A 55,633-nucleotide genomic window follows, 5' to 3' on the forward strand; every position below is an offset into this window, starting at 1 on the left:
GTCCCGTCCTGACGGGACCGGTCGCACGCCGCACGAGGCCCGCACCCCGCCCGGGGTGCGGGCCTCGTCGTTTCCCGGGGGCGGCGCCGGGCGGCCAGGAGGGCCCGGAGGGCGAGCCCGCGGCGTCGCGCGGCGTCGCGCGGCGTCCTGGGGCGACCGGGATCCGACGGCGTCGGCGCACCGGCTTCACGGAACGGCCACGAGTGTGCCACCATGTGCGGGTCGACGACGCAGGACAGCGAGGTCGACAGCAGCAGGTTCAGGCCCGCACGGCGGGCCGGAGGACGGGCGACGAGGCCCGTGCGAGTACCGGCGAGGCGCGCAGCGCCCGGGTCCGGGCGGGGGAGTGCGCCCCGAGGTTGTGTGGCGACGCCTTCTTGGGGTATGCTCACGCTTTGCGCTGTCCTGTGCCCCCGATCTCATATACCCCCGACCCCCTCGACGACGTACGTGCGCGTCCGCGAGGTGTCGTGGCGGCGGTGATCGTGTCCAGCCCGGCCGGTGCAGCGTTCTTTCGATCTGCAGGGAAGGACCCCTCTTGGCTGCCTCGCGCACCCCTTCTGCTCCGTCCGCCGACGCCATCGCGAACCGCACCGCATCGCGTCGCCTCTCCTTCGCCAAGATCTTCGAGCCGCTCGAGGTCCCCGACCTGCTGGGCCTCCAGACCGAGAGCTTCGACTGGCTGCTCGGCAACGAGGCGTGGCAGGCGCGCGTCGCCGCCGCGGCCGAGGCCGGGCGCCAGGACGTGCCCTCGACGTCGGGTCTCGAGGAGATCTTCGAGGAGATCTCCCCGATCGAGGACTTCGGGTCCTCGATGTCGCTGTCGTTCTCCAACCACCGCTTCGAGCCGCCGAAGTACACGGCCGACGAGTGCAAGGAGAAGGACTTCACGTACGCCGCGCCGCTGTTCGTCACCGCGGAGTTCGTCAACTACAACACCGGTGAGATCAAGAGCCAGACGGTCTTCATGGGCGACTTCCCGCTCATGACCGAGCGCGGCACGTTCATCATCAACGGCACCGAGCGCGTCGTCGTCTCGCAGCTCGTCCGCTCGCCCGGCGTCTACTTCGAGCGCGCCGCCGACAAGACGAGCGACAAGGACATCTTCTCCGCGAAGATCATCCCGTCGCGCGGTGCCTGGCTCGAGTTCGAGATCGACAAGCGCGACGCCGTCGGCGTGCGCGTCGACCGCAAGCGCAAGCAGTCCGTGACCGTGCTGCTCAAGGCGCTCGGCCTCACGGAGTCCGAGATCCGCGAGCAGTTCGCGGACTTCCCGTCCGTGCTCGACACGCTCGAGAAGGACCACGTCCACACGCAGGACGAGGCGCTCGTCGACCTCTACCGCAAGATCCGCCCGGGCGAGCCGCCGACGGTCGAGGCCGGCCGCGCGCTCCTCGAGAACTTCTACTTCAACCCGAAGCGCTACGACCTCGCGAAGGTCGGTCGCTACAAGGCGAACAAGAAGCTCGGCATCGACGCGCCGCTCAGCGACTCCACGCTGTCGGTCTCGGACGTCGTCGCGACGATCAAGTACCTCGCGGCGCTGCACGCGGACCACGCGAGCATCCCGGGCACGCGCAACGGCGAGGCCGTTGAGGTGCGCGTCGAGACGGACGACATCGACCACTTCGGCAACCGCCGCATCCGCGCCGTCGGCGAGCTCATCCAGAACCAGGTCCGCACGGGCCTGTCGCGGATGGAGCGCGTCGTGCGCGAGCGCATGACGACGCAGGACGTCGAGGCGATCACGCCGCAGACGCTCATCAACATCCGCCCGGTCGTGGCGTCCATCCGCGAGTTCTTCGGCACGTCGCAGCTCTCGCAGTTCATGGACCAGAACAACCCGCTCGCGGGCCTGACGCACAAGCGTCGTCTCTCGGCCCTCGGCCCGGGTGGTCTGTCGCGCGACCGCGCCGGCATGGAGGTCCGTGACGTCCACCCGTCGCACTACGGCCGCATGTGCCCGATCGAGACCCCTGAGGGTCCGAACATCGGTCTGATCGGCTCGCTCGCGTCGTACGGGCGCATCAACCCGTTCGGCTTCATCGAGACGCCGTACCGCAAGGTGACGGCGGGCAAGGTGACCGACGAGGTCGTCTACCTCACGGCCGACGACGAGGACCGCCACGTCATCGCGCAGGCGAACCAGACGCTCAACGCCGACGGTTCCTTCGCGGACGAGCGCGTGCTCGTGCGCACCAAGGGCGGCGAGGTCGAGATCGTCCCCGGCGCGCAGGTCGACTACATGGACGTCTCGCCGCGCCAGATGGTCTCGGTCGCGACGGCGCTCATCCCGTTCCTCGAGCACGACGACGCGAACCGCGCCCTCATGGGTGCGAACATGCAGCGCCAGGCCGTGCCGCTGGTCCGCTCCGAGGCCCCGCTCGTCGGGACCGGCATGGAGTGGCGCGCGGCCGTCGACGCGGGCGACGTCGTCGTCGCGACGAAGCCCGGTGTCGTCACCGAGGTCTCGGCCGACCTCGTGCTCGTCGCGAACGACGACGGCACGACCGGCAGCTACCGGATCGCGAAGTTCCGCCGCTCGAACCAGGGCACGAGCTACAACCAGCGCGTGCTCGTCGACGAGGGCCAGCGCGTCGAGCCCGGCTCCGTCCTCGCGGACGGCCCGGCGACCGACGAGGGCGAGCTCGCGCTCGGCCGCAACCTCCTCGTGGCGTTCATGTCGTGGGAGGGCCACAACTACGAGGACGCGATCATCCTCAGCCAGCGTCTCGTGCAGGACGACGTGCTCTCCTCGATCCACATCGAGGAGCACGAGGTCGACGCGCGCGACACCAAGCTCGGCCCCGAGGAGATCACGCGGGACATCCCGAACGTCTCCGAGGACGTCCTGGCGGACCTCGACGAGCGCGGCATCATCCGCATCGGTGCCGAGGTCGGCGCGGGCGACGTCCTGGTCGGCAAGGTCACGCCGAAGGGCGAGACCGAGCTGACCCCGGAGGAGCGCCTCCTGCGCGCGATCTTCGGCGAGAAGGCGCGCGAGGTGCGCGACACGTCGCTCAAGGTGCCTCACGGCGAGTCCGGCACGGTCATCGGCGTGCGCGAGTTCAACCGCGAGGACGGCGACGAGCTGCCCGCGGGCGTGAACCAGCTCGTGCGCGTCTACATCGCGCAGCGCCGCAAGATCACGGACGGCGACAAGCTCGCCGGCCGTCACGGCAACAAGGGCGTCATCTCCAAGATCCTGCCCGTCGAGGACATGCCGTTCCTCGAGGACGGGACGCCGGTCGACGTCGTCCTCAACCCGCTGGGCGTCCCCGGTCGTATGAACGTGGGCCAGGTCCTCGAGACGCACCTCGGGTGGGTCGCGAAGCAGGGCTGGGACATCTCGCTCGCCGACGGCAAGGACCTCTCCTGGCGGGAGAACGTCCCGGAGATCGCCGCGACGTCCGAGCCGGGCCGTCCCGTCGCCACCCCGGTGTTCGACGGCGTCCACGAGGACGCGCTCACGGGCCTGCTCTCGACGACCATCCCGAACCGCGACGGCGACCGCATGGTCGGCGCCGACGGCAAGGCGCGCCTCTTCGACGGCCGCTCCGGCGAGCCGTTCCCCGAGGCCGTGTCGGTGGGCTACATGTACATCCTCAAGCTCCACCACCTGGTCGACGACAAGATCCACGCGCGCTCGACCGGCCCGTACTCGATGATCACCCAGCAGCCGCTCGGTGGTAAGGCGCAGTTCGGCGGTCAGCGCTTCGGCGAGATGGAGGTGTGGGCCCTCGAGGCGTACGGCGCGGCCTACACGCTCCAGGAGCTCCTCACGATCAAGTCGGACGACGTGCCCGGTCGCGTCAAGGTCTACGAGGCGATCGTCAAGGGCGAGAACATCCCCGACTCGGGCATCCCGGAGTCCTTCAAGGTCCTCCTCAAGGAGATGCAGTCGCTGTGCCTGAACGTCGAGGTGCTCTCGAGCGACGGCGTGTCCATCGAGATGCGGGAGTCGGACGACGACGTGTACCGCGCAGCCGAAGAGCTCGGCATCGACCTGTCGCGCCGCCCCAACGCGGCGTCCAGCGTCGACGAGATCTGATCTCGGGCAGGTGGGAGCGGGTCACCCCGCTCCCACCGACGACCCCCACACCAACCGTCTTTTTGGCGTCGGGGCCGGCCACGGCCGGTCCCGGCAGGCGAAGGAAGTAGGACAACTTGCTCGACGTCAACGTCTTCGACGAGCTGCGTATCGGCCTGGCCACGGCCGACGACATCCGTGCGTGGTCGCACGGTGAGGTGAAGAAGCCCGAGACCATCAACTACCGCACCCTCAAGCCCGAGAAGGACGGACTCTTCTGCGAGAAGATCTTCGGCCCCACCCGGGACTGGGAGTGCTACTGCGGCAAGTACAAGCGCGTGCGCTTCAAGGGCATCATCTGCGAGCGCTGCGGCGTCGAGGTGACGCGCTCGAAGGTGCGTCGTGAGCGCATGGGCCACATCGAGCTCGCCGCGCCGGTCACGCACATCTGGTTCTTCAAGGGCGTGCCCTCTCGCCTCGGCTACCTGCTGGACCTCGCCCCGAAGGACCTCGAGAAGGTCATCTACTTCGCGGCGTACATGATCACCTCGGTCGACGAGGAGGGTCGCCAGGAGGACCTCCCGAACCTCCAGAACGAGATCGACCTGGAGAAGAAGGAGATCGCGGACGCCCGCGACAACGACATCAACTCCCGCGCCCAGAAGCTCGAGGCCGACCTGGCCGAGCTCGAGGCCGAGGGTGCCAAGGCCGACGCGCGCCGCAAGGTCCGCGACTCGGCCGAGCGCGAGATGGCGCAGATCCGCAAGCGCGCCGACGCCCAGCTCGACCGGCTCGAGCAGGTGTGGGACCGCTTCAAGAACCTCAAGGTCGCCGACCTCGAGGGCGACGAGATGCTGTACCGCGCCCTCCAGGACCGCTACGGCACCTACTTCGAGGGCTCGATGGGCGCCGCGGCGATCCAGAAGCGTCTCCAGGACTTCGACCTGGAGGCGGAGGCCGAGTCCCTGCGCGAGACCATCCGCTCGGGCAAGGGCCAGCGCAAGACGCGTGCCCTCAAGCGCCTCAAGGTCGTCAACGCGTTCCTCACCACGACGAACTCGCCCACGGGCATGGTGCTCGACGCCGTCCCGGTCATCCCGCCGGACCTGCGCCCGATGGTGCAGCTCGACGGTGGCCGCTTCGCGACGAGCGACCTCAACGACCTGTACCGCCGCGTGATCAACCGGAACAACCGCCTCAAGCGTCTCCTCGACCTGGGTGCGCCGGAGATCATCGTCAACAACGAGAAGCGGATGCTCCAGGAGGCCGTGGACTCGCTGTTCGACAACGGCCGCCGTGGTCGTCCGGTCACCGGCCCGGGCAACCGCCCGCTCAAGTCCATCTCGGACATGCTCAAGGGCAAGCAGGGTCGTTTCCGTCAGAACCTGCTCGGCAAGCGCGTCGACTACTCGGGCCGTTCGGTCATCGTCGTCGGCCCGCAGCTCAAGCTGCACCAGTGCGGCCTGCCGAAGCAGATGGCGCTCGAGCTGTTCAAGCCGTTCGTCATGAAGCGCCTCGTGGACCTCAACCACGCGCAGAACATCAAGAGCGCGAAGCGCATGGTCGAGCGTGCCCGCCCGGTCGTGTGGGACGTGCTCGAAGAGGTCATCACCGAGCACCCCGTGCTGCTCAACCGTGCACCGACGCTGCACCGCCTGGGCATCCAGGCGTTCGAGCCGCAGCTCGTCGAGGGCAAGGCGATCCACCTGCACCCGCTCGTCTGCGCCGCGTTCAACGCGGACTTCGACGGTGACCAGATGGCCGTCCACCTGCCCCTGAGCGCCGAGGCGCAGGCCGAGGCCCGCATCCTCATGCTCTCGAGCAACAACATCCTCAAGCCGTCGGACGGCCGTCCGGTGACCATGCCCTCGCAGGACATGATCATCGGTCTGTACCACCTGACGAGCGACCGCGAGGGTGCCGAGGGCGAGGGTCGTGCGTTCGGCTCCGTGGCCGAGGCGATCATGGCGTTCGACCAGGGCACCCTGGACCTCAACGCCCGGGTGAAGATCCGCACGACGGACCTCGTCCCGCCGGTCTCCGGCTTCGAGGCTCCCGAGGGCTGGGAGGAGGGTCAGCCGATCCTCTTCGACACCACGCTCGGTCGCGCGCTGTTCAACGAGACGCTCCCCGTCGACTACCCGTACGTGAACTCGGTCGTCGACAAGAAGCGCCTCTCGGCGATCGTCAACGAGCTCGCGGAGCGCTACCCGAAGGTCGAGGTCGCGGCGTCGCTCGACGCGCTGAAGGCCGCCGGCTTCCGCTGGGCGACCCGCTCGGGCGTCACGATCGCGATCTCCGACGTGGCGACGCCCAAGGAGAAGGCCGTCATCCTCGAGCAGCACGAGGAGCGCGCGCTCAAGGTCCAGCAGCAGTACGACCGTGGTCTCATCACGGACGACGAGCGCCGTCAGGAGCTCATCGAGATCTGGACCCAGGCGACGGACAAGGTCGCGTCGGTCATGCGCGAGAACCTCGAGGCGAACGACCGCAACACCGTGTACCGCATGGTCGGTTCGGGTGCGCGCGGTAACTGGATGCAGGTCCGTCAGATCGCCGGTATGCGCGGTCTCGTGGCGAACCCGAAGGGCGAGATCATCCCGCGCCCGATCAAGTCCAACTACCGCGAGGGCCTGTCCGTCCTCGAGTACTTCATCGCGACGCACGGTGCCCGCAAGGGTCTGGCGGACACCGCGCTGCGGACCGCCGACTCGGGCTACCTCACGCGTCGTCTCGTGGACGTGTCGCAGGACGTCATCGTCCGCGAGGAGGACTGCGGCACCGAGCGTGGCCTGACCCTGCCGATCGCCGAGGAGCTCGCGGGCAAGCTCGTGCGCCACCCGAAGGTGGAGACGAGCGTCTACTCGCGCACCCTCGCGGCCGACCTGGTCGACCCCGACGGGAACGTCGTCGGCAAGGCCGGCGACGACGCGGGCGACGTCCTCATCGACGCCGCGGTCACCGCGGGCGTCCGCGAGGCCAAGGTCCGCTCGGTCCTCACGTGCGAGTCGCGCGTCGGCACGTGCGCCAAGTGCTACGGGCGCTCGCTCGCCACGGGCAAGCTCGTCGACATCGGCGAGGCGGTCGGCATCATCGCCGCCCAGTCGATCGGTGAGCCCGGCACGCAGCTGACGATGCGTACCTTCCACACCGGTGGTGTCGCCTCCGCGGACGACATCACGCAGGGTCTGCCGCGTGTCACGGAGCTCTTCGAGGCCCGCACCCCCAAGGGTGAGGCGCCCATCGCGGAGTTCTCGGGCCGCATCGCGATCGACGACTCGGAGCGCTCGCGCCGTCTGGTGCTCACGCCGGACGACGGCTCGGAGGAGATCGCCTACCCGGTGACGAAGCGTGCCCGCCTGCTCGTGCAGGACGGCGACCACGTGAACGTCGGCACGCAGCTCGTCCAGGGTGCGGTGGACCCGAAGAAGGTCCTGCGCATCCTCGGCCCGCGCGCCACGCAGAAGCACCTGGTGGACGAGGTCCAGGAGGTCTACCGCTCGCAGGGCGTGGACATCCACGACAAGCACATCGAGGTCATCGTGCGGCAGATGCTGCGTCGCGTGACCGTGCTCGACTCGGGCGACTCGCACCTCCTGCCGGGCGAGCTCGCCGAGCGCGGCCGCTTCGAGGACGCGAACCGTCGCGCGGTGGCGGAGGGTGGCCAGCCGGCCTCCGGCCGTCCCGAGCTGATGGGCATCACGAAGGCGTCGCTCGCGACGGACTCGTGGCTCTCGGCCGCGTCGTTCCAGGAGACGACGCGCGTGCTCACCGAGGCGTCGATGAGCGGTCGTCGTGACCCGCTCCTCGGCCTCAAGGAGAACGTCATCATCGGTAAGCTCATCCCGGCCGGTACCGGCCTTCCCCGGTACACCAAGGTCCAGGTCGAGCCGACCGAGCAGGCCAAGACGGAGCTCTACCCGAGCTTCGGCTACGACGAGATCGACTTCCCGGCGCTCGGCATGGGCTCCGGCGAGGCGATCCCGCTCGAGGACCTGGACTTCGGCGACTACCGCTGACGTCCCACGACGGGTGCCCGTCGGCTGCCGCGCCTCGTGCGCGGTGTCCGGCGGGCACCCGTCGTCGTCCCTCCTGCGGGACGACGACGAGCCCGGGGGAGCGGCCGTGCTCGCGACCTGCTCCTTTGACTCCTTGCCGGGTGGCAGGTAACCTGGTAAACCGTGCCCGCGCCGTCGGGCCCTCCGTGATGTCCCTGGCGGGACGGTGCGGGCGAGCGATCGTCGCACACCGCCGCGTGGCGGTCTCCGGACGGGCCGATGTGAGTGCCCGGGCACTCCGGATCCCGGTCCTGGTGGCGCGCTCGCGCCCACGGCCCGGAGCCGGACCATCGAGCCGGTGGTAGGTGGCTGCTGCAGCGTCTCTCGCGCTGCGGGTGCCTCGTGCGATCGGCTCCAGCAGCCAGCACGACCACCATCGGGGATAGCCCCGGTAGCTCGAGAAGACACGGAGACGTAGTGCCTACGATCCAGCAGCTCGTCCGCAAGGGGCGGACCTCGAAGGTGGGGAAGTCCAAGACTCCCGCCCTCAAGGGCTCCCCGCAGCGGCGCGGTGTGTGCACGCGCGTGTACACCACCACCCCGAAGAAGCCGAACTCCGCGCTGCGCAAGGTCGCTCGCGTGAAGCTCTCCTCCCAGGTCGAGGTCACGGCCTACATCCCCGGCGTCGGCCACAACCTCCAGGAGCACTCCATCGTGCTCGTGCGCGGCGGTCGTGTGAAGGACCTCCCGGGTGTGCGCTACAAGATCGTGCGCGGCGCGCTCGACACGCAGGGCGTGAAGAACCGCAAGCAGGCCCGCAGCCGCTACGGCGCCAAGAAGGAGAAGAGCTGATGCCTCGCAAGGGCCCGGCCCCGAAGCGGCCGCTCATCGTCGACCCGGTCTACGGGTCTCCCGTCGTCACGCAGCTCATCAACAAGGTGCTGCTCGACGGCAAGAAGTCCACCGCCGAGTCGATCGTCTACGGCGCCCTCGAGGGCGTCCGGGCGAAGACGGACGGCGACCCGGTCGTCGTGCTCAAGCGCGCGCTCGAGAACGTCCGCCCGGCGCTCGAGGTCCGCTCGCGCCGCGTCGGTGGTGCGACCTACCAGGTCCCGGTCGAGGTGCGCCCGGCGCGTGCGACGACCCTCGCGCTGCGCTGGCTCACGGACTACTCGCGCGCCCGCCGCGAGAAGACCATGACGGAGCGCCTCATGAACGAGATCCTCGACGCCAGCAACGGCCTCGGCGCCGCGGTCAAGCGCCGCGAGGACATGCACAAGATGGCGGAGTCCAACAAGGCCTTCGCCCACTACCGCTGGTAGTCCGCACGACGGGCCCCGGGGACCGGAGCGTCCCCGGGGCTGTCGGCGGGTCCGAGGCCGGTCATCCCGGTCCGAGCAGCGCCCCCGACTCAACCCATCTAACGAGGGAAGCAGACCGTGGCACTTGACGTGCTGACCGACCTGAGCAAGGTCCGCAACATCGGCATCATGGCCCACATCGATGCCGGGAAGACCACGACCACCGAGCGCATCCTGTTCTACACGGGTGTGAACTACAAGCTCGGCGAGACGCACGACGGCGCGTCCACGACCGACTGGATGGAGCAGGAGAAGGAGCGCGGCATCACCATCACGTCCGCCGCCGTCTCGTGCTACTGGAACAAGAACCAGATCAACATCATCGACACGCCCGGCCACGTCGACTTCACGGTCGAGGTCGAGCGCTCCCTGCGCGTGCTCGACGGCGCCGTCGCCGTCTTCGACGGCAAGGAGGGTGTCGAGCCGCAGTCGGAGACGGTGTGGCGCCAGGCGGACAAGTACAACGTCCCGCGCATCTGCTTCGTCAACAAGATGGACAAGCTCGGCGCGGACTTCTACTTCACCGTCGACACGATCATCAACCGCCTCAAGGCGAAGCCGCTGGTCATCCAGCTCCCGATCGGGGCCGAGAGCGACTTCACCGGTGTCGTGGACCTGCTCGAGATGAAGGCGCTCGTCTGGCACGGGGAGACCCAGCTCGGCGAGGCGTACGACACCGAGGAGATCCCCGCGGACCTGGTCGAGAAGGCCCAGCAGTACCGCAGCGAGCTCGTCGAGGCCGTCGCCGAGGCCGACGAGGAGCTGCTCGAGAAGTACCTCGGTGGCGAGGAGCTGACGATCGCCGAGCTCAAGGCCGGCATCCGCAAGCTCGTCATCGCGGGCGAGGCGTTCCCGGTCCTGTGCGGCTCCGCGTTCAAGAACAAGGGCGTCCAGCCCATGCTCGACGCGGTCATCGACTACCTGCCGTCGCCCCTCGACGTGCCGGCCATCGACGGTCACGACCCGAAGGACGAGGAGAAGGTCATCCAGCGTCACCCCGACGCCTCGGAGCCGTTCTCCGCGCTCGCCTTCAAGGTCGCGGCGCACCCGTTCTTCGGCAAGCTCACCTACGTGCGCGTGTACTCCGGTCGCGTCGAGCCCGGCCAGCAGGTCGCGAACTCGACCAAGGGCAAGAAGGAGCGCGTCGGCAAGATCTTCCAGATGCACTCCAACAAGGAGAACCCGGTCGACGAGGCGAGCGCCGGTCACATCTACGCGGTCATCGGCCTCAAGGACACCACGACCGGTGACACGCTGAGCGACATGGCGAACCCGGTCATCCTCGAGTCGATGAGCTTCCCCGAGCCCGTCATCGACGTGGCGATCGAGCCGAAGACGAAGGCCGACCAGGAGAAGCTCTCCACGGCGATCCAGAAGCTCGCCGAGGAGGACCCGACCTTCCGCGTCAAGCTGGACGACGAGACCGGCCAGACCGTCATCGGCGGCATGGGCGAGCTCCACCTCGACATCCTCGTCGACCGCATGCGTCGCGAGTTCAAGGTCGAGGCGAACGTCGGCAAGCCGCAGGTCGCGTACCGCGAGACGATCCGCCGCAAGGCCGAGAAGATCGAGTACACGCACAAGAAGCAGACCGGTGGGTCCGGGCAGTTCGCGAAGGTCCAGGTGACCTTCGAGCCGCTCGACACGTCCGAGGGCGAGCTCTACGAGTTCTCCAACGCGGTCACCGGTGGTCGCATCCCGCGCGAGTACATCCCCAGCGTCGACGCCGGCATCCAGTCCGCGATGGAGCTCGGCGTGCTCGCCGGCTTCCCGCTGGTCGGGGTGAAGGCGATCCTGCTCGACGGCGCCTACCACGAGGTCGACTCCTCGGAGATGGCGTTCAAGATCGCCGGCTCGATGGTCCTCAAGGAGGGCGTCAAGCGGGCGGACCCGGTTCTGCTGGAGCCGGTGATGGCGGTCGAGGTGCGTACGCCCGAGGAGTACATGGGCGACGTCATCGGCGACCTGAACTCACGTCGTGGAATGATCCAGTCCATGGAGGACGCGACGGGTGTGAAGGTCGTCCGGGCCCACGTACCGTTGTCAGAGATGTTCGGGTACATCGGTGACCTCCGGTCCAAGACCCAGGGTCGTGCGGTGTACTCGATGCAGTTCGACAACTACGCCGAGGTTCCTCGGAACGTTGCCGAAGAGATCATCAAGAAGACCCGGGGCGAGTGAGTCCCCACAGGTCGAAGACCCGCACAACCATCAACCTGTAGGAAACCGCAACGCCCCGCGGATGTAGGATCTCTCGGTCGACATTCGCAACGTTCGGCACATCTACCCAAGTCCCAGGAGGACCCCAGTGGCTAAGGCCAAGTTCGAGCGGACCAAGCCGCACGTCAACGTCGGCACCATCGGTCACGTCGACCACGGTAAGACGACGCTCACGGCGGCGATCTCGAAGACGCTCGCGGACACGTACCCGGACCTGCCGGCGAACACGCAGCGCAACTTCGACGAGATCGACGCGGCTCCCGAGGAGAAGCAGCGCGGTATCACGATCAACATCGCGCACATCGAGTACGAGACGCCGAAGCGCCACTACGCGCACGTCGACGCCCCGGGTCACGCCGACTACATCAAGAACATGATCACCGGTGCCGCCCAGATGGACGGCGCGATCCTGGTGGTCGCCGCGACCGACGGCCCGATGGCCCAGACGCGCGAGCACGTCCTGCTCGCCCGCCAGGTCGGCGTGCCGTACCTGCTCGTGGCGCTCAACAAGTCCGACATGGTCGACGACGAGGAGATCCTCGAGCTCGTCGAGATGGAGGTGCGCGAGCTCCTCTCCTCGCAGGAGTTCGACGGTGACAACGCGCCGGTCGTGCGCGTCTCCGGTCTCAAGGCGCTCGAGGGCGACCCCGAGTGGACCGCGAAGATCCTCGAGCTCATGGAGGCCGTGGACGAGAACGTGCCCGAGCCCGTCCGCGAGCTCGACAAGCCGTTCCTCATGCCCGTCGAGGACGTCTTCACGATCACCGGTCGCGGCACCGTCGTCACCGGCAAGGTGGAGCGTGGCACGCTCGACCTCAACTCGGACGTCGAGATCGTCGGCATCCGCTCGCCCCAGAAGACCACGGTCACGGGCATCGAGACGTTCCACAAGCAGATGGACCAGGCTCAGGCCGGCGACAACACCGGTCTGCTCCTGCGCGGCATCAAGCGCGAGGACGTCGAGCGCGGCCAGGTCGTCGTGAAGCCGGGTTCGATCACCCCGCACACGCAGTTCGAGGCGCAGGTCTACATCCTGGGCAAGGACGAGGGCGGCCGTCACAACCCGTTCTACTCGAACTACCGTCCGCAGTTCTACTTCCGCACGACGGACGTCACCGGCGTCATCACGCTGCCCGAGGGCACCGAGATGGTCATGCCCGGCGACAACACCGAGATGACGGTCGAGCTGATCCAGCCGATCGCCATGGAGGAGGGCCTCGGCTTCGCCATCCGTGAGGGTGGCCGCACCGTCGGCTCGGGCCGCGTCACCAAGATCCTCAAGTGATCTGACGCTGCCTCCGCAGCACCTCGTCGAAGGCCCGGTCCCGTCCGCGGGGCCGGGCCTTCGGCCTGCGGTCACCGTCACACCGGCGTCGCGTCGTCCCGACTTGGACGACGGCGGCTTCGTGTGGCAGACTGTTCAGGTTGCCTGTTACGGGTGCGCTCTTTCACGTGTCGAACAGTGTGTTGAACCGGTCCTCTCGCCGAGGGCCAGGACCCCGGGACTTCTCCCGGGTCTGCGGGTTGAGCTCTCTGTGTCGCCATGGATCGAGTACCCCGCGGAACACACGTTCCGACAGGCTCGCACAAACGTTGTGGTCCGGTTCGCGGAGCCGTGCGTCAGCACGGAGCCCGGCGGGAGTCCACATATCCAACGGCCCCGCGCCTCTCGGCGTGTGCGCCCAGGTGCGTCGCGACTACGCGACACGCCCGAGCGCGGGGGTCGGACAGCTAGCGGTTCGAGAGAGAGAGTCAGACGACGCCATGGCGGGACAGAAGATCCGCATCCGGCTCAAGTCCTACGACCACGAGGTCATCGACAGCTCGGCGCGCAAGATCGTCGACACGGTGACGCGCGCTGGTGCAACGGTCGTGGGTCCGGTGCCGCTGCCGACGGAGAAGAACGTCTTCTGCGTCATCCGGTCGCCTCACAAGTACAAGGACAGCCGCGAGCACTTCGAGATGCGCACGCACAAGCGGCTGATCGACATCATCGATCCCACGCCGAAGGCGGTCGACTCGCTCATGCGTCTCGACCTGCCGGCTGACGTGAACATCGAGATCAAGCTCTGAGGCTGGAGGACATCATGACTACCCCCCAGCAGAACGCGCGCCCGGTCACCGCGGTGCTCGGCACGAAGCTCGGGATGACGCAGCTCTGGGACGAGGCCGGGCGCCTCGTGCCCGTCACCGTCGTCGCGGTCGGCACGAACGTCGTGACGCAGGTGCGCACGTCGGACGCCGACGGCTACGCCGCCGTGCAGCTCGCCTACGGCCAGATCGACCCGCGCAAGGTCACGAAGCCGCTCAAGGGCCACTTCGAGAAGGCCGGCGTCACGCCGCGTCGTCACGTCGCCGAGGTCCGCACCACCGACGCCACCGAGTACTCGCTCGGCCAGGAGATCACCGCGGAGGCCTTCGAGGCCGGCGCCGTGGTCGACGTCGTGGGCACGACCAAGGGCAAGGGCACCGCCGGTGTCATGAAGCGTCACGGCTTCTCCGGCGTGGGTGCCTCCCACGGCTCGCACCGCAACCACCGCAAGCCCGGCTCGATCGGTGGGGCCTCGACCCCGTCGCGAGTCTTCAAGGGCCTGCGCATGGCCGGTCGGATGGGCAACGTCCGTCAGACCACCCAGAACCTGACCGTCCACGCGGTCGACGCCGAGAAGGGTCTGCTGCTCGTCAAGGGCGCGGTTCCCGGCCCCAAGGGCGGCGTCGTCCTCGTGCGCAGCGCCGCGAAGGGAGCGTGAACCCCATGTCCGCTCTGACCGTTGACGTGCTGGACCCCAAGGGCAAGAAGGCCGGCACCGCCGAGCTCCCCGCCGAGGTGTTCGACGTCGAGCTCAACGTCCCGCTGATCCACCAGGTCGTCGTCGCCCAGCGTGCTGCCGCACGCCAGGGCACCCACGACACCAAGTCCCGCGGCGAGGTCCGCGGTGGTGGTCGCAAGCCGTACAAGCAGAAGGGCACCGGCCGCGCCCGCCAGGGTTCGACCCGTGCGCCGCAGTTCGCCGGCGGTGGCGTCGTCCACGGCCCGACGCCGCGCTCGTACGACCAGCGGACGCCCAAGAAGATGAAGGCCGCCGCGCTCCGCGGTGCCCTCTCGGACCGCGCCCGCAACGGCCGCGTCCACGTGGTGACCGGCTTCGGCGTCGACGGCCTGCCGTCGACCAAGACCGCCGTCACGACGCTCGCCAAGCTCTCCGGGCGCAAGCACGTCCTCGTCGTCACCGAGCGTGGCGACGAGCTGACGATCAAGTCGCTGCGGAACGTCGAGCAGGTCCACCTCCTGGTGGCCGACCAGCTCAACACCTACGACGTGCTCGTCTCCGACGACGTCGTCTTCACGCAGGGCGCGCTCGACGCGTTCCTGACGGGCCCGGCCACGGGTCGCTCCGCGAAGGCCGTCGCCACCTCCACCGAGGCGGACGAGACTGCTGCCGAGGAGGCCGCGAAGTGACCACCGTGACCAAGGACCCCCGTGACGTGATCCTCGCGCCGGTCGTCTCCGAGAAGAGCTACGGCCTGCTCGACGAGGGCAAGTACACGTTCGTCGTCGACCCGCGGGCCAACAAGACCGAGATCAAGATCGCCGTCGAGCAGATCTTCTCGGTCAAGGTCGCCTCGGTGAACACGATCAACCGCAAGGGCAAGACGCGTCGCACGCGTTTCGGCCTGGGCAAGCGCAAGGACACCAAGCGTGCGATCGTCACCCTCCGCGAGGGCACGATCGACATCTTCGGCTGAGCCGACGAGAGCAGATTGAGGACAGATCCCCATGGGAATCCGTAAGTACAAGCCGACGACGCCCGGCCGCCGCGGCTCGAGCGTCGCCGACTTCGCCGAGATCACGCGCTCGCAGCCGGAGAAGTCTCTGGTCCGCCCGCTCTCCAAGAGCGGCGGCCGCAACAGCTCCGGTCGTATCACCACCCGTCACAAGGGTGGTGGCCACAAGCGTGCGTACCGCGTGATCGACTTCCGTCGTCACGACAAGGACGGCGTGCCGGCGAAGGTCGCGCACATCGAGTACGACCCCAACCGCACCGCGCGCATCGCGCTCCTGCACTACGCGGACGGCGAGAAGCGCTACATCGTCGCGCCGGCCAAGCTCAAGCAGGGCGACGTCGTCGAGGCGGGCCCGGGCGCGGACATCAAGCCCGGCAACAACCTGCCGCTGCGCAACATCCCGACCGGTACGGTCATCCACGCCATCGAGCTCAAGCCCGGTGGCGGCGCGAAGATCGCCCGCTCGGCCGGTGCGTCCGTGCAGCTCGTCGCCAAGGACGGGCCGTACGCGCAGCTGCGCATGCCCTCCGGCGAGATCCGCAACGTCGACCTGCGCTGCCGCGCGACGGTCGGCGAGGTCGGCAACGCCGAGCAGTCGAACATCAACTGGGGCAAGGCCGGCCGCATGCGCTGGAAGGGCAAGCGCCCGACCGTCCGCGGTGTCGCCATGAACCCGATCGACCACCCGCACGGTGGTGGTGAGGGCAAGACCTCCGGTGGTCGCCACCCGGTGAGCCCGTGGGGCCAGCCGGAGGGTCGTACCCGCCGTCCCAACAAGCCGAGCGACAAGCTGATCGTGCGTCGTCGCCGTACCGGCAAGAAGCGCTGATAGGAGCCTGGAGACATGCCTCGTAGCCTGAAGAAGGGCCCCTTCGTCGACGACCACCTGCAGAAGAAGGTGGACGCTCAGAACGAGAAGGGGACCAAGAACGTCATCAAGACCTGGTCCCGTCGGTCGGTCATCACGCCCGACTTCCTCGGTCACACGTTCGCCGTGCACGACGGTCGCAAGCACACGCCGGTGTTCGTCACCGAGTCGATGGTCGGCCACAAGCTCGGCGAGTTCGCTCCCACGCGGACCTTCCGCGGCCACGTGAAGGACGACAAGAAGGGTCGTCGCCGCTGACCCCCGGGTCAGTCTGGTGACGACCTGGACGGTCAAGAGACAAGAAGGCAGGACAGCAATGGAAGCCAAGGCGCAGGCGCGGTTCGTCCGTGTCACGCCCCAGAAGGCCCGGCGCGTCGTGGACCTCATCCGTGGCAAGCAGGCCTCCGAGGCCGTCGCGGTGCTGAAGTTCGCACCGCAGGCGGCGAGCGAGCCCGTCCGCAAGGTCGTGGAGAGCGCCATCGCCAACGCCCGGGTGAAGGCGGACCGCGCGAGCGAAGCGTTCGAGGAGCAGGAGCTCGTCGTGCGTGAGGCGTTCGTCGACGAGGGCCCGACCCTCAAGCGTTTCCGCCCCCGGGCCCAGGGCCGTGCGAACCGCATCCTCAAGCGCACCAGCCACATCACCGTGGTCGTCGCTCCGCGTGAGAACACGAAGGGAAGTGCCCGATAGTGGGACAGAAGGTTCACCCGCACGGGTACCGCCTCGGCATCACCACCGACCACCGGTCGCGCTGGTTCGCCGACAGCACCAAGCCCGGCCAGCGGTACCGCGACTACGTCCGCGAGGACGTCCAGATCCGCAAGCTCATGAGCACGGGTCTCGAGCGCGCCGGCATCTCCAAGGTCGAGATCGAGCGCACCCGTGACCGCGTCCGCGTGGACATCCACACGGCGCGCCCCGGCATCGTCATCGGCCGCCGCGGCGCCGAGGCCGACCGCATCCGCGGCGAGCTCGAGAAGCTCACCGGCAAGCAGGTGCAGCTCAACATCCTCGAGGTGAAGAACGCCGAGACGGACGCTCAGCTCGTCGCGCAGGGCATCGCCGAGCAGCTCGCGAGCCGCGTCTCGTTCCGTCGTGCCATGCGCAAGGGCATCCAGTCCGCGCAGCGCGCCGGCGCGAAGGGCATCCGCGTGCAGGTCTCCGGCCGCCTCGGTGGCGCGGAGATGAGCCGGTCGGAGTTCTACCGCGAGGGTCGTGTGCCGCTGCACACGCTGCGCGCGTACATCGACTACGGCTTCTTCGAGGCCCGCACCACGTTCGGCCGCATCGGCGTGAAGGTGTGGATCTACAAGGGCGACGTCACCGAGAAGGAGTTCGCCGCGCAGCAGGCCACGGCCGCTCCGCGCCAGGGCCGTGGCGGCCCGCGCGGTGAGCGCGGCGGCGACCGTCGTGGTGGCGGCCGTCGTCCCGAGCGTTCGGCCGAGCGGACCCCCGCGTCCGAGTCGCCGGCGGCGCCCGAGCAGGCTGCTCCCGCCGCAGAGGCGAAGGCCCCTGAGACCGGAACGGAGGCCTGAGTCATGCTGATCCCGCGCAGGCTCAAGCACCGCAAGCAGCACCACCCGTCGCGCTCCGGCGCGGCGAAGGGTGGCACCCAGATCTCGTTCGGCGAGTACGGCATCCAGGCTCTCGAGCCGGCGTACGTGACGAACCGCCAGATCGAGGCTGCTCGTATCGCGATGACCCGCCACATCAAGCGTGGCGGCAAGGTCTGGATCAACATCTACCCGGACCGTCCCCTGACCAAGAAGCCTGCCGAGACCCGCATGGGTTCCGGTAAGGGTTCGCCCGAGTGGTGGGTCGCCAATGTCAAGCCCGGCCGGATCGTCTTCGAGCTGGCGGGTGTCCCGGAGGACCTGGCTCGCGAGGCCATGCGCCGCGCGATCCACAAGCTCCCGATGAAGTGCCGTTTCGTGGTGCGCGAGGGTGGTGGCAACTGATGGCAATCGGAACGAAGGGGCTCGCCCCCGTCGACCTCGACGCCATGGACGACGAGACGCTCGTCGCCGAGCTCAAGAAGGTCAAGGAGGAGCTCTTCAACCTCCGCTTCCAGTCGGCCACCGGCCAGCTGGAGAGCCACGGGCGCCTCAAGGCCGTCCGCCGCGACATCGCGCGGATCTACACGATCCTGCGTGAGCGCGAGCTCGGCATCCGAACCGCGCCGAGCGCCGAGTGAGTGAGGCTGGAATGAGCGAGAACGCAACGAACGCGCCCGAGGCGGCCGAGGAGCGCGCGCACCGCAAGACGCGCCGCGGCTACGTCGTGAGCGACAAGATGGACAAGACCGTGGTGGTCGAGGTCGAGGACCGGGTCAAGCACCCGCTCTACGGCAAGGTCATCCGCCGCACGAGCAAGGTCAAGGCGCACGACGAGCAGAACTCTGCCGGCGTGGGCGACCTGGTGCTCATCATGGAGACCCGCCCGCTGTCCGCGACCAAGCGGTGGCGCCTCGCGGAGATCCTCGAGAAGGCCAAGTGATCCACCGGTCGTGACGGGCGGGCCCCGGCTCGCTCGTCACGACCGCTCTCGTGCCGCACCGCGGTGCGGCAACCAGTGAGGACAGGTCGGGCGGGTCCACCGCCCGGTCCTGGCCGGTTCACCCGCGAGGGACCCGGCACTGACAGCTATCCGTTCGGCAAGGCTCGCCCACGGCGAGAACCGGCTCGACGACAGGAGTTCATTACATGATCCAGCAGGAGTCGCGACTTCGTGTCGCCGACAACACGGGTGCCAAGGAGATTCTCTGCATCCGTGTTCTCGGTGGCTCGGGCCGTCGCTACGCCGGAATCGGCGACGTCATCGTCGCAACCGTCAAGGACGCGATCCCGGGCGGCAACGTGAAGAAGGGCGACGTGGTCAAGGCCGTCGTCGTCCGCACCGCCAAGGAGCGCCGTCGTCCGGACGGTTCCTACATCAAGTTCGACGAGAACGCCGCCGTGATCCTCAAGAACGACGGCGAGCCGCGCGGCACGCGCATCTTCGGCCCGGTCGGGCGCGAGCTGCGCGACAAGCGGTTCATGAAGATCATCTCGCTGGCTCCGGAGGTGCTCTGACCATGGCCAAGATCAAGAAGGGTGACCTCGTCGTCGTCATCGCGGGCAAGGACAAGGGCAAGCAGGGGCGCGTCCTCGAGGTGCTCACCGACCGTGACCGCGTCATCGTCGAGGGCGTCCAGCGCGTCACCAAGCACACCAAGGTCGGCCAGTCGCAGCGCGGCACGCGGACCGGTGGGATCGAGACCGTCGAGGCCCCGATCCACATCAGCAACGTGATGGTCGTCGACCCGGAGACCAAGAAGGGCACCCGCGTCGGGTACCGCACCGAAGAGGTCGAGCGTGACGGCCGCAAGCGCACCGTGCGCGTGCGTGTCGCCAAGCGCTCCGGGAAGGACATCTGATGAGCACCGAGATCGTCGCCCCCGAGGTGCCCCGCCTGAAGCAGCGCTACCGCGAGGAGATCGTCGCCGGTCTGCGCGAGGAGTTCGGGCACGAGAACGTCAACCAGGTCGCCCGCGTCACGAAGATCGTCGTGAACATGGGTGTCGGTGACGCCGCCAAGGACTCGAAGCTCATCGAGGGCGCCATCCGCGACCTGTCCGCGATCACCGGCCAGAAGCCGCAGGTGACCAAGGCCCGCAAGTCCATCGCGCAGTTCAAGCTGCGCGAGGGCATGCCGATCGGCGCGCACGTCACGCTGCGCGGCGACCGCATGTGGGAGTTCCTGGACCGCCTGCTGTCGATCGCCCTGCCGCGCATCCGCGACTTCCGCGGCCTGTCGCCCAAGCAGTTCGACGGGAACGGCAACTACACGTTCGGTCTCACGGAGCAGTCGATGTTCCACGAGATCGACCAGGACAAGATCGACCGTGTCCGCGGTATGGACATCACGATCGTGACCACGGCGACGACCGATGACGAGGGCCGCTCCCTGCTGCGCCGTCTCGGCTTCCCCTTCAAGGAGAACTGACATGGCGAAGAAGGCCCTGATCAACAAGGCGGCCGCCAAGCCGAAGTTCGCGGTCCGCGCCTACACCCGGTGCCAGAAGTGCGGTCGCCCGCACTCGGTGTACCGCAAGTTCGGCCTGTGCCGCATCTGCGTGCGCGAGATGGCCCACCGTGGTGAGCTTCCGGGCGTCACCAAGAGCAGCTGGTAACAACTACGTCGTAGGTCCTGGCGGAGCGCGTCGCTCGACGCGCCCCGCCCGGATACCACGTCGAGGAAGGGCTAGAGCCCGATGACGATGACCGACCCGATCGCAGACATGCTGACGCGTCTGCGGAACGCGAACTCGGCTTACCACGAGACGGTGACCATGCCGTACTCGAAGCTGAAGTCGCACATTGCCGAGATCCTCCAGGCCGAGGGCTACATCTCCGGCTGGAGCGTCGAGGACGCGACGGTGGGCAAGAACCTCACCATCCAGCTCAAGTTCGGCCCGAACCGTGAGCGCAGCCTCGCCGGCGTGCGCCGCGTGTCGAAGCCCGGCCTGCGCAAGTACGTCAAGTCCACCGAGCTGCCGAAGGTTCTCGGCGGCCTGGGCGTGGCGATCCTGTCCACGTCCTCCGGTCTGCTCACCGACAAGCAGGCCGCCACGAAGGGCGTGGGCGGCGAAGTCCTCGCCTACGTCTGGTAACCCGGAAAGGAGATACGCCATGTCTCGAATCGGCAAGATCCCCGTTCCGGTTCCCGCCGGAGTGGACGTCACCATCAGCGGCGCGCTCGTGACCGTGAAGGGCCCCAAGGGCTCGCTCGAGCACCACGTGCCCGCCCCCATCCAGGTCGCTCAGGAGGACGGCACCCTCGTGGTGTCGCGCCCGAACGACGAGCGCGAGTCCCGCGCGCTGCACGGCCTGACCCGCACCCTCCTGGCGAACCTCGTCCAGGGCGTGACGCAGGGCTACGAGAAGAAGCTCGAGATCGTCGGCACCGGTTACCGCGTGACGGCCAAGGGCTCGGACCTCGAGTTCGCCCTCGGCTTCAGCCACCCGGTCGTCGTGAGCCCGCCCGCGGGCATCACGTTCGCGGTCGAGAGCCCGACGAAGTTCTCGGTCTCCGGCATCGACAAGCAGCAGGTCGGCGAGATCGCAGCGAACATCCGCAAGATCCGCAAGCCCGAGCCGTACAAGGGCAAGGGTGTGCGTTACGCCGGCGAGGTCGTCCGCCGCAAGGCTGGAAAGGCTGGTAAGTAACGATGGCTCTGAAGGTTCTCGGCAAGGGCAAGGCCGTCGCGCGTCAGCGCCGGCACCTGCGCCTGCGCAAGAAGATCAAGGGGACCGCCGGTCGTCCGCGCCTCGTGGTGACGCGTTCCACGCGTCACATCACGGCTCAGGTCGTGGACGACACGATCGGTCAGACGCTCGCGTCGGCCTCGTCGCTCGAGGCGGACCTGCGTGCGCTCGACGGCGACAAGAGCGCCAAGGCCCGCAAGGTCGGCGAGCTCGTCGCCGAGCGTGCGAAGGCCAAGGGCGTCGACTCCGTCGTCTTCGACCGTGGTGGCAACAAGTACCACGGTCGGGTCGCTGCGGTCGCCGACGGCGCTCGCGAGGGCGGTCTGTCCCTGTGACGACGCCGACCATCCCCACACGGAAGCAAAGGATTCTCTGATGGCTGCAGGGCAGCGCAGCAACACCGGCGCCCCCACGGGTGCCGCCAACGAGTCGAGCGACCAGAACGCGCGCGGGGGGCGCCGCGACGACCGTCGCGGTGACCGTCGCGACGGTCGCCGTGGCGACGCAGCCGAGAAGAACGCCTTCGTCGAGCGCGTCGTCACCATCAACCGCGTCTCCAAGGTCGTCAAGGGCGGCCGCCGCTTCAGCTTCACCGCGCTCGTCGTGGTGGGCGACGGCGACGGCACCGTCGGCGTCGGCTACGGCAAGGCGAAGGAGGTGCCCGCGGCGATCGCCAAGGGTGTCGAGGAGGCCAAGAAGAACTTCTTCAAGGTCCCGCGCATCCAGGGCACCATCCCGCACCCCATCCAGGGTGAGGCCGCCGCCGGCGTCGTGTTCCTCCGTCCGGCCGCTCCGGGTACCGGTGTGATCGCCGGTGGTCCGGTGCGCGCCGTGCTGGAGTGCGCGGGCATCCACGACGTGCTGAGCAAGTCGCTCGGCTCGTCCAACGCGATCAACATCGTGCACGCGACCGTCGAGGCCCTGCGCAACCTGGAGCAGCCTGAGGCTGTCGCCGCGCGCCGTGGTCTCCCGCTCGAGGACGTGGCCCCGGCCGCGCTCCTGCGTGCCCGTGCTGCGGGGGTGAACGCCTGATGGCCAGGCTCAAGGTGACCCAGACGAAGTCCGCCATCGGCGGCAAGCAGAACCAGCGCGACACGCTGCGCACTCTGGGCCTCAAGCGGATCGGCGACACCGCCGTGAAGGAGGACCGCCCGGAGATCCGCGGCATGGTCGCGACGGTGGCGCACCTCGTCACCGTTGAGGAGGTCGAGTGACCATGGCTGAGAAGGCCACCAAGGAGACCGCCGAGGCTCCGAAGAAGAAGACCGCTGCGAAGGCGTCGGCTCCGGCGAAGGCCGAGCAGACCCCCGCGCAGACCGAGGGTGCCGGCGGCACGCTCAAGGTCCACCACCTGCGTCCGGCTCCCGGCGCCAAGAAGGCCAAGACCCGCGTGGGTCGTGGTGAGGCGTCGAAGGGTAAGACGGCGGGCCGCGGTACCAAGGGTACGAAGGCTCGTTACCAGGTTCCCGAGCGCTTCGAGGGTGGGCAGATGCCTCTGCACATGCGCCTCCCGAAGCTGCGCGGCTTCAAGAACCCGTTCCGCACCGAGTACCAGGTCGTGAACCTGGACAAGCTCGCGGCGCTGTACCCCGAGGGTGGCCAGGTCACCGTCGAGGACCTCGTCGCGAAGGGCGCGGTCCGCAAGGGCCAGCTCGTCAAGGTGCTCGGCACGGGTGAGATCACCGTCAAGCTCGAGGTCGCGGTCGACGCCCTCTCGGGCGCGGCTCGCGAGAAGATCCTCGCGGCCGGCGGTTCGGTCTCGGAGGACTGACACACCTGGACAGGGCCGGTGGCGCGTACGCGCCGTCGGCCCTGTCCGCGTCTGAGGGCGCCTCCCTGCACGACCCGTGGTCCGTCCGGCAGCGGACCACGGTCTAGACTCTCCGACGGCTGTCTCCCCGCACCCCGGGGTGACCGCCGTCACTCCCAGGTCCACGGCCGGCCCGTCCGGTGATCGGGACCGACTTGCCGTTCGACGCGGCGCTACGGCTAGGGTGCCTCTTGGCGCCCGTGCCGTGCGTCACACCTCGCCGGGCCTCCCGGCGACACGACATCCCGCCTCGGCGGGCCAGGAGGATAGGTGCTCAGCGCATTCGCCCGGGCTTTCCGGACGCCCGACCTGCGGCGCAAGCTGCTGTTCACGATCGCGATCATGGCGATCTTCCGGGTGGGGTCGTTCATCCCCACGCCCGGCGTGGACTACCCCAACGTGCAGCAGTGCATCGCGGAGACCGCCGACGGCAACGACCTGCTCAGCCTGGTCAACCTCTTCAGCGGCGGCGCGCTGCTCCAGCTGTCGATCTTCGCGCTCGGCATCATGCCGTACATCACCGCGAGCATCATCGTCCAGCTGCTGCGCGTCGTGATCCCTCGCTTCGAGGCGCTCCACAAGGAGGGCCAGTCGGGCCAGGCGAAGCTCACGCAGTACACGCGCTACCTGACGATCGCGCTCGCCATCCTCCAGTCGACGACCGTCATCACGACGGCGCGCAACGGCCTGCTCTTCCAGGGCTGCTCCGTCGACGTCATCCCGGACGCCAGCTTCGTCACGATGGCCCTCATGGTCATCACGATGACCGCGGGTACCGGCCTCATCATGTGGCTCGGCGAGCTCATCACGGAGCGCGGCGTCGGCAACGGCATGTCGCTGCTCATCTTCACGTCCATCGCCGCGAGCTTCCCGACCGCCCTGTGGTCGATCGCCGGCGGCGCGAACGGCGCGACGAACTTCATCATCATGATCGCGGTCATCGTGCTCGTCATCGGGCTGGTCGTGTTCGTCGAGCAGTCGCAGCGCCGCGTGCCGGTGCAGTACGCCAAGCGCATGGTCGGTCGCCGCATGTACGGCGGCTCGAGCACCTACATCCCGATCAAGATCAACATGGCGGGCGTCATCCCGGTGATCTTCGCGGCCTCGCTGCTCGCGGTCCCGGGCCTCATCGCGCAGTTCGGCGACCAGAGCGCCGACTGGGTGATCTGGATCAGCACGAACCTGGCCGACCCGTCCGCGCCGCTGCACATCCTGCTGTACGTGGTGATGATCCTGTTCTTCTGCTTCTTCTACACGTCGATCACGTTCAACCCGGACGAGGTCGCGGACAACATGAAGAAGTACGGCGGCTTCATCCCGGGCATCCGCGCCGGCCGGCCCACCGCCGAGTACCTCGACTACGTCATCACCCGCATCACCTCCGCGGGTGCCATCTACCTCGCGCTCGTCGCACTGCTGCCGACGCTGGTCCTCATCGGGCTCGGCGTGAGCACGAACATCCCGTTCGGTGGCTCCTCGATCATCATCGTCGTCGGCGTCGGCCTGGAGACGGTCAAGCAGATCAACTCCCAGCTGCAGCAGCGCCACTACGAAGGGTTCCTCCGTTGAGCAACGCCACCGACGGCCAGTCCGCCGCGCGCCCCGCGCGCCTCGTCATCATGGGCCCGCAGGGCGCGGGCAAGGGGACGCAGGCCGCCCGGCTCGCCGAGCAGCTGTCCATCCCGGCGATCTCGACCGGCGACATCTTCCGGGCGAACATCAAGGGCGGCACGGAGCTCGGCCGCCTCGCGCAGGAGTACACCGCGAAGGGCGACCTCGTCCCCGACTCGGTGACGAACGCGATGGTCCGCGACCGTCTCGCGCAGGACGACGCCGCGCAGGGGTTCATCCTCGACGGCTACCCGCGCAACGCGGCCCAGGTCGTCGAGCTCGACGCGATCCTCGCCGACCTGGGGGTCGCGCTGGACGGCGTCGTGGAGCTCACCGCCGACCGCGACGAGCTGCTCGCGCGCCTCGCGAAGCGCGCGGAGATCGAGGGCCGCGAGGACGACACGGAGGAGGCCATCGCGCGCCGCCTCGACATCTACGCGGAGCAGACGGCGCCGCTCACCTCCGCCTACGCGGACCGCGGCCTGCTAGTGCGCGTCGACGGGATCGGCGACATCGACGAGGTCACCGGCCGCATCGTGTCGGCGCTGACCGCGCTCGTCGGCTGAGCGCCCGCACGTCTTTCCGTCGGTTCTGAGGAGCAGCAGGGTGTTCGGTCGCGAGCGCATCGAGTACAAGACGCACGACCAGGTCCGGTCCATGCGCAGCGCCGGCCTCGTCGTGGCGCGCGCGCTCGGGACGGTGCGCGACGCGGTCCGCCCGGGCATGACGACCGCCGACCTCGACGCGCTCGCCGCCGCGGTCATCGCGGACGCCGGGGCGACGCCGTCGTTCCTCGGGTACGAGGGCTACCCGGCGTCGCTCTGCGTGTCGGTGAACGACGAGGTCGTCCACGGCATCCCCGGGCCGCGCGAGCTGCGCCCGGGGACGTCGTCTCCGTCGACTGCGGGGCCGTCGTCGACGGCTGGCACGGCGACTCGGCGGTCTCGTTCGTGCTCGGCGAGGGCGACCCCCAGGACGAGGCGCTCGTCGAGGCGACGCGCCGCGCCATGTGGGCCGGGATCGCCGCCCTCGCGACGAGCGAGCGGCTGTGCGACGTCGGGGCCGCCATCGAGGACTCGGTGCGTGTCTCGGGGGAGTCGGACGGCGTGACCTACGGCATCGTCGAGGACTACGTCGGCCACGGGATCGGGTCCGCCATGCACCAGCCCCCGGACGTCCCGAACTACCGCACGCGCGAGAAGGGCCCGCGGCTGCGCCCGGGCATGTGCCTCGCGATCGAGCCGATGCTCACACGGGGCGAGCGGTTCACCGAGGTGTGCGAGGACGACTGGACGGTCGTGACCGACGACGGCACCCGTGCCGCGCACTGGGAGCACAGCGTCGCGATCCTCGACGAGGGCATCTGGGTCCTCACCGCGCCCGACGGCGGCGCCGCGGAGCTCGCGGAGCTCGGCGTGCGCGTCGCACCGCTCGCGGCCTGACCGCGCACCGGCCCGTCGCGGTCTCCTCGCTCCCGTCCGGCAGCGCGCGACGGCACCCGGCGCGACGGGGGAGTGACGCGTCGCACCGCGCGCACGACCCGCCACGGTTTCCCGTCCCTTGCCGGATGCCGTAGGATGGTCCGTCGGGTGTAGTCCGTGCACGTCGTTCATCCGGCCCCCGTCCCTCGGGACCCGGGCGACCGACCACCGCACGCGGCTCCACGCACCTCCCACGATCGGACGACCCTCGGGTCGGGCGTGCGCGGGAGTCCTAGCAGTTCAGACGAGAGTTAGCGGAGGACATGGCAAAGAAGGACGGTGTCATCGAGATCGAGGGCAGCGTGGTCGAGGCCCTGCCGAACGCGATGTTCCGCGTGGAGCTGGCCAACGGGCACAAGGTTCTCGCGCACATCTCGGGCAAGATGCGCCAGCACTACATCCGGATCCTCCCCGAGGACCGGGTCGTGGTCGAGCTGAGCCCGTACGACCTGTCCCGCGGCCGGATCGTCTACCGCTACAAGTAGTCGTCACGCGTCCACCCACTCACCCGCCTCGCACCCGGGACCACCGGGGCCGCTCGTCGGTCGCGCCCGGAGCGGGGCACCACTGAGGGAACGAAGATGAAGGTCAAGCCCAGCGTCAAGAAGATCTGCGACAAGTGCAAGGTGATCCGCCGGCACGGTCGCGTCATGGTGATCTGCGAGAACCTGCGGCACAAGCAGCGCCAGGGCTGAGCCCTCACCTGCGCCACGGGTGACGGTCCTCCGGGACCGCGGTCACCAGGCCGCCCGTCACGACGACGGCCGGCCACCAGCGCACCACCACGAACCTGCTCGGCACCCCGGACGCGAGTCCGGGAGGAGAACGCCACAGGCAGGGGAACCCCCGGCTCGGAGGCCGGGGCCCACGGAGCTCCCCGTGGGAGGGCGGTGCGACAGACCTCCGACGAAGCACGAGGAGCCGAAAGGCACATGGCACGTCTCATCGGCGTCGACCTCCCCCGCGACAAGCGGCTCGAGGTCGCGCTCACCTACATCTACGGCGTCGGCCGTACCCGCGCCCAGCAGACGCTGGCCGCCACCGGCATCAGCCCGGACGCCCGCGTGAAGGACCTCGGCGACGCCGAGCTCGTCGCGCTCCGCGACTACCTCGAGGGCAACTACAAGCTCGAGGGTGACCTCCGTCGTGAGGTGGCCGCCGACATCCGCCGCAAGGTCGAGATCGGCACCTACCAGGGCCTGCGTCACCGCCGCGGCCTGCCTGTGCGCGGCCAGCGCACGAAGACCAACGCGCGTACGCGCAAGGGACCGAAGCGCACCGTGGCCGGCAAGAAGAAGGCCCGCTGAGCCAGTCCGCAGGGCGGGCCCTGCTCGCGCACTGACGCGGACCTCACGGTCCGTCCCGTGCCGGGTGGAGATCCCCGCGGTCAGACCACCTCAGACCAGGAGAGAAGAAGGACATGCCTCCCAAGACTCGCGCCGCCGCTGGGCGCAAGCCTCGTCGCAAGGACAAGAAGAACGTCCCCGCCGGCCAGGCGCACATCAAGAGCACGTTCAACAACACGATCGTGTCGATCACGGACCCGTCGGGCGCCGTGATCGCGTGGGCCTCCGGCGGCGACGTCGGCTTCAAGGGCTCCCGCAAGTCGACCCCCTTCGCCGCCGGCCTCGCGGCCGAGGCCGCTGCCCGCAAGGCGCAGGAGCACGGCATGAAGAAGGTCGACGTCTTCGTCAAGGGCCCGGGCTCGGGTCGCGAGACGGCGATCCGCTCGCTGCAGTCGGCCGGCCTCGAGGTCGGCTCGATCCAGGACGTGACGCCGCAGGCGCACAACGGGTGCCGGCCGCCCAAGCGTCGTCGCGTCTGACCCTCGTCGTCGGCGTGCCGTCGACGGGCCGCCCGGTCACCGACCGGCCGAGCCCGTCGACGGCGCCCGTCACGGGGCAGCCGCCTCCTGACGGGGTCGACGCACCCTTCCCGGCCGGGTGGACAGAGTCCCGGCCGGGGCCGCGTGCCGCAGGCACGCACCTCGCCTTGAACCGTGCAGCGTCATATGGCGGACGCTCACCGAAAGGAAACCACCAGTGCTGATCGCACAGCGCCCCACCTTGACCGAAGAGGTCATCTCGGAGAACCGTTCGCGCTTCTCCATCGAGCCGCTGGAGCCCGGCTTCGGCTACACGCTCGGCAACTCGCTGCGTCGCACGCTGCTGTCGTCCATCCCGGGCGCGGCGGTCACCTCCATCCGCATCGACGGTGTGCTCCACGAGTTCACCACCGTGCCGGGTGTGAAGGAGGACGTGACCGAGGTCATCCTCAACATCAAGAACCTCGTCGTCTCCTCGGAGAACGACGAGCCCGTCGTGATGTACCTGCGCAAGCAGGGTGCTGGTGCGGTCACCGCGGCGGACATCGTCCCGCCCGCGGGTGTGGAGGTCCACAACCCCGAGCTGCACATCGCCACGCTCAACGACAAGGGCAAGCTCGAGATCGAGCTGACCGTCGAGCGCGGCCGTGGCTACGTCTCGGCCTCGCAGAACAAGTCGTTCGACGCCGAGATCGGCCGGATCCCGGTCGACTCGATCTACTCGCCGGTCCTCAAGGTGACCTACAAGGTCGAGGCGACGCGTGTCGAGCAGCGCACGGACTTCGACAAGCTGGTCGTGGACGTCGAGACGAAGCCGGCGATCTCGCCGCGCGACGCGCTCGCGTCGGCCGGCAAGACGCTGGTGGAGCTCTTCGGCCTCGCCCGCGAGCTCAACGTCGAGGCCGAGGGCATCGAGATCGGTCCGTCGCCGACGGACGCGGCCCTGGCCGCGGACCTGGCGCTGCCGATCGAGGAGCTCAACCTCACGATCCGCTCGTACAACTGCCTCAAGCGCGAGGGCATCCACCAGGTGGGCGAGCTCGTCGCACGCAGCGAGGCGGACCTGCTGGACATCCGCAACTTCGGTGCGAAGTCCATCAACGAGGTGAAGGAGAAGCTCGCCGAGCTCGGCCTGTCCCTCAAGGACTCGCCGCTCGACTTCGACCCGTCGGCCGCCGCGTACTACGACGGCGACGACGACGAGGCGACGTTCTCGGACACCGAGCAGCAGTACTGAGCCTGCGGCTCTAGACACCTCAGCGCGTCCGGGTCCGCACCTGCGGCGCGATCACTTCCCAAGGAGCACATCCCATGCCTACCCCCGCCAAGGGCCCCCGGCTCGGCAGCGGACCGGCTCACGAGCGCCTGATGCTCGCGAACCTGTCCACCCAGCTCTTCGAGCACGGCCGCATCACGACCACCGAGACCAAGGCGAAGCGCCTGCGCCCGGTGGCCGAGCGCCTCATCACGTTCGCCAAGCGCGGCGACCTGCACGCGCGCCGTCGCGTCCTGCGCGTCGTCCGCGACAAGTCCGTGGTGCACACGCTGTTCACCGAGATCGCCCCGCAGATGGCGGAGCGTGAGGGTGGCTACACGCGCATCACGAAGGTCGGCACGCGCAAGGGCGACAACGCGCCCCTCGCGGTGATCGAGCTCGTGACCGAGCCCGTCAGCCCGAAGCAGGCCGTCGTCCGCGAGGCGGAGAAGGCTGCCGAGAAGGCGAGCAAGAAGAAGGCCGACAAGCCGTCCAAGAAGGCCGACAAGGTCGAGGACGCGCCCGTCGAGGACGCCGCCGTCGAGGACGCTCCCGCCGAGGACGTCCAGGACGCGCCCGTCGAGGACGCCACGGAGGAGAAGAAGGAGGCCTGAGCCTCCTCTTCCCGCCTGAGCCCTCCGGGGCTCGTCGCGCAGGGCCCGGGACCGTACGGTCCCGGGCCCTGCGGCGTCCCCGGCTCTGGCGAGCCTCCGGTCCTGTCGCGTTCCCCCGGTCGATCTCGCGTGGAGCAGGGCCTACGGTCGAGACGTGACCTCCACCGACGCGTCGCCCGGGACCGGGACCAGGACCGGGACGTGGCCGCCCGTCGTCCTCGTGCACGGGTCGCGCACCTCGCGCTCGATGTGGCGCGACCAGCTCGCGGCGCTGCGTCGTGCCGGCGTGCGGGCCGTCGCGGTCGACCTGCCGGGCCACGGGGTGCGGCGCGGCGAGGCGTTCACGCTCGACGGCGCGGTCGAAGCGGTCGCGGCCGGGATCGACGACGTCGGTGGCCGCGCGCTCGTCGTCGGGCTGTCGCTCGGGGGCTACGTCGCGATCGAGACGCGCGCGCGGCACCCGGAGCGCGTCGTGGGGCTCGTCGCCGCCGCGTGCTCGACGCCGCCGTCGACGCGCCTGCGCGGCGGCTGGCTCGTCCTCGCGCGCGGCATCGAGCGGCTCCCGGACGGGGGAGCCGGGCTGAACCAGGCGCTCGTCGACCGGGCGATGACGGCCCAGGCTGCCGCCGACCTCGCGGCCGGCGGGTTCGCCCTCGACGTCATGAGCGCGATCCTGCGCGAGGTGGGGTCGGCCGACCCGGTCCGGGCCCTCGCGGCGGCGGACTCGCCGGTCTGGCTCGTCAACGGGCGCTGGGACCACTTCCGGCTGGGGGAGCGCGGGTTCCTCGCCGCGGCGCGCGCGGGCGGGGCCCCGGCCCGGCTCGTCGTCGTCCCGGGCGCGCGGCACCTGGTGAGCCTGGACGCGCCCGTGGCGTTCAACCGCGTCCTGCTCGACGCGCACGGCGCTCTCGCCGCGGGCGCGCCTCCGGGAGGCGGGGACGAGGGCGCGACGCCGGGCCTCCTCGAGCCCGCCGCGGCCGCGCCCAGGCGGCGCACCGCGGACGGGGCGCCGGAGCGCGGCACGGCCGGTCGCTGAGGCGTCAGGCCGGCGGGAGGTCCCACGCGCGGGCGCCCCCGACGAGGGCCGCCGAGTTCGGCACCACGACGACGTCGTCGCCGAGCCGGTCGAGGACGCTCGGGGTGATGCGCCGCGAGTTGCCCCCGCCCAGGTAGAGGCGGTCCCACCAGAACACGGGCCGCAGCCCCTCGACGACCGCGTGGACCCGGCGCGACCAGAGCCCGTCGCCGAGGCGGCGGCGCTCGGGCTCGCCGACGTACTCGTCGTACGTGGTGCCGCGCCGCACCGGGGCGCGCGACCACTCGAGGTGCGGCGCGAGCCGGCCGCCGTGGAACAGCGCGGAGCCGAGCCCCGTCCCCAGCGTCAGCACCAGCTCGAGCCCGGACGCCGCGACGACGCCCGCGCCGTGCACCTCGGCGTCGTTGAGCACGAGCGCCGGGACGCCGAGCCGGCGCTCGACGGCCGCGCGGACGTCGAAGCTCGTCCAGGCCTCGACGAGCGCGGGGTCCACGCGCGACCGGGGCCCGCTGCGCGTCACGTAGTGGGGCGTGTGCACGACGACGCCGCGCCGGATCATCCCGGGCATGCCCACCGTGACGCGGTCGGCGGGAGGCAGCGTGGCCGCGATGCCCGCGACCGTCTCGACGAGGAGGTCGGGCGGGAGGGGGTAGGGCGTGGGGACGCGCACCGCCGCGGCGTGCGCGGTGCCCGACGCGTCGAGCACGTTCGCCTTGATGCCGCCCCCGCCGCAGTCGACGGCGAGGGTGCGGACGTCGTGCGGGTCGCCGGTCATGGGCGGCAGCGTAGGCACGGCGGCGCGCGCGGCGCACGGGCGGGCGACTACGGTGAACTCCCGTGACCGCCGTCCCGCCCCCAGCCCTCCCGGACCCCGACGCCCCGCGACCCGACGTGCCGGACGACGTCGTGCGCGTGCGCCTGGACCTCGCCTACCAGGGGACGGCGTTCGCCGGCTGGGCCCGGCAGCCGACGCTGCGCACGGTGCAGGGCACGCTCGAGGACGGGCTCGCGACGATCCTGCGGGGCGCGGCGCCGCGGCTCACGGTGGCGGGGCGCACGGACGCGGGCGTGCACGCGCGGGGGCAGGTCGCGCACGTCGACCTCGCGCGGGCGCAGTGGGAGGCGCTGCCCGGCCGGTCCGACCGCGCGCCGGGGGACGCGCTCGTCGCGCGGCTGGGGGGCGTGCTGCCGGGGGACGTCGTCGTGCACCGTGCCGCGCCGGCCCCGGCCGGGTTCGACGCCCGATTCTCCGCGCTGCACCGCGCGTACACCTACCGCGTCGCGGACGACCCGGCGCAGCGCGACCCGCTGCGCCGGGACTGGGTGCTGTGGAGCCGGCGACCGCTCGACGTCGCGGCGATGGACGCCGCCGTGCGGCCCCTGCTCGGGGTGCGGGACTTCGCGGCGTTCTGCAAGCCGCGACCCGGCGCGACGACGATCCGCGAGCTGCAGCACCTGTCGTGGTCGCGCCCGACGGACGGGCCCGACGCGGGCCTCGTGGTCGCGCACGTCCGCGCGGACGCGTTCTGCCACAACATGGTGCGCGCGCTCGTCGGCGCGTCGCTCGCCGTGGGGGAGGGGCGTCGCGACGTCGGCTGGCCCGCGGGGCTCCTCGCGAGCCGGCGCCGGGACGCGGGGGCGGGCGTCGTGCCGGCGCACGGGCTCGTGCTCGAGGAGGTCACCTACCCGCCCGACGCGGAGCTCGCGGCGCGTGCCGACCGCATCCGCGCCGTGCGGAACGAGGAGGACGTCTGGGAGGACGCGCCGCCCCGCGAGCCGGCCTGAGCCGGCCGCGGGCGGGCGCTCGTCCTCAGGGCTTCCTCAGGGCTTCTCAGGGCTCCTCGACGACGTGGACGGCGGCCTCCTCGGCGCCCGCGGCGCCCCCGGAGATCCCCTCGTCGTCGGCGTACGTGTCGTTCTGGCGCCCGTCGAGGGCGTCGGGGTCGGCGACGAGGCGGCCCGCGCGGGTCTCGTCGGGCCGCTCGGCCGGGTCGCGCTCCCACTCCTCCGGCTCCTCCTCGGCGAGGCGCTGGTCGAGCGTCTCGCCGTGCACCTCTTCCCACGGCGTCTCGCCGAAGTGGTTCGAGCGGGGGCGCTCGGGCGGGGAGTAGCCCTCGTCGAGCACGTCGTCCACGCCGCGGTCGAGGAGCGTCTCCTCGGGCTGGAGCTGGTCGGTGTCGCCCTCGGCGCCCGTCTCCGGGTCGGGGCTCGTGGCGGTGGTGTCTTCGCTCATGCGTCCCACCCTGGCACCTCACGGGGACGGACGCAGCCCCGGACGCGAGTGCCTGCGAGGGCGCCCGGCCGGGACTACGGTGGGGCCGCACCGCGCCCCGGTGCGCACCCGCTGGAGCACCCCTGAACCGGAGGACGACCCCATGGCCGGCATCGACGACATCCTGTCCACCGTCCCGCTCGACCAGCTCGCCGGTCGGCTCGGCGTCGACGAGGCGACGGCGCAGCGCGCGGTGGGCGCGGCGCTGCCCGCGCTGCTGGGCGGGCTGCGCGCCAACGCGCAGGACCCGGCGGGCGCGGCGTCGCTCGGCGAGGCCCTCGCGCAGCACGACCCGGCGCTCGTGGAGAGCGGTGTCGACCTCGACGACGTCGACACCGACGACGGCCGCAAGATCGTCGGGCACGTGTTCGGGCAGAACGAGCAGGCGGTCGTCGCGCAGCTCGCCCGGTCGACGGGCACCGGCAAGGACCTGCTCGCGAAGGTGCTTCCCGCGCTCGCGCCGATCGCGCTGGCCTTCCTCGCGAAGCAGCTCGGTGGCGCCGGGTCGTCGGGCGGCGTCCCGACCGGCACCTCGGGCGGCACGGCGGGCGGCACTTCGGGCGGCACCGCGGCGGGGAAGGGCGCGGGCGAGCGGCCGGGCGCGCCGCAGACCGGTGGGGGCGGCCTGGGCGACGTCCTCGGCGGGCTCCTGGGCGGCGGGTCGGGCGCCGGCGGCGGTCTCGGCGACCTCCTGGGCGGGCTGGGCGGCCTCCTCGGCGGCGGCCGGCGCTGAGCCGTCCCGCCATCCCGGCGTCCCGCCACCCGCCATCCCGCCATCCCGCCACCCGGCGTCCCGCGTCCCGGCGCCCGCCTGCCGTGGTGCCGGGCGGCGGGTGGCGCCGGCCCGGCCGAGGTGCCGGACGCCCGGGTCCGCAAAGCGCGTGACCGCACGGCCGACGTCGGGGACCATGACGGGGTGGGACACCTCGACCTCAGCGACGTCACGTATCACCTGCCTGACGGGCGCACCCTGCTCGACGGCGTCGACCTGCGGGTCGCGGACGGCGCGCGCGTCGCGCTCGTGGGGCCCAACGGCGTCGGGAAGTCGACGCTGCTGCGCATCGTCACCGGTGAGGTCGCCCCGCACGGCGGTGCCGTCGTGCGCAGCGGCGGGCTCGGGGTGATGCGCCAGGACGTCGGCCGCATCGACGACGACCGCACGGTGCGCGACCTTCTCGTCGGGCTCGCGCCGACCGCGGTCCGCGAGGCGGCGCTCGAGCTCGCGGCCGCCGAGCACGACATCATGACGGTCGACGACGAGCCCGCCCAGCTCCGCTACGCCCAGGCCCTCGTGGACTGGGCGGACGTGGGCGGCTACGACGCCGAGGCCGGCTGGGACGAGGTGACCGACGAGGTGCTGTCGGTCCCGTTCGAGAAGGCGCAGTGGCGCGACGTGCGGTCGCTGTCCGGGGGCGAGCAGAAGCGGCTCGCGCTCACGGCCCTGCTCCGCGGGCCGGAGGAGGTCCTGCTGCTCGACGAGCCGGACAACCACCTCGACGTGCCGACGAAGCGCTGGCTCGAGGAGCGGCTCGTCGCGTCGTCCAAGACGGTCCTCTTCGTGTCCCACGACCGCGAGCTGCTGTCGCGCACCGCGACCCAGGTCGCGACGCTCGAGCCGACGCCGGGCGGCGGCACGGTGTGGGTGCACGGCGGCGGCTTCGCGACGTACGCCCAGGCCCGCGCGGACCGGCGCGACCGGCTCGCCGAGCTCGCGCGCCGCTGGGACGAGGAGCACACCAAGCTCCAGGAGCTCGTGCGGACGCTCAAGACGAAGGCCGCGTTCAACGACGGCCTCGCGAGCCGGTACCAGGCCGCGCGCACGCGCCTGCGCAAGTTCGAGGAGGCGGGGCGTCCCGAGGTGGTCGCGCGCGACCAGAACGTGACCGTGCGGCTCACGGGCGGGCGGACGGCCAAGCGCGCGGTGACGTGCGAGCGGCTCGAGCTCACGGGGCTCATGAAGCCGTTCGACGTCGAGGTGTTCTTCGGCGAGCGCGTCGCGGTGCTCGGCTCGAACGGCTCGGGCAAGTCCCACTTCCTGCGCCTCCTCGCCGCGGGCGGGAGCGACCCCGAGCCGGGCACCGTGCCCGACGACGTGGCCGGCGGCCCGGCGGCGCCCGCTCCCGTGGCGCACACGGGCCGGGCCGTGCTCGGCTCGCGGGTGCGGCCGGGGTGGTTCGCGCAGAACCACGACCACCCGGAGCTGCGGGGGCGCACGCTGCTGGAGATCCTCCACCGCGGCGAGGGGCACCGGGCGGGCATGGGGCGCGAGGGCGCGAGCCGGGCGCTCGACCGGTACGAGCTCGTGGGCCAGGCCGAGCAGCGCTTCGAGACGCTCTCCGGTGGCCAGCAGGCGCGCTTCCAGATCCTGCTCCTCGAGCTCGACGGCGCGACGCTGCTCCTGCTCGACGAGCCGACGGACAACCTCGACCTGCACTCGGCGGAGGCGCTCGAGGCGGGGCTCGCGGCCTTCCAGGGCACCGTGCTCGCGGTGACGCACGACCGGTGGTTCGCGCGCGGCTTCGACCGGTTCCTCGTGTTCCGCGAGGACGGCGAGGTCGTCGAGGCGCCGGAGCCGGTCTGGGACGTCGAACGCGTCCGTCGGGCGCGCTAGCCGTCCCTATCCTGGTGGGCATGGCCGTCCACAAGATCGTGCTCTTCTACGCCTTCACGCCGCTGCGGGACCCGCGTGCCGTGCAGCTCTGGCAGCAGGCGCTGGGGGAGCGGTGGCACCTCACGGGTCGCGTGATCGTGTCGGAGCACGGGATCAACGCGACCCTCGGCGGGACGGTCGAGGACCTCAAGCAGTACGTGAAGACGACGCGCCGGTACCCGGGCTTCGAGGGCGTCGACGTCAAGTGGTCCGACGGCACGGGCCGGGACTTCCCGCGCCTGTCCGTCAAGGTGCGCCCCGAGCTCGTCGCGTTCGGCGTGCCGGACGAGGTCCGGGTCGACGAGCACGGCGTCGTCGGCGGCGGGGAGCGGCTGAGCCCGCAGGCCCTGCACGACCTCGTCGAGGAGCGCGGCGACGACGTCGTGATGCTCGACGGCCGCAACGCGTTCGAGGCGGCCATCGGCCGCTTCCGCGGGGCCGTCGTGCCCGACGTCGCGACCACGCGGGACTTCGTCGCCGAGATCGACTCGGGCCGCTATGACGACCTCAAGGGGCGGCCCGTCGTCACGTACTGCACGGGGGGCGTGCGGTGCGAGGTGCTGTCGGCCCTGCTGCGCGCCCGCGGGTTCGAGGAGGTGTACCAGCTCGACGGCGGCGTCGTGCGCTACGGCGAGGTGTTCGGCTCGCAGGGGCTGTGGGAGGGGTCGCTCTACGTGTTCGACGAGCGCATGCACGTCGAGCTCGGCCCGGGGTCGACGCCGCTCGGCGCGTGCACGGCGTGCGGGGCGCCGACGGCGAAGTACGAGAACTGCGCCGACCCGAGCTGCCGGACCCTGCGCCTGTACTGCCCCGGCTGCGTCCACGAGGCCCGCTCGACGCGCTGCGAGACGTGCGTCCGGGAGCGTCCGGCCGCTTTGACCGGCGGCCTGCCTCGCGGGTAGTCTGGTGAGTCGTTGTGCTCATCTCACGACACCCGTGTCGCTAGCGCGCCCACTCGCTGCCGGCCAAGGAGCGGGTGTCGACCGAGCCCGCCGCGCAACGACCTGCCCTCTCGGCCGCACGCTTCAGCGGTCGAAGAAGACATCCTGAGACAGAAACGAAGGCTACGACCGTGCGTACGTACACCCCGAAGCCCGGCGACGTCCAGCGCGACTGGTACGTCATCGACGCGACCGACGTCGTCCTGGGCCGCCTGGCCACCCACGTGGCCACCCTGCTGCGCGGCAAGCACAAGCCGACCTTCGCTCCGCACGTCGACGGCGGTGACTTCGTCATCGTCATCAACGCCGGCAAGGTCGCCCTGAGCGGCAACAAGCGCGAGCAGAAGATGGCCTACAACCACTCCGGTTACCCGGGTGGTCTGCGTGCCGTCGCCTACGGCGACCTGCTCGACAAGCACCCCGAGCGTGCCGTCGAGAAGGCCGTCCGGGGCATGCTCCCCAAGACGACCCTCGGTCGCGCCCAGTTCGGCAAGCTGAAGGTCTACGCGGGTGCCGAGCACCCGCACGCCGCTCAGCAGCCGAAGCCGTTCGAGATCACCCAGGTCGCGCAGTAATCGCCGCCCAGGCGTAGCGCACAGAGAGACGCGAGGACACCACCCGTGGCCGAGACCACCGTCGACACCGACACCCTGGGCGACGAGACGCCCAGCACCTACACCTCCGAGTCCGCCGCCCCCACGGGCCGCGGCCAGAGCATCACCGCCCCCGGCCAGGCCCTGGGCCGCCGCAAGGAGGCCGTGGCGCGCGTGCGCCTCGTCCCCGGCACCGGCACCTGGAAGGTCAACGGGCGCACGCTCGAGGACTACTTCCCGAACAAGGTCCACCAGCAGCTCGTCAACTCCCCGCTGAAGCTGGTCGACGTCGAGGGTCGCTTCGACGTCGTCGCCCGCATCACGGGCGGCGGCTCCTCGGGCCAGGCCGGCGCGCTGCGCCTGGCGATCGCGCGCGCGCTCAACGCGATCGACGCCGAGCACAACCGCCCCGCGCTGAAGAAGGCCGGCTTCCTCACTCGCGACGCCCGCGTCGTCGAGCGCAAGAAGGCCGGTCTCAAGAAGGCCCGCAAGGCACCGCAGTACTCCAAGCGCTGATCCTGCGCTGTGCGCTCGTCGGCCCCGGTGGACCTCGTCCACCGGGGCCGACGGCGTTTGTGAGGAGCGGTGACCAAGACCCGTCGACGGCGGGCAGCGGCTGACGGTCGTACGGTCGGCGTACGGCCGGTACGAGGGGAAGGACTTCCATGGGACGGCTTTTCGGCACCGACGGGGTGCGCGGTCTCGCGAACGGCAACGTGACGGCGGAGCTCGCGCTGGACCTCGGCGTCGCCGCGGCCCGCGTGCTCGCGAGCGGTCAGGAGGAAGGGCACCGCCCGCGCGCGGTCGTCGGGCGCGACACGCGCGTGTCCGGGGAGTTCCTCGGCGCGGCGCTCATCGCGGGGCTCGCGAGCGCGGGCGTCGACGTGAAGGACGTCGGAGTCCTGCCGACCCCGGCGGTCGCCTACCTGACGAGCACCATGGACGTCGACTTCGGCGTCGTCATCTCGGCGTCGCACAACCCCATGCAGGACAACGGGATCAAGTTCCTCGCGCGCGGCGGCGTGAAGCTCGACGACGCGGTCGAGGACCGTATCGAGAGCCTGCTGGGCCAGGAGTGGGAGCGCCCGACGCACGGTGTCGTCGGCCGCATCTCCCCGGACTCGGGCCGCGCGGGCGGCGCGTACGTCGAGCACCTCATGTCGAGCATCGGCGCCGACGAGGACCACAAGCCGCTGGCCGGGCTGCGGATCGCGGTCGACTGCGCGAACGGCGCGGCGAGCGACGTCGGGCCCGCGGCGCTGCGTGCTGCCGGGGCGGACGTCGTCGTCATCAACGCGAGCCCCGACGGCCGCAACATCAACGCGGCGTGCGGCTCGAACCACCCGGAGCAGCTCCAGGCCGTCGTCGTCGCGTCCGAGGCCGACTTCGGCGTCGCGTTCGACGGCGACGCGGACCGCTGCATCGCGGTCGACCACGGCGGCACCGTCGTCGACGGCGACCAGATCATGGGCGTCCTCGCCCTCGCGCTCAAGGACGAGGGCGCGCTCCCGCACGACACGCTCGTCGTCACGGTCATGAGCAACCTCGGGCTGCTGCTCGCGATGCGCGCGGCGGGGATCAGCACCGTCCAGACGGCGGTCGGCGACCGGTACGTGCTCGAGGAGATGCGCGCCCACGGCTACGGCCTGGGCGGCGAGCAGTCCGGCCACATCGTCATGTCGCGCTACGCGACGACGGGCGACGGCGTGCTCACGGCCCTCCAGCTCGCGGCGCGGGTGCGCGCGACGGGCCAGAAGCTCGCGGACCTCGCGGGCGTCGTGCAGCGGCTCCCGCAGACCCTCCTCAACGTCCCGGGCGTGGACAAGGCGCGCGCGTCGACCGACGAGGCGCTGCTGGCCGCGGTCGCCGGTGCGGAGCGCTCGCTCGGCGAGACGGGGCGGGTGCTCCTGCGGCCGTCGGGCACCGAGCCGCTCGTCCGGGTCATGGTCGAGGCGGCGACGCAGCAGCAGGCCGACGCGGTCGCCGCGCAGCTCGCGGGCGTCGTGCGCGAGCGGCTCGCCCTGTGAGCGCGTCCGGACGGCCGACGGGACGCGAGGCGGGAACGAGCGTGCGGCAGGGGGTCGACGAGGCGCTGCGCGAGCACGTGCTCGCGCTCCTCGCCGCGTACCCGGACGGCGTCCTGCCGATCGTGCAGGCCGGCCACCCCGTGCTGCGCACGCCGGCCGTGCCGTACGCGGGCCAGCTCGGCGACGCGCTGCCGCGCTTCCTCGACGCGATGCGCGTGACCATGCGCGCGGCGCCCGGGGTGGGGCTCGCCGCGCCGCAGGTCGGCATCGGCCTCGCGGTGGCCGTGGTCGAGGACCCGGGGGCACCGGACGTCGGCGACGACCGGGAGCGAAGCCTCCTGGAGTACCGGGTGCTCGTGAACCCGCGCTACGAGGTCGTCGGCGAGGAGACGCGCACGTTCTTCGAGGGCTGCCTCTCCGTGCACGGCTGGCAGGCCGAGCGGACGCGCGCCCACGCCGTCCGGCTCACGGGCCAGGACGAGGCCGGCGAGCCGTTCGACGACGTGCTGACCGGGTGGCCCGCGCGCATCGTCCAGCACGAGACGGACCACCTCCGGGGCGAGCTCTACCTCGACGCCGCCGACCTGCGCACGCTGTCCTCGACCCTCGGGGTGGCGCGGCTCCCGGGCGCCGGGAGCTAGCTCACCGGGCGTCCGCGGGCCCCTGGTCCTCACGACGTACGGGCCCGCCGCGGGAAGTCGTCCGTCGGGATGACGACCCTGCCGCGGCTGGCGCGGCAGAATCGTCACGGGCGCGGCGCCGTCGCGCCCGGGGTCCTCAGGGGTGAACCGGGGGTCTCCCTGATGGTCGTCGTCCTCGCGCTCCGTAGGCTTGTCCTGGTGCAGGACGACCGACCTGCCGCCACCGCCCGTCTGGCCTCCCCGCCAGCAGACGAACGAGGACGCCGTTGCCCGACGCCGTGTCGATCTTCCTGGAGAATCTCGAGCACTGGATTCTCGCCCTCGCGGCGTCCGCGTGGATCTATCCCGCCCTGTTCGGCTTCGCGACGATCGACGGGTTCTTCCCGCCGGTCCCCAGCGAGTCGGTCGTCATCACGCTCGCGGTCTCCGCGCACGCGACCGGCGAGCCCAACCTCGTCCTCGTGCTCCTCGTCGCGGCCCTGGGCGCCTGGACCGGGGACCAGATCGCGTTCGCCATCGGTCGTGCCGTCGGCACGGAGCGCCTGCGCATCCTGCGCACGCCCCGCGGGCGTCGCGCCGTGGGGTGGGCAGAGCGCGCCCTCGCGCACCGCGGCGCGTCGTTCATCCTCGCGGCGCGCTACATCCCCGTGGGCCGCGTCGCGGTGAACATGACGGCGGGCGCCGTCGGGTACCCGCGGCGCCGCTTCATGGCGTTCTCCGCCGTCGCGGCGGTGACGTGGGCCGTCTACTCGGTGCTCATCGGGCTCGTCGCCGCCCGGTGGCTGGGCCACGAGCCGCTGCTCGCGATGGTCGTGGGCATCGTGCTGGGTGTCGGGAGCGGGTTCGTCATCGATCGCGTGCTCATGATGCGGGCGCGCCAGCGCGGCGAGCTGCCGCCGACGCCGCAGGCGCCGGCCGGGGAGGGCGCGACCGACCCGGCCGGGACTGCGCCGACGACCGGCGGGACACCGGCCGCGACCGCGCCCGGCGGGGGCGCGACGGCCGACGGGCGCACGGTGACCGGCCCGGTGACCGGCGAGCCCCTGCCCGGTCCGCGCGCAGCGGACGCCTCCGGGACAGTGCCGCCCGGGTCGTCGGGGGCGACGTCGTCGGGCACGCCGCCCCGCGCGACCTGACCCTGCCCGTGTGCTGGGCGGGTCGCCTCAGAGCTTGCGCAGGCGGACGCGCTGGACCGAGTGGTCCGAGCCCTTCGTGAGGACGAGGGTCGCGCGGCCGCGCGTCGGCAGGATGTTCTGCTCGAGGTTCGGCGCGTTGATCGCGTCCCAGATCGACTTCGCTCGCTCCACCGCCTGCTCGTCCGTGAGGTCGGCGTAGCGGCGGAAGTACGACTCGGGGCGCGCGAACGCCGTGCGGCGCAGCGCGAGGAACCGGTCGACGTACCACTGGCGGATGTTGCGCGTGCGGGCGTCCACGTAGATCGAGAAGTCGAAGAAGTCCGACACGGCGACGGTCGACTCGTCGTGCGCGCTCGGACGCGCGGGCTGGAGCACGTTGAGGCCCTCGACGACGAGGACGTCGGGCTTGCGGACGACGGCCTCGGCCCCCGGCACGATGTCGTACGTGAGGTGGTCGTAGACGGGGGCCCGCACCTCGGCGTGGCCGGCCTTGACCTTGGACAGGAACCGGATGAGCGCGCGACGGTCGTAGGACTCGGGGAAGCCCTTGCGGTCCATGAGGCCCCGGCGCGCGAGCTCCGCGTTGGGGTAGAGGAAGCCGTCTGTCGTGATGAGCTCGACGCGCGGGGTCTCCGGCCAGCGGGCCAGCATCTCGCGCAGCACGCGCGCCGTCGTCGACTTCCCGACGGCCACGGAGCCGGCCACGCCGATGACGTACGGCGTGTTGCCGGTCTCCTCGCGCAGGAACGTCGACGTCGCCTCGTGCAGGCCGGACGTCGCGGTGACGTAGAGGTTGAGCAGGCGCGAGAGCGGCCGGTAGACGGCGTCGACCTCGGCGAGGTCGATCGGGTCACCGAGGCCGCGCAGGCGCGCGACGTCGTCGTCGGTCAGCGGCAGCGGCGTCGACTCCGACAGCCGGCTCCACACGGCCCGGTCGAGATCGACGTACGGCGAGGACGACGGCGCGGCCAGGTGGGCCCGCAGGAGGTCGGACGGGTCGTCGGCGGGGGAGGACACCCGCCCGATTCTGCCGGATGCGCGCCCGTGCCGGTGCACGGGGCCGCCCCGCGCCCCGACGAGGGCACCGCGGGGCCGCCCTCCGCGGGTCGTCTCAGCGGGCGTCGTCGGCCCCGCGCGCGGCCCGACGACGGCGCGGCGCCGGCTCGACGGTGGGCCCCGGGCCGGGGAGCGCGAGGTCGGGCAGGCGGGCCATGAGGGCGAGCGCGTCGGCCGGGGCGTGGGCGTCCACGTCGTTGTCGAAGTAGACCTCGACGTCGTGGCCCGCGGCGTGCCAGGCGCGCACGCGCTCGGCCCACGCGTCGAGCACGTGCGGCCGGTAGCCGCTGCGGTAGAGCTCCTGGTCCCCGTGCAGGCGCACGTACACGAGCGGGCTCGTGACCGCCTCGACGAGCGGCCACCGGCCCGCGCCGTCCGACACGGCGAACGCCACCCCGTGCCGGCGCAGGAGGTCGAGCGACTCCGGCGTGGCGAACGACGCGTGCCGCGGCTCGAGCGCGTGCACGAGCGGGCGGTCCGCATCGGTCTCCGTCCAGGCGGGCGCGCGCAGGCGGTCGTCGTGCTCGTGCGCGAGCCGCGCCGCCTCGCGGGTGGTGCGCGGCAGGAGCGTGAGGAACGCGTCGAGCAGGTCGTGGTCGAAGGCGGTCCGTGCCGGGAGCTGCCACAGGACGGGCCCGAGCCTGCTGCCGAGCGCGAGGACGCCGCTCGCGACGAAGTTGGCGACCGGCGTCCGCACGTCCCGCAGCCGCTTCATGTGGGTGACGAAGCGCGGTCCCTTGACCGCGAACGTGAAGCCCTCGGGGGTCTGGTCGCGCCACGCGACGAACGACGACGGCCGCTGCAACGAGTAGAACGACCCGTTGAGCTCGACGGCGGGGAAGAGCGAGGCGACGTGCTCGAGCTCGCGGCGCTGGGGGAGCCCCGCGGGGTAGAACGGTCCGCGCCAGTCCGCGTACCGCCACCCCGAGAGACCGATCCGGACGGTGGGCACGAGCACAGCCTCGCGGTGCAGCGCGTCGCACGCCCGGCGAACGGGTGGCGGACCGGCACGCGACGAGGCCCCGGGCGCGAGGACGGCTCGCGCGCCGCGCGGGGCCCGATTAGGCAGCGGACCTCACGAAGAACCGCGAGATCGTGCGGCCCCGAAGGGGCGCGGGTCCGTGGCTAGACTCGATCACCATGTGCGGAATCGTGGGCTACGTGGGCCCTGGAACCATGGTCGGAGAGGCCTCGGGGCGACCCCTCGACGTCGCTCTCGAAGGACTCGGACGGCTCGAGTACCGCGGCTACGACTCGGCCGGGGTCGCGCTCGTCGCGCCCGGCGTCGACGCCGTCGCGTTCGCGAAGAAGTCGGGCAAGCTCGCGAACCTCGTGCAGGAGATCGAGACGCACCCGCTACCCGCGGCGACCGCGTCGATCGGGCACACGCGGTGGGCGACGCACGGCGGCCCCACGGACAGCAACGCGCACCCCCACCTCGCGGACGACGACCGCCTCGCCGTGATCCACAACGGCATCGTCGAGAACTTCGCGACCCTCAAGGCCGAGCTCCTCGCCGAGGGCGTGACGTTCCGGTCCGAGACCGACACCGAGGTCGCCGCGCAGCTCCTCGCGCGGGCGTACCGCGACACCAAGGACCTCACGCTCGCGATGGGCCAGGTGGCGCGGCGGCTCGAGGGCACCTTCACGCTCCTCGCCGTGCACGCCGACGCCCCCGACACGGTCGTGGGCGCGCGGCACGACTCGCCGCTCGTCGTCGGGCTGGGGGAGGGCGAGAACTTCCTCGGCTCCGACGTCGCGGCGTTCATCTCCCACACCAAGGAGGCGCTCGAGCTCGGGCAGGACCAGATCGTCACGATCACGCCGACGTCGGTCGAGGTGACCGACTTCGACGGCAACCCCGCCGAGGCGAAGCGCTACACGGTCGACTGGGACGCGGCCGCCGCGGAGAAGGGCGGCTTCTCGTCCTTCATGGACAAGGAGATCCACGACCAGCCGCACGCCGTCGCCGACACGCTGCTCGGCCGCACGGACCCGTCGGGCAAGCTCGTGCTCGACGACCTGCGCATCGACGAGGCCGTGCTGCGCTCGGTCGACAAGATCATCGTCGTCGCGTGCGGCACGGCGGCCTACTCGGGCCACGTCGCGAAGTACGCGATCGAGCACTGGTGCCGCATCCCGGTCGAGGTCGAGCTCGCGCACGAGTTCCGCTACCGCGACCCGATCGTCGACGAGAAGACGCTCGTCGTCGCCGTGACGCAGTCCGGCGAGACCATGGACACGCTCATGGCCGTGCGCCACGCGCGCGAGCAGGGTGCGAAGGTCATCTCGATCGTCAACACGCACGGCTCGACGATCCCGCGCGAGTCCGACGCCGTGCTCTACACGCACGCCGGCCCGGAGATCGCGGTCGCCTCGACGAAGGCGTTCCTGTCGCAGATCACCGCCGCGTACCTCCTGGGCCTCTACCTCGCGCAGCTGCGCGGGAACAAGTTCCCCGACGAGATCGCGGCGATCCTCGAGGACCTGCGCGAGATGCCGCGCAAGATCCAGACGGTCATCGAGCGCGGCGAGTACGTGCGCGCGACCGCGCGGTCGATGAAGGACGCCTCGTCCGTGCTGTTCCTCGGGCGGCACGTCGGGTTCCCCGTCGCGCTCGAGGGCGCGCTCAAGCTCAAGGAGCTCGCGTACATCCACGCGGAGGGCTTCGCGGCCGGCGAGCTCAAGCACGGGCCGATCGCGCTGATCGACGAGGGCCAGCCGGTGTTCGTCGTCGTGCCGTCGCCGAAGGGCCGCGAGGGCCTGCACTCCAAGGTCATCTCGAACATCCAGGAGATCCGGGCGCGCGGCGCACGCACGCTCGTCATCGCCGAGGACGGGGACGACGCCGTGCGCCCCTACGCGGACGAGATCTTCTGGATCCCCGAGTCCCCGACGCTGCTCTCGCCGCTGCTGGCCGTCGTGCCGCTGCAGATCTTCGCGATGGCGCTCGCGACGGCGAAGGGCCTCGACGTCGACCAGCCGCGCAACCTCGCGAAGTCGGTCACGGTCGAGTAGCCCTCCCGCCCCCGCCCCCGCCCACGCGTCGACCAGGTGGTCCTGGTTCGTCCGGTCTCCCGGACGAACCAGGACCACCTGCTCGTGGAGGCGGGGAGGCCTGGTTCGCCACCGTAGGGTGGACGCATGATCAAGGGCGTGGGGATCGACGTCGTGGACGTCGCGCGGTTCATGGAGACCCTGGAGCGCACGCCCCGGCTCCGCGAGAAGCTGTTCACCGAGGCCGAGCGTGACCTGCCGCCCGCGTCGCTCGCCGCGCGGTTCGCGGCGAAGGAGGCCATCGCCAAGGCGCTGGGCGCCCCGGCGGGCATGCGCTGGCACGACGCGACGGTGCACCGCGTCGTCGGCGGCCCGCCGGAGGTCGAGATCACCGGCACGGTCGCGGCACGTGCGGACGCGCTCGGCATCACGGCCTGGCACCTGAGCATCTCGCACGACGCCGGCATCGCCTCGGCGATGGTCGTCGCAGAGGGCTGACCCCCCATCCCGCCGAACATGCCGTTGCCGCCCGTCAACGAAGCCGGACGGGCTCCCACCGCATGGTGAACGGCGGCCGTGGGGTCTCGGTGTCGTCCACAGGACGCGACGTCGGGTCGTTGTCCACAGGTCAGTCGCCTGGCCCGACGACGACGGGTCCTCGTGCGGTGGGGTGGCACCCGTGCGTCGTGCTCAGATTCCCCCGGCCCTGCTCTCCGTCGCCGCGGTCCAGGGCGGTCTCGTCTCATCGCCCAGTGCCGAGGGCACGGCCTGAGCGACAAGGATGTGGCCGGCCTGACGCGCCGGGCGACCCTCGTGCGCGTGACCCGCGGCGTCTACGACGTCAGTGCCGCCCCGCTCACCGACCGGTCGTGGGACGAGCGACGAGCCCGGGCCGCCTGGACGGGCCTGCTCGCCTTCGGCGAGGATGCGGTGGCGGTCGGGTCCTGTGCGCTCGTCCTCCACGGCGTCCGTGGGCTGCCGCCGACCCTCCGGCCCGAGGCAGCTGTTCCTCGTGGGCGCAACCGGCTCGACCGCGACGGGATCGCGCTACGGCAGTTCGACGCAGGCATGACGACCACCGAGATCCGGGGCAGGCGGGTCGTGACGCTCGACTGGGCGCTCGCGCAGGCTGTCCCCGAGCTCCCGCGCGCGAACGGCCTCGCCGTGCTCGACTCCGCCCTCCACCAGGGCCTCATCGACGCGGACGGGCTGCGCCGCGCGCACGAGCACGCGCGCGGGAGACGCGGTGTCGCCAGTCGGCACACGCTGTGGGAGATGGCCGACGCGCGGGCCGAGTCACCCCTCGAGTCCTTCGCCCGGCTCGACTGCATCGACGAGGGCGTGCCGCCGCGCACGCTGCAGCTTCCCGTCCACGACCACGGCGGGAGGGTCGTCGCACGGGGCGACCTGGCCTGGCGCTACCGCGACGGTCGGTGGCTGGTCGCCGAGCTGGACGGTCAGGACGTCCACAGCACTCCGCATGCGGTGTTCTCAGACCGAACCCGGCAGAACACTCTGGTCGCGACGGGAAGGATCGACGTCCTGCGCTTCACAGGTCGCGACGTCGGGACGATCGGCCGCACTGTCCGGGCGGCTCTGCACAGAAACGGCGGAAGGCCCCCGCCGACCATGGGGTCGTGGCCCGTCGGGTCGCTCTGACAGGCCACGACCCCATGCTCGGCGGACTGCCCGGGGAGGGGGAAGGGGAGGGGAGTCAGCGCTGGAGGGCCGGGATCACCTGGCGCTGGAAGAGCTCGAGCTGGTCGCGGTCGGTCGCGGCGAAGGGGAAGTAGCCGATCGCGTAGCCGAGGCCCTGGTCGCGCAGCGCCGTGAGGGTCTCGACGATCTGCTCCGGCGTCCCGACGAGGGGGCCGTTCCGCCACGACGCGATGCTGTCGTCCGCCTTCTCGGGGAAGTAGCGGCGCGCGTGCTCCTCGACGCGGGCGAGGCGGTCCGCGACGTCCTGCTCGGTCTCGCCGATGACGACGTTGTAGTTGGCCGACCGCGTGATCTCACCGAAGTCGCGGCCCAGGTCGCGGCAGTGCTGCTCGAGCACGGCGGACTTGTGGGCGAAGCCCTCCGGCGAGCCGTCGAAGTTCGTGTACTGGGCGTGCTGCGCCGCGATGCGCAGCGTCTTCTTCTCGCCGCCGCCCGCGATCCACAGGGGGATGCTCGGCACGGCACCCTCGCCGTCGACCGCCACGCGCTGCAGCGGCTGCGGGTAGCACAGCGCGCCGTCCACCTGGTAGCGCTGGCCCTCGAACGTGCCCGACGACCCCGTGCGCCACATGCGGGCCATGATCTGCACGCCCTCGTCGAGCGCGCGCAGGCGCTCGCCCGCGCTGGGGAAGCCGTACCCGTAGGCGCGCCACTCGTGCTCGTACCAGCCCGCGCCGATGCCCATCTCGAGGCGGCCGCCCGAGACGTGGTCGACCGTCGCGGCGACCTTCGCGAGGTAGGTCGGCTCGCGGTACGCCATGCACGTGCACATCTGGCCCAGGCGCACGCGCTGCGACGCCGCGGCGAACGCCGCCATGAGCGTCCACGCCTCGTGGGTCGCCTCGGTGCTCGGGGTCGGGGTCGTGTGGAAGTGGTCGTAGACCCAGACGCCGTCCCACGCGAACTCGCCGCCGGGCAGGGGCTCGCCCGCCGCCGCGTTGTCGGCGTAGTGGAGCAGGGAGAGCATCGTCTTCCAGTGGTCCTCGGGCGCGACGTCGACGAGGTCGTAGCGCCAGCCCTGCGGGATGAAGAGTCCGAATCGCATGCTCGTCACCCTATGCGGGTCCGCGCGGCCCGCAGCGCGCCCGCGGGGACCGTCTCAGCCCTCGGCCGTCCCGGCGGTCGTCGCCCCGGCCGGCTTGGCGCGGGCGCCGCGCAGGCGGCCTCGGCGCCCGATGGGCAGGATGAGGTCATGATCGAAGCCTGGTCCGTCGCCGACGTCCGCGCCGCCGAGGAGCCCCTGCTCGCCGCGGGCGTCCCGCTCATGGAGCGCGCGTCGTTCGCGCTCGCCACCGTCGTCGCGCGCGACCTCGCCCGACGCCGGTCGGTCGCCCTGCCCGACGGCGGCCGTCGCGACGGGCGCGTCACCGGCGCCCGGGCGGTCCTGCTCGTCGGCTCGGGCAACAACGGCGGGGACACGCTGCACGCGGGCGCGTACCTCGCGCGCCGCGGCGTCGAGGTGCTGGCGGTGCTCACGGGCGAGCACGCGCACGCCGGCGGTCTCGCGGCGCTCCGGGACGCGGGCGGGCGGGTCGAGGTGCTCGTCGGCAGCCCCGACGGCGCGGCGCACGGCGACGGTCACGACGACCGCCACCACGACCACCTCGACCCGCACGTCGCCGACCGGGTCGCCGCCCAGGCGGCGCGCGCCGACGTCGTGCTCGACGGCCTCGTCGGGATCGGCGCCCGCGGGGCGCTGCGCGGGGTCGCGGCGGACCTCGTGGAGCGGCTGACCGTGGTGCTCGACGGCGGCCCCGCGCACGGTCCGGAAGGCCCCGGGCGGCCGTGGGTCGTCGCGGTGGACGCACCGAGCGGCATCGGCGTCGACGACGGCACGGTGCCGGGCCCGGTGCTGCGCGCCGACCGCACGGTGACGTTCGGCGCCGCCAAGCCGGGGCTGCTCCTGCCGCCCGCGACGCACCTCGCGGGGCACGGCGCGGTCGTCGACATCGGGCTGCGCCTGGGCGCACCCGGCCCTCATGCACCCGGCGCTGACGCAGCCGGCCTCGGCGCACCCGGCCCCGACGCACCCGGCCCCGACGCACCCGGCCCCGACGCGGCCGCGCCGGACCGGGGGACCACGACGCCGGTCGTGCGTCGGCTCGAGCCGGCGGACGTCGCGGCCCTCTGGTCCGTGCCCGGCGCGACCGACCACAAGTACACGCGCGGCGTCGTCGGCGTCGTGGCGGGCACGCCGACCTTCCCGGGCGCGGCGGTGCTCGCCACGACCGCGGCCGTCCGCACGGGTCCGGGCATGGTGCGCTACGGCGGGCCCGACGACGCCACGCGCGCCGTCCTCGCGGCCCGCCCCGAGGTGGTGCCCGCCGCGGGCCGCGTCCAGTCCTGGGTGCTGGGCCCGGGCGTCCCGGCGGTCCCCGGCCCGGGCGACGACCCGGTCGACGACGGCGGGCAGCACGAGCGCGTGCGGGCGGCGCTCGCCGCCGCGACGGCGACCCACGCGACGACCACCGACGCGACGACCGCCGACGCGACGCCGGAGCGCGTGCCCGCGGTCGTCGACGCGGGCGCCCTGTCCCTGCTGCCCGACCGCTGCCCGCCGTCGGTCGTGCTGACCCCGCACGCCGGGGAGCTCGCGACGCTCCTGCGGGCGCGCGGCGACGACGTGACGCGGACCGACGTCGAGGCCGAGCCGCTGCGCTGGGCGCGCCGCGCGCACGACGCCACCGGCGCGACGGTGCTGCTCAAGGGGTCGGCGACGGTCGTCGTCGGGCCGGAGGGCGCGTGGTCCCAGGCGGACGCGCCCGCGTGGCTCGCGACCGCCGGCGCGGGCGACGTCCTCGCCGGGATCCTCGGCACGCTGCTCGCGGCGCACGCCGAGCGCGTCGTGCGCGAGCCGGGCCTCGCCGCGCGGCTGGCCGCGGCGGCCGCCGTCGTGCACGGTCTCGCCGCGGAGCGCGCGAACCCGGGCGGTCCCGTCGCGGCGCTCGACGTCGCGGACGCGGTCCCGGGCGTCGTCGCGGAGCTGCTCGCCGCTCGCTGACCGCGCCCACGGCGTGCCGCACCACGCGCCGACCGCGCCGGTTGCGCCCGCGTGCCGACCGCGCCGCCGCGCACCCCACCGCACCCACGCGCGACCCGCACCGACCGCGGGGACGCCGCCGGTACCGTGGAGGGCGTGGTCCCCCTCCCCGTGCGCGACGGCCTCAACCCGACGCGCCTCGTGCTGCCGCACGACGCCGAGAGCGTCGCGCGGTACCCGCGCACGCTCGACTACGTGCGCCACCGCTTCCCCGACGACGCCGCGCGCCTCGCGGAGAAGGTCGCGGCGGGCGAGGTCGTCGACGGCCGCGGGCGCCCGGTCGATGCGCGCACGCCCTACGAGCCGCGCGGGTTCGTGTTCCTCTACCGCGACCCGCCCGTCGAGCCGGACGTGCCGTTCGAGGTCCGCGTGCTGCACCGCGACCGGGACCTGCTGGTCGTCGACAAGCCGCACTTCCTCGCGACCATCCCGCGCGGCGCGTACGTCGCGCGGTCGGTGCTGGTGCGGCTGCGCCGCGACCTCGACCTGCCCGAGCTCAGCCCGGCGCACCGCCTCGACCGCGTGACCGCGGGCGTCCTGCTGCTCACGCTGCGCCCGCAGGTGCGCGGGGCGTACCAGGAGCTCTTCGCGCGCCGCGAGGTGCGCAAGACCTACGAGGCGGTCGCGCCGTGGGACGCGTCGCTCGACCTCCCCGCGACCGTGCGCAGCCGCATCGTCAAGCGCCGCGGCGTCATGCGGGCCGAGGAGGTGGACGGCGAGCCCAACGCGGAGAGCCGCGTCGACGTCGTCGAGACCGACCCGGCGCGCGGGCTCGCGCGGTACCGGCTCGAGCCGCACAGCGGCAGGACGCACCAGCTCCGCCTGCACATGGCGCGGCTCGGCGTGCCGATCGTGCACGACAACTTCTACCCCGAGCCGTACGACGTCTCGCCCGAGGACTACTCGCGCCCGCTCCAGCTCGTGTCGCGGTCGCTCGCGTTCACGGACCCGTTCACGGGCCGCGAGCGCCGCTTCGCGACGGACCGCGCGCTCTCCGCGTGGTGACGCGCGGGTGAGAGAATCGACGACCGTGAGCGACACCCAGCGCACGACCTCTCCCGGCACACCCGCCGGCGCCCCCGGCACCGTCCCGACCGGCGCACGGGAGGGCTCCCTCGCGGGACCCGCCCCGACGTCCCGCACGAGCGGCCCGGACGGCCCGGACCCCCGCGCCTACCCGGCCCGCGCCGTCGTCGACCTGGCGGCGGTCCGCGACAACGTGCGCGCGCTCGCGGACCTCGCGCCGTCGTCCCAGGTGATGGCCGTGGTCAAGGCGGACGCGTACGGGCACGGGCTCCTCGCGAGCGCGCTCGGGGCGCTCGCGGGCGGTGCGACGTGGCTCGGGACGGCGCAGCCGGGCGAGGCGCTCGCGCTGCGGGCGGCGGGCGTCGGCCCGGACCGGGCACGCGTGCTCACGTGGCTCTACCCGCCGGGCGCGCCGCTGCGCGACCTCGTGGAGGCGGACGTCGACGTGTCGCTCGCCGCGCGCTGGGCCGTGGACGAGGTGGTCGCGGCGGCGCGGGCCGCGGGCCGGACCGCGCGGGTGCACCTCGCGGTCGACACGGGCCTGGGCCGCAACGGGATCATGCCGGCGGACCTGCCGGACGTGCTCGACGCCGTGGCGCGCGCCGAGGCGGAGGGTGCCGTGCGCGTCGTCGGCATGTGGTCGCACCTGGCGTTCGCGGACGAGCCCGGCCACCCGACCGTCGTCGCGCAGGCCGACGTCTTCGACGAGGCCGTGCGCGAGGCCGCGCGGGCGGGCGTCGTGCCGGAGCTGCGCCACCTCGCGAACTCCGCCGCGACGCTCACCGCCCCCCGCACGCACTACGACCTCGTGCGACCGGGCCTGGCCGCGTACGGGATGACGCCCGTGCCGCAGCTCGGGCCGCCGACGCGGTTCGGCCTGCGCCCCGCGATGACGCTCGAGGCGCGCCTCGCGACGGTCAAGCGCGTGCCCGGCGGTCACGGCGTCTCCTACTCGCACCACTACACGACGCCGCAGGACACGACGCTCGGCGTCGTGCCGCTCGGCTACGGCGACGGGATCCCGCGCCACGCGTCGGGCGGCGGACCCGCGGGTGCGCCGGGCGGGCCGGTGCTCGTCGGCGCCCGTCCGGGAGAGCCCGGCGGGCGCGTCGTGCGCGTCGCGGGCCGGGTCTGCATGGACCAGCTCGTGCTCGACCTCGGCCCGGACGCGACCGAGCGCGCGGGCGACGTCGTCACGCTGTTCGGCGCGGGCGACGGCGTGGCGCGCGGCGGGGTCCCCACGGCCGAGGACTGGGCGCAGGCCGCGGGCACCATCAGCTACGAGATCACGACGCGCCTCGGTGCGCGCGTGCCGCGCGAGCACGTGGGGACGCACGTGCTCGACGACGGCGCGCGGGCGCTCCTGGCGCGCGACCCGAGCCCGCACGACAGCACGGAAAGGACGGTCCGCGCGTGAGCGACGACCCGAACCACTCGACCCCGGCGCCCGCCGCCGGGGGGACCGTGGCCGACGACGCGCCGGGCGGCGTCGTCGTGCTGCCCGACGCCGAGGCGACCCGCGCGTTCGGCCGCGCCCTCGCCGCGGTGCTGCGCGCGGGCGACCTGGTGATCCTCACGGGCGACCTCGGGGCGGGGAAGACGACCCTCACGCAGGGGATCGGGGCGGGGCTCGGCGTGCGCGGCCAGGTCGCGTCCCCGACGTTCATCGTCGCGCGCGAGCACCCGTCCGTCGTCGGGGGCCCGGCCCTCGTGCACGTGGACGCGTACCGCCTGGGGTCGCTCGACGAGGTCGACGCGCTCGACCTCGACTCGAGCCTGGACGAGTCGGTGACGGTCGTCGAGTGGGGCAGCGGCCTCGTCGAGGCGCTCGCGGGCGACCGCCTGGAGATCGTGCTCGAGCGCCCGCGCGGCGGGGTCGGCGCGGAGCAGGGCCCGGACGACGACGCCCCCGAGGCGGGGGAGCGGCGCGTGACCGTGCGCGGCGTGGGGGCACGCTGGGCCGGTCTCGACGTCGCCGCGCTGGCCCCGTAGCGCCCGGCGACGAGGACGGCCCCGCTCCCGGCCGTAGGCTGGAGCCGTGGCTGTTCTCGCGCTCGACACCTCCGCCTCCGTCACCGTCGCCGTCGTCTCCGACGACGGCGCTCGTCTCGCCCGCCGCGACGCGCCCGAGCGCCGCCGGCACGCCGAGGCGCTCGCCCCGCTTGTCGAGGCGGCGCTCGCCGAGGCCGGCGTCGACCGCCGCGACCTCACGGCCGTCGCCGTCGGGACGGGCCCGGCGCCGTTCACCGGCCTGCGGGTCGGGCTCGTCACCGCCCGCGCACTGGGCTTCGCGCTCGGCGTGCCCGTGCTGGGCGTCCCGAGCCTCGACGCCGTCGCCGCGCAGGCCGTGAGCGACCTCGGCCTCGCGCCCGACGACGAGCTCCTCGTCGCGACCGACGCCCGCCGTCGCGAGGTCTACTGGGCGCGGTACCGCGTCGTCGCGCACGAGGGGCCGCACGCGGTCCCCGTGCTCGAGACCGTCGCGGGGCCCGACGTCGGCCCCGCCGCCGACGTCGCGACGCACGCCGCAGGCGCCGTCGTGGTCGGGGAGGGCGCCGAGCTCTACCCCGACGCGCTCGACGTCGCGCAGGACGCCCCGCAGGTCCCCGACGCCGCCGTGCTCGCGCGCCTCGCGATCGCGCGCCGGGCGGCCGGGCTCGAGCAGCCGACCGAGCCGCTGTACCTGCGCCGCCCCGACGTCCAGGAGGCCGCGGCGCGCAAGCGCGTGAGCGACGCGTCGCCGGAGCGGTCGCGATGAGCACGCGGTCGTACGAGATCCGGCTGCGGCCCCTCAAGGCCGCGGACCTCGACCGCGTCGTCGAGCTCGAGCGCGAGCTGTTCGGGCGCGGCGCGTGGACCTACGGGATGCTCGCCGACGAGCTCGCCGGGTTCGGGCGGTGGTACGTCGCCGCCGAGCCCGTACGGCTCTACGCCGCGGGGCCCCAGCCGCTCGTCGGGTACGCGGGCCTGTGGTTCGACGGCGACGTCACCCAGGTCATGACCATCGGCGTCGACCCGGCGTTCCAGCACCGGGGCGTGGGCTCGGTGCTCCTGGAGGCGCTGGTCGAGCGGTCGCGCGAGCTCGGGGCGAGCGCCGTGCTGCTCGAGGTGCGCGTCGACAACGACCCGGCGCTCGCCCTCTACGCGAAGCACGGGTTCGAGCAGCTCGGCATCCGCAAGCGGTACTACCAGCCCGAGGACGTGGACGCGTACACGATGCGGCTCGAGCTGGGCGCCCCGCCGCCGCGCGACGAGCCGGACTACGGGACGGCGTCCGCCGACGTGGTCGCGTGACGGGCGACCACGCGCGGCGCGACCGGGTGCTCGTCGACGCGCGCGGCCTCGCCGCAGCGCTCGCGGGCGACCGCCCGCCCGTCGTGCTCGACGTGCGGTGGGCGCTGGGCGTCACCGACGGGCGCGAGCAGCACCGCGCCGCGCACGTGCCGGGCGCGGTGTACGTGGACCTGGAGACCGAGCTCGCGGCGCCGCCGTCGCCCGCCGCCGGCCGCCACCCGCTGCCGGAGCCGGGCGACCTCCAGGCGGCGGCCCGGCGCTGGGGCGTCCGCGCCGACCGGGGCGTCGTCGTGTACGACGCCGTGGGCGGCACGTCGGCCGCGCGCGCCTGGTGGCTGCTGCGGTGGGCGGGCCACGACGACGTCCGCCTCCTCGACGGCGGCCTGCCCGCGTGGCGCGCGGCGGGGTACCCGACCGAGGAAGGCGACGTGCGGCCCGAGCCGGGCGACGTCGTCGTCTCCCCGGGCGGGATGCCGGTGCTGGACGCCGACGGCGCGGCCCGGCTCGCGGCGTCGGGCGTGCTGCTCGACGCGCGCGCGGGCGAGCGGTACCGCGGGGAGGTCGAGCCCGTCGACCCGCGGGCCGGCCACGTCCCCGGCGCGGTGAGCGCTCCGACGACGGACAACCTCGCCGCCGACGGGACGTTCCTCGACCCGGAGGCGCTCCGCGCGCGCTTCGTCGCGCTCGGGGTGGCCGCGGGGACCGGGGGCTCGACCGAGGGCGCCGCCGGGGAGGACGCGGCGTCGCGCCCCGTCGGGGTGTACTGCGGCTCGGGCGTCACCGCCGCGCACGAGGTCGCCGCGCTCGCGACGCTCGGCGTCGACGCGGCGCTCTACGCGGGGTCGTGGTCGCAGTGGTCGAACGACCCCGACCGCCCCGTCGCGACCTGACGCACGCCGCGCCTCCCGGACCGCGGAGCGCGCGCAGCCCCCGGACGCGACGAGGCGGCACCCCGGTGGGGTGCCGCCTCGGCTCGGACGGTGCGGGACAGGCTCAGAGGACCTCGGCGACCTGGTGGAAGTCGAGGCGCGCCTGGCGCGGGAAGTGCGCGCCCTCGTCGGCCGGGTAGCCCACGTTGATCGCGACGAGCGTGCGCCAGCCG

General features: G+C 72.1%; 61 protein-coding genes and 1 pseudogene (1 of these 62 only partly in view). 56 read left to right on the forward strand and 6 right to left on the reverse strand.

What is annotated here, in order from left to right:
* Positions 1 to 538: 538 nt before the first annotated feature.
* From rpoB to BJP59_RS03220, 37 genes and pseudogenes are all read left to right on the forward strand, one after another.
* Positions 539 to 4,051 carry a DNA-directed RNA polymerase subunit beta gene (rpoB, locus tag BJP59_RS03040; RefSeq protein WP_021479867.1) on the forward strand — a complete coding sequence of 1,171 codons (3,513 nt, stop codon included), beginning with the start codon at positions 539 to 541 and terminating at the stop codon, positions 4,049 to 4,051.
* 116 nt (positions 4,052 to 4,167) lie between these two features.
* The gene (locus BJP59_RS03045) at positions 4,168 to 8,049 is read left to right on the forward strand and encodes a DNA-directed RNA polymerase subunit beta' (protein WP_021479868.1); all 3,882 of its coding nucleotides are present in this window, start codon (positions 4,168 to 4,170) and stop codon (positions 8,047 to 8,049) included.
* A 456-nt stretch (positions 8,050 to 8,505) separates the two neighbouring features.
* Complete coding sequence (gene rpsL / locus BJP59_RS03050) at positions 8,506 to 8,880, forward strand: 30S ribosomal protein S12 (protein ID WP_021479869.1); 375 nt, start codon at positions 8,506 to 8,508, stop codon at positions 8,878 to 8,880.
* The gene (gene rpsG / locus BJP59_RS03055) at positions 8,880 to 9,350 is read left to right on the forward strand and encodes a 30S ribosomal protein S7 (protein WP_021479870.1); all 471 of its coding nucleotides are present in this window, start codon (positions 8,880 to 8,882) and stop codon (positions 9,348 to 9,350) included. Before rpsL ends, rpsG begins: the two co-directional genes overlap by 1 nt.
* A 117-nt stretch (positions 9,351 to 9,467) precedes the next feature.
* Positions 9,468 to 11,570, forward strand: a complete 2,103-nt coding sequence (gene fusA / locus BJP59_RS03060) for an elongation factor G (protein ID WP_021479871.1) — start codon at positions 9,468 to 9,470, stop codon at positions 11,568 to 11,570.
* Positions 11,571 to 11,697: 127 nt separating this feature from the next.
* A complete protein-coding gene (tuf, locus tag BJP59_RS03065; RefSeq protein ID WP_021479872.1) occupies positions 11,698 to 12,894 on the forward strand; it encodes an elongation factor Tu in 1,197 nt (398 codons plus the stop codon).
* Positions 12,895 to 13,373: 479 nt separating this feature from the next.
* Positions 13,374 to 13,682, forward strand: coding sequence for a 30S ribosomal protein S10 (gene rpsJ / locus BJP59_RS03070; RefSeq protein WP_012867945.1), 309 nt, complete (start codon positions 13,374 to 13,376; stop codon positions 13,680 to 13,682).
* A 14-nt stretch (positions 13,683 to 13,696) separates the two neighbouring features.
* Positions 13,697 to 14,359: a 50S ribosomal protein L3 gene (rplC, locus tag BJP59_RS03075; RefSeq protein WP_021479874.1), complete on the forward strand. Its 663-nt coding sequence runs from the start codon at positions 13,697 to 13,699 to the stop codon at positions 14,357 to 14,359.
* Between the two features lie 5 nt (positions 14,360 to 14,364).
* On the forward strand, positions 14,365 to 15,069 hold the full coding sequence (gene rplD / locus BJP59_RS03080) for a 50S ribosomal protein L4 (protein WP_021479875.1): 705 nt from the start codon (positions 14,365 to 14,367) through the stop codon (positions 15,067 to 15,069).
* A complete protein-coding gene (gene rplW / locus BJP59_RS03085) occupies positions 15,066 to 15,356 on the forward strand; it encodes a 50S ribosomal protein L23 (RefSeq protein WP_021479876.1) in 291 nt (96 codons plus the stop codon). The genes rplD and rplW overlap by 4 nt, the downstream gene beginning before the upstream one ends.
* Positions 15,357 to 15,387: 31 nt before the next feature.
* The gene (gene rplB, locus BJP59_RS03090) at positions 15,388 to 16,224 is read left to right on the forward strand and encodes a 50S ribosomal protein L2 (protein WP_194522167.1); all 837 of its coding nucleotides are present in this window, start codon (positions 15,388 to 15,390) and stop codon (positions 16,222 to 16,224) included.
* 15 nt (positions 16,225 to 16,239) lie between these two features.
* The gene (gene rpsS / locus BJP59_RS03095; RefSeq protein ID WP_021479878.1) at positions 16,240 to 16,521 is read left to right on the forward strand and encodes a 30S ribosomal protein S19; all 282 of its coding nucleotides are present in this window, start codon (positions 16,240 to 16,242) and stop codon (positions 16,519 to 16,521) included.
* A 58-nt stretch (positions 16,522 to 16,579) separates the two neighbouring features.
* A complete protein-coding gene (gene rplV, locus BJP59_RS03100) occupies positions 16,580 to 16,951 on the forward strand; it encodes a 50S ribosomal protein L22 (RefSeq protein ID WP_021479879.1) in 372 nt (123 codons plus the stop codon).
* Positions 16,951 to 17,796, forward strand: a complete 846-nt coding sequence (gene rpsC, locus BJP59_RS03105) for a 30S ribosomal protein S3 (RefSeq protein ID WP_034654910.1) — start codon at positions 16,951 to 16,953, stop codon at positions 17,794 to 17,796. The genes rplV and rpsC overlap by 1 nt, the downstream gene beginning before the upstream one ends.
* A 3-nt stretch (positions 17,797 to 17,799) precedes the next feature.
* Positions 17,800 to 18,219 (forward strand): 50S ribosomal protein L16, encoded by a 420-nt coding sequence (rplP, locus tag BJP59_RS03110; RefSeq protein WP_021480428.1) that lies wholly within the window; start codon positions 17,800 to 17,802, stop codon positions 18,217 to 18,219.
* Entirely contained in the window at positions 18,219 to 18,455 is a 237-nt protein-coding gene (rpmC, locus tag BJP59_RS03115; RefSeq protein WP_021480429.1) for a 50S ribosomal protein L29, read from the forward strand. The genes rplP and rpmC overlap by 1 nt, the downstream gene beginning before the upstream one ends.
* Before the next feature lie 11 nt (positions 18,456 to 18,466).
* Positions 18,467 to 18,757 (forward strand): 30S ribosomal protein S17, encoded by a 291-nt coding sequence (gene rpsQ / locus BJP59_RS03120; RefSeq protein ID WP_021480430.1) that lies wholly within the window; start codon positions 18,467 to 18,469, stop codon positions 18,755 to 18,757.
* A 206-nt stretch (positions 18,758 to 18,963) separates the two neighbouring features.
* Entirely contained in the window at positions 18,964 to 19,332 is a 369-nt protein-coding gene (gene rplN / locus BJP59_RS03125; RefSeq protein WP_021480431.1) for a 50S ribosomal protein L14, read from the forward strand.
* A 2-nt stretch (positions 19,333 to 19,334) separates the two neighbouring features.
* Entirely contained in the window at positions 19,335 to 19,676 is a 342-nt protein-coding gene (rplX, locus tag BJP59_RS03130) for a 50S ribosomal protein L24 (RefSeq protein ID WP_021480432.1), read from the forward strand.
* The gene (gene rplE, locus BJP59_RS03135) at positions 19,676 to 20,245 is read left to right on the forward strand and encodes a 50S ribosomal protein L5 (RefSeq protein ID WP_021480433.1); all 570 of its coding nucleotides are present in this window, start codon (positions 19,676 to 19,678) and stop codon (positions 20,243 to 20,245) included. The genes rplX and rplE overlap by 1 nt, the downstream gene beginning before the upstream one ends.
* A gap of 1 nt (position 20,246) precedes the next feature.
* Positions 20,247 to 20,432, forward strand: coding sequence for a type Z 30S ribosomal protein S14 (locus BJP59_RS03140; RefSeq protein ID WP_021480434.1), 186 nt, complete (start codon positions 20,247 to 20,249; stop codon positions 20,430 to 20,432).
* Between the two features lie 81 nt (positions 20,433 to 20,513).
* Positions 20,514 to 20,912, forward strand: coding sequence for a 30S ribosomal protein S8 (gene rpsH, locus BJP59_RS03145; RefSeq protein ID WP_021480435.1), 399 nt, complete (start codon positions 20,514 to 20,516; stop codon positions 20,910 to 20,912).
* 19 nt (positions 20,913 to 20,931) lie between these two features.
* Positions 20,932 to 21,468 carry a 50S ribosomal protein L6 gene (gene rplF / locus BJP59_RS03150; protein WP_194522168.1) on the forward strand — a complete coding sequence of 179 codons (537 nt, stop codon included), beginning with the start codon at positions 20,932 to 20,934 and terminating at the stop codon, positions 21,466 to 21,468.
* Positions 21,469 to 21,470: 2 nt separating this feature from the next.
* Positions 21,471 to 21,842 (forward strand): 50S ribosomal protein L18, encoded by a 372-nt coding sequence (gene rplR / locus BJP59_RS03155; protein WP_021480437.1) that lies wholly within the window; start codon positions 21,471 to 21,473, stop codon positions 21,840 to 21,842.
* A gap of 40 nt (positions 21,843 to 21,882) precedes the next feature.
* Positions 21,883 to 22,539: a 30S ribosomal protein S5 gene (gene rpsE, locus BJP59_RS03160; protein WP_021480438.1), complete on the forward strand. Its 657-nt coding sequence runs from the start codon at positions 21,883 to 21,885 to the stop codon at positions 22,537 to 22,539.
* A complete protein-coding gene (rpmD, locus tag BJP59_RS03165) occupies positions 22,539 to 22,721 on the forward strand; it encodes a 50S ribosomal protein L30 (protein ID WP_021480439.1) in 183 nt (60 codons plus the stop codon). Before rpsE ends, rpmD begins: the two co-directional genes overlap by 1 nt.
* 2 nt (positions 22,722 to 22,723) lie before the next feature.
* Complete coding sequence (rplO, locus tag BJP59_RS03170; protein ID WP_074808895.1) at positions 22,724 to 23,278, forward strand: 50S ribosomal protein L15; 555 nt, start codon at positions 22,724 to 22,726, stop codon at positions 23,276 to 23,278.
* A 309-nt stretch (positions 23,279 to 23,587) separates the two neighbouring features.
* The gene (gene secY / locus BJP59_RS03175) at positions 23,588 to 24,886 is read left to right on the forward strand and encodes a preprotein translocase subunit SecY (RefSeq protein WP_194522169.1); all 1,299 of its coding nucleotides are present in this window, start codon (positions 23,588 to 23,590) and stop codon (positions 24,884 to 24,886) included.
* A gap of 50 nt (positions 24,887 to 24,936) precedes the next feature.
* The gene (locus BJP59_RS03180) at positions 24,937 to 25,494 is read left to right on the forward strand and encodes an adenylate kinase (protein WP_031315308.1); all 558 of its coding nucleotides are present in this window, start codon (positions 24,937 to 24,939) and stop codon (positions 25,492 to 25,494) included.
* Between the two features lie 40 nt (positions 25,495 to 25,534).
* Positions 25,535 to 26,370 (forward strand): annotated as a pseudogene (gene map, locus BJP59_RS03185) (type I methionyl aminopeptidase).
* A 302-nt stretch (positions 26,371 to 26,672) separates the two neighbouring features.
* Positions 26,673 to 26,894: a translation initiation factor IF-1 gene (gene infA / locus BJP59_RS03190; protein WP_012867920.1), complete on the forward strand. Its 222-nt coding sequence runs from the start codon at positions 26,673 to 26,675 to the stop codon at positions 26,892 to 26,894.
* Positions 26,895 to 26,990: 96 nt separating this feature from the next.
* The gene (gene rpmJ, locus BJP59_RS03195; protein WP_009740505.1) at positions 26,991 to 27,104 is read left to right on the forward strand and encodes a 50S ribosomal protein L36; all 114 of its coding nucleotides are present in this window, start codon (positions 26,991 to 26,993) and stop codon (positions 27,102 to 27,104) included.
* A 237-nt stretch (positions 27,105 to 27,341) separates the two neighbouring features.
* Positions 27,342 to 27,716 (forward strand): 30S ribosomal protein S13, encoded by a 375-nt coding sequence (gene rpsM, locus BJP59_RS03200; RefSeq protein ID WP_021479758.1) that lies wholly within the window; start codon positions 27,342 to 27,344, stop codon positions 27,714 to 27,716.
* A gap of 113 nt (positions 27,717 to 27,829) precedes the next feature.
* On the forward strand, positions 27,830 to 28,234 hold the full coding sequence (gene rpsK, locus BJP59_RS03205; protein WP_021479759.1) for a 30S ribosomal protein S11: 405 nt from the start codon (positions 27,830 to 27,832) through the stop codon (positions 28,232 to 28,234).
* Between the two features lie 217 nt (positions 28,235 to 28,451).
* The gene (locus BJP59_RS03210; RefSeq protein ID WP_021479760.1) at positions 28,452 to 29,471 is read left to right on the forward strand and encodes a DNA-directed RNA polymerase subunit alpha; all 1,020 of its coding nucleotides are present in this window, start codon (positions 28,452 to 28,454) and stop codon (positions 29,469 to 29,471) included.
* Positions 29,472 to 29,545: 74 nt separating this feature from the next.
* Positions 29,546 to 30,103, forward strand: a complete 558-nt coding sequence (gene rplQ / locus BJP59_RS03215) for a 50S ribosomal protein L17 (protein WP_021479761.1) — start codon at positions 29,546 to 29,548, stop codon at positions 30,101 to 30,103.
* 154 nt (positions 30,104 to 30,257) lie between these two features.
* On the forward strand, positions 30,258 to 31,139 hold the full coding sequence (locus tag BJP59_RS03220; RefSeq protein ID WP_228485250.1) for an alpha/beta fold hydrolase: 882 nt from the start codon (positions 30,258 to 30,260) through the stop codon (positions 31,137 to 31,139).
* Positions 31,140 to 31,143: 4 nt separating this feature from the next.
* Here BJP59_RS03220 and BJP59_RS03225 read toward each other — a convergent pair whose 3' ends face one another.
* Positions 31,144 to 31,914, reverse strand: a complete 771-nt coding sequence (locus BJP59_RS03225) for an ROK family protein (RefSeq protein WP_194522170.1) — start codon at positions 31,912 to 31,914, stop codon at positions 31,144 to 31,146.
* 116 nt (positions 31,915 to 32,030) lie between these two features.
* Here BJP59_RS03225 and truA point away from each other — a divergent pair, with 116 nt between their 5' ends.
* On the forward strand, positions 32,031 to 32,924 hold the full coding sequence (truA, locus tag BJP59_RS03230) for a tRNA pseudouridine(38-40) synthase TruA (RefSeq protein WP_194522906.1): 894 nt from the start codon (positions 32,031 to 32,033) through the stop codon (positions 32,922 to 32,924).
* A gap of 46 nt (positions 32,925 to 32,970) precedes the next feature.
* Here the strand turns inward: truA and BJP59_RS03235 are convergent, their stop codons facing one another.
* Positions 32,971 to 33,372: a DUF5709 domain-containing protein gene (locus tag BJP59_RS03235; RefSeq protein WP_043652004.1), complete on the reverse strand. Its 402-nt coding sequence runs from the start codon at positions 33,370 to 33,372 to the stop codon at positions 32,971 to 32,973.
* 142 nt (positions 33,373 to 33,514) lie between these two features.
* On the opposite strand from BJP59_RS03235, the gene BJP59_RS20125 reads away from it, so the two are divergent.
* From BJP59_RS20125 to BJP59_RS03275, 8 genes are all read left to right on the forward strand, one after another.
* The gene (locus tag BJP59_RS20125; RefSeq protein WP_194522171.1) at positions 33,515 to 34,144 is read left to right on the forward strand and encodes a DUF937 domain-containing protein; all 630 of its coding nucleotides are present in this window, start codon (positions 33,515 to 33,517) and stop codon (positions 34,142 to 34,144) included.
* 183 nt (positions 34,145 to 34,327) lie between these two features.
* Entirely contained in the window at positions 34,328 to 36,022 is a 1,695-nt protein-coding gene (locus BJP59_RS03245) for an ABC-F family ATP-binding cassette domain-containing protein (protein ID WP_194522172.1), read from the forward strand.
* A gap of 20 nt (positions 36,023 to 36,042) precedes the next feature.
* Positions 36,043 to 36,963: an oxygen-dependent tRNA uridine(34) hydroxylase TrhO gene (gene trhO, locus BJP59_RS03250; protein ID WP_021479848.1), complete on the forward strand. Its 921-nt coding sequence runs from the start codon at positions 36,043 to 36,045 to the stop codon at positions 36,961 to 36,963.
* A gap of 170 nt (positions 36,964 to 37,133) precedes the next feature.
* Positions 37,134 to 37,577: a 50S ribosomal protein L13 gene (gene rplM / locus BJP59_RS03255; protein ID WP_021479847.1), complete on the forward strand. Its 444-nt coding sequence runs from the start codon at positions 37,134 to 37,136 to the stop codon at positions 37,575 to 37,577.
* Between the two features lie 45 nt (positions 37,578 to 37,622).
* Positions 37,623 to 38,111 carry a 30S ribosomal protein S9 gene (rpsI, locus tag BJP59_RS03260; RefSeq protein WP_021479846.1) on the forward strand — a complete coding sequence of 163 codons (489 nt, stop codon included), beginning with the start codon at positions 37,623 to 37,625 and terminating at the stop codon, positions 38,109 to 38,111.
* Positions 38,112 to 38,260: 149 nt separating this feature from the next.
* Positions 38,261 to 39,622, forward strand: coding sequence for a phosphoglucosamine mutase (glmM, locus tag BJP59_RS03265; RefSeq protein WP_144680630.1), 1,362 nt, complete (start codon positions 38,261 to 38,263; stop codon positions 39,620 to 39,622).
* Positions 39,623 to 39,663: 41 nt separating this feature from the next.
* Complete coding sequence (locus BJP59_RS03270) at positions 39,664 to 40,263, forward strand: peptide deformylase (protein WP_194522173.1); 600 nt, start codon at positions 39,664 to 39,666, stop codon at positions 40,261 to 40,263.
* 266 nt (positions 40,264 to 40,529) lie between these two features.
* Positions 40,530 to 41,399 carry a DedA family protein gene (locus BJP59_RS03275; RefSeq protein ID WP_086148953.1) on the forward strand — a complete coding sequence of 290 codons (870 nt, stop codon included), beginning with the start codon at positions 40,530 to 40,532 and terminating at the stop codon, positions 41,397 to 41,399.
* A gap of 27 nt (positions 41,400 to 41,426) precedes the next feature.
* Here BJP59_RS03275 and coaA read toward each other — a convergent pair whose 3' ends face one another.
* Both coaA and BJP59_RS03285 read right to left on the reverse strand, forming a co-directional pair.
* A complete protein-coding gene (coaA, locus tag BJP59_RS03280; protein ID WP_044144243.1) occupies positions 41,427 to 42,416 on the reverse strand; it encodes a type I pantothenate kinase in 990 nt (329 codons plus the stop codon).
* A 94-nt stretch (positions 42,417 to 42,510) separates the two neighbouring features.
* A complete protein-coding gene (locus tag BJP59_RS03285; protein WP_194522174.1) occupies positions 42,511 to 43,407 on the reverse strand; it encodes a DUF72 domain-containing protein in 897 nt (298 codons plus the stop codon).
* A 188-nt stretch (positions 43,408 to 43,595) separates the two neighbouring features.
* Between BJP59_RS03285 and glmS the strand changes: the two genes are divergently transcribed.
* The 3 genes from glmS (at position 43,596) to BJP59_RS03300 (ending at position 47,111) form a co-directional block, all read left to right on the forward strand.
* Entirely contained in the window at positions 43,596 to 45,473 is a 1,878-nt protein-coding gene (gene glmS / locus BJP59_RS03290) for a glutamine--fructose-6-phosphate transaminase (isomerizing) (RefSeq protein WP_021482028.1), read from the forward strand.
* Positions 45,474 to 45,599: 126 nt separating this feature from the next.
* Positions 45,600 to 45,950, forward strand: coding sequence for a holo-ACP synthase (locus BJP59_RS03295; RefSeq protein ID WP_021482029.1), 351 nt, complete (start codon positions 45,600 to 45,602; stop codon positions 45,948 to 45,950).
* A 321-nt stretch (positions 45,951 to 46,271) separates the two neighbouring features.
* On the forward strand, positions 46,272 to 47,111 hold the full coding sequence (locus BJP59_RS03300) for a hypothetical protein (RefSeq protein ID WP_194522175.1): 840 nt from the start codon (positions 46,272 to 46,274) through the stop codon (positions 47,109 to 47,111).
* 55 nt (positions 47,112 to 47,166) lie between these two features.
* On the opposite strand, the gene BJP59_RS03305 is transcribed toward BJP59_RS03300, so the two are convergent.
* Positions 47,167 to 48,216, reverse strand: a complete 1,050-nt coding sequence (locus BJP59_RS03305) for a TIGR03560 family F420-dependent LLM class oxidoreductase (protein WP_194522176.1) — start codon at positions 48,214 to 48,216, stop codon at positions 47,167 to 47,169.
* Between the two features lie 147 nt (positions 48,217 to 48,363).
* Here BJP59_RS03305 and BJP59_RS03310 point away from each other — a divergent pair, with 147 nt between their 5' ends.
* The 7 genes from BJP59_RS03310 to BJP59_RS03340 all read left to right on the forward strand — a co-directional run bounded on the left by BJP59_RS03310 (position 48,364) and on the right by BJP59_RS03340 (position 55,421).
* Complete coding sequence (locus BJP59_RS03310; protein ID WP_194522177.1) at positions 48,364 to 50,172, forward strand: bifunctional ADP-dependent NAD(P)H-hydrate dehydratase/NAD(P)H-hydrate epimerase; 1,809 nt, start codon at positions 48,364 to 48,366, stop codon at positions 50,170 to 50,172.
* A 135-nt stretch (positions 50,173 to 50,307) separates the two neighbouring features.
* On the forward strand, positions 50,308 to 51,216 hold the full coding sequence (locus BJP59_RS03315) for a pseudouridine synthase (protein WP_031315756.1): 909 nt from the start codon (positions 50,308 to 50,310) through the stop codon (positions 51,214 to 51,216).
* 193 nt (positions 51,217 to 51,409) lie between these two features.
* A complete protein-coding gene (gene alr / locus BJP59_RS03320; RefSeq protein WP_228485393.1) occupies positions 51,410 to 52,654 on the forward strand; it encodes an alanine racemase in 1,245 nt (414 codons plus the stop codon).
* Positions 52,655 to 52,701: 47 nt separating this feature from the next.
* Positions 52,702 to 53,229: a tRNA (adenosine(37)-N6)-threonylcarbamoyltransferase complex ATPase subunit type 1 TsaE gene (gene tsaE / locus BJP59_RS03325; protein WP_194522908.1), complete on the forward strand. Its 528-nt coding sequence runs from the start codon at positions 52,702 to 52,704 to the stop codon at positions 53,227 to 53,229.
* Positions 53,230 to 53,275: 46 nt separating this feature from the next.
* Positions 53,276 to 53,995: a tRNA (adenosine(37)-N6)-threonylcarbamoyltransferase complex dimerization subunit type 1 TsaB gene (gene tsaB, locus BJP59_RS03330; protein ID WP_043660420.1), complete on the forward strand. Its 720-nt coding sequence runs from the start codon at positions 53,276 to 53,278 to the stop codon at positions 53,993 to 53,995.
* On the forward strand, positions 53,992 to 54,531 hold the full coding sequence (gene rimI, locus BJP59_RS03335) for a ribosomal protein S18-alanine N-acetyltransferase (protein ID WP_194522179.1): 540 nt from the start codon (positions 53,992 to 53,994) through the stop codon (positions 54,529 to 54,531). The genes tsaB and rimI overlap by 4 nt, the downstream gene beginning before the upstream one ends.
* Entirely contained in the window at positions 54,528 to 55,421 is an 894-nt protein-coding gene (locus tag BJP59_RS03340; RefSeq protein ID WP_194522180.1) for a sulfurtransferase, read from the forward strand. The genes rimI and BJP59_RS03340 overlap by 4 nt, the downstream gene beginning before the upstream one ends.
* A 103-nt stretch (positions 55,422 to 55,524) precedes the next feature.
* Here the strand turns inward: BJP59_RS03340 and BJP59_RS03345 are convergent, their stop codons facing one another.
* A protein-coding gene (locus BJP59_RS03345) for a malonic semialdehyde reductase (protein WP_194522181.1) crosses the window boundary here: on the reverse strand, positions 55,525 to 55,633 show its final stretch. Its footprint extends 539 nt past the window's final position; 109 of the gene's 648 nt are visible here — the last part of the coding sequence; the start codon falls outside the window, past its right edge; it ends in the stop codon at positions 55,525 to 55,527.

The organism is Cellulosimicrobium sp. JZ28, from assembly GCF_015327065.1.
Classification (GTDB): Bacteria; Actinomycetota; Actinomycetes; order Actinomycetales; family Cellulomonadaceae; genus Cellulosimicrobium; species Cellulosimicrobium funkei.

Bases quoted from the DNA above. Each gene is read 5' to 3' on its own strand.
- rpsG (WP_021479870.1), top strand. From the start codon at position 8,880: ATGCCTCGCAAGGGCCCGGCCCCGAAGCGGCCGCTCATCGTCGACCCG.
- rpsJ (WP_012867945.1), top strand. From the start codon at position 13,374: ATGGCGGGACAGAAGATCCGCATCCGGCTCAAGTCCTACGACCACGAG.
- rplC (WP_021479874.1), top strand. From the start codon at position 13,697: ATGACTACCCCCCAGCAGAACGCGCGCCCGGTCACCGCGGTGCTCGGC.
- rplD (WP_021479875.1), top strand. From the start codon at position 14,365: ATGTCCGCTCTGACCGTTGACGTGCTGGACCCCAAGGGCAAGAAGGCC.
- rplB (WP_194522167.1), top strand. From the start codon at position 15,388: ATGGGAATCCGTAAGTACAAGCCGACGACGCCCGGCCGCCGCGGCTCG.
- rpsS (WP_021479878.1), top strand. From the start codon at position 16,240: ATGCCTCGTAGCCTGAAGAAGGGCCCCTTCGTCGACGACCACCTGCAG.
- rplV (WP_021479879.1), top strand. From the start codon at position 16,580: ATGGAAGCCAAGGCGCAGGCGCGGTTCGTCCGTGTCACGCCCCAGAAG.
- rplP (WP_021480428.1), top strand. From the start codon at position 17,800: ATGCTGATCCCGCGCAGGCTCAAGCACCGCAAGCAGCACCACCCGTCG.
- rpmC (WP_021480429.1), top strand. From the start codon at position 18,219: ATGGCAATCGGAACGAAGGGGCTCGCCCCCGTCGACCTCGACGCCATG.
- rpsQ (WP_021480430.1), top strand. From the start codon at position 18,467: ATGAGCGAGAACGCAACGAACGCGCCCGAGGCGGCCGAGGAGCGCGCG.
- rplN (WP_021480431.1), top strand. From the start codon at position 18,964: ATGATCCAGCAGGAGTCGCGACTTCGTGTCGCCGACAACACGGGTGCC.
- rplX (WP_021480432.1), top strand. From the start codon at position 19,335: ATGGCCAAGATCAAGAAGGGTGACCTCGTCGTCGTCATCGCGGGCAAG.
- rplE (WP_021480433.1), top strand. From the start codon at position 19,676: ATGAGCACCGAGATCGTCGCCCCCGAGGTGCCCCGCCTGAAGCAGCGC.
- BJP59_RS03140 (WP_021480434.1), top strand. From the start codon at position 20,247: ATGGCGAAGAAGGCCCTGATCAACAAGGCGGCCGCCAAGCCGAAGTTC.
- rpsH (WP_021480435.1), top strand. From the start codon at position 20,514: ATGACGATGACCGACCCGATCGCAGACATGCTGACGCGTCTGCGGAAC.
- rplF (WP_194522168.1), top strand. From the start codon at position 20,932: ATGTCTCGAATCGGCAAGATCCCCGTTCCGGTTCCCGCCGGAGTGGAC.
- rplR (WP_021480437.1), top strand. From the start codon at position 21,471: ATGGCTCTGAAGGTTCTCGGCAAGGGCAAGGCCGTCGCGCGTCAGCGC.
- rpsE (WP_021480438.1), top strand. From the start codon at position 21,883: ATGGCTGCAGGGCAGCGCAGCAACACCGGCGCCCCCACGGGTGCCGCC.
- rpmD (WP_021480439.1), top strand. From the start codon at position 22,539: ATGGCCAGGCTCAAGGTGACCCAGACGAAGTCCGCCATCGGCGGCAAG.
- rplO (WP_074808895.1), top strand. From the start codon at position 22,724: ATGGCTGAGAAGGCCACCAAGGAGACCGCCGAGGCTCCGAAGAAGAAG.
- BJP59_RS03180 (WP_031315308.1), top strand. From the start codon at position 24,937: ATGGGCCCGCAGGGCGCGGGCAAGGGGACGCAGGCCGCCCGGCTCGCC.
- infA (WP_012867920.1), top strand. From the start codon at position 26,673: ATGGCAAAGAAGGACGGTGTCATCGAGATCGAGGGCAGCGTGGTCGAG.
- rpmJ (WP_009740505.1), top strand. From the start codon at position 26,991: ATGAAGGTCAAGCCCAGCGTCAAGAAGATCTGCGACAAGTGCAAGGTG.
- rpsM (WP_021479758.1), top strand. From the start codon at position 27,342: ATGGCACGTCTCATCGGCGTCGACCTCCCCCGCGACAAGCGGCTCGAG.
- rpsK (WP_021479759.1), top strand. From the start codon at position 27,830: ATGCCTCCCAAGACTCGCGCCGCCGCTGGGCGCAAGCCTCGTCGCAAG.
- rplQ (WP_021479761.1), top strand. From the start codon at position 29,546: ATGCCTACCCCCGCCAAGGGCCCCCGGCTCGGCAGCGGACCGGCTCAC.
- BJP59_RS03225 (WP_194522170.1), bottom strand. From the start codon at position 31,914: ATGACCGGCGACCCGCACGACGTCCGCACCCTCGCCGTCGACTGCGGC.
- BJP59_RS03235 (WP_043652004.1), bottom strand. From the start codon at position 33,372: ATGAGCGAAGACACCACCGCCACGAGCCCCGACCCGGAGACGGGCGCC.
- BJP59_RS20125 (WP_194522171.1), top strand. From the start codon at position 33,515: ATGGCCGGCATCGACGACATCCTGTCCACCGTCCCGCTCGACCAGCTC.
- trhO (WP_021479848.1), top strand. From the start codon at position 36,043: ATGGCCGTCCACAAGATCGTGCTCTTCTACGCCTTCACGCCGCTGCGG.
- glmM (WP_144680630.1), top strand. From the start codon at position 38,261: ATGGGACGGCTTTTCGGCACCGACGGGGTGCGCGGTCTCGCGAACGGC.
- glmS (WP_021482028.1), top strand. From the start codon at position 43,596: ATGTGCGGAATCGTGGGCTACGTGGGCCCTGGAACCATGGTCGGAGAG.
- BJP59_RS03295 (WP_021482029.1), top strand. From the start codon at position 45,600: ATGATCAAGGGCGTGGGGATCGACGTCGTGGACGTCGCGCGGTTCATG.
- BJP59_RS03305 (WP_194522176.1), bottom strand. From the start codon at position 48,216: ATGCGATTCGGACTCTTCATCCCGCAGGGCTGGCGCTACGACCTCGTC.
- BJP59_RS03310 (WP_194522177.1), top strand. From the start codon at position 48,364: ATGATCGAAGCCTGGTCCGTCGCCGACGTCCGCGCCGCCGAGGAGCCC.
- rimI (WP_194522179.1), top strand. From the start codon at position 53,992: ATGAGCACGCGGTCGTACGAGATCCGGCTGCGGCCCCTCAAGGCCGCG.